General features: G+C 52.4%; 52 protein-coding genes. 34 read left to right on the forward strand and 18 right to left on the reverse strand.

Features of this window, described 5'->3' with window-relative positions; genetic code table 11:
- Positions 1-192 (reverse strand): hypothetical protein (locus ON072_RS16640; RefSeq protein ID WP_274626107.1); only part of this gene is annotated, 192 nt, incomplete at its 3' end.
- A gap of 58 nt (positions 193-250) precedes the next feature.
- Between ON072_RS16640 and ON072_RS16645 the strand changes: the two genes are divergently transcribed.
- From ON072_RS16645 to ON072_RS16715, 15 genes are all read left to right on the forward strand, one after another.
- Entirely contained in the window at positions 251-706 is a 456-nt protein-coding gene (locus tag ON072_RS16645; protein WP_025011330.1) for a hypothetical protein, read from the forward strand.
- A gap of 421 nt (positions 707-1,127) precedes the next feature.
- A complete protein-coding gene (locus ON072_RS16650) occupies positions 1,128-2,612 on the forward strand; it encodes an NAD(P)H-hydrate dehydratase (RefSeq protein WP_261752625.1) in 1,485 nt (494 codons plus the stop codon).
- A 38-nt stretch (positions 2,613-2,650) separates the two neighbouring features.
- Positions 2,651-3,133 (forward strand): tRNA (adenosine(37)-N6)-threonylcarbamoyltransferase complex ATPase subunit type 1 TsaE, encoded by a 483-nt coding sequence (tsaE, locus tag ON072_RS16655; RefSeq protein WP_028779694.1) that lies wholly within the window; start codon positions 2,651-2,653, stop codon positions 3,131-3,133.
- On the forward strand, positions 3,120-4,445 hold the full coding sequence (locus ON072_RS16660) for an N-acetylmuramoyl-L-alanine amidase (RefSeq protein ID WP_028779695.1): 1,326 nt from the start codon (positions 3,120-3,122) through the stop codon (positions 4,443-4,445). Before tsaE ends, ON072_RS16660 begins: the two co-directional genes overlap by 14 nt.
- A gap of 7 nt (positions 4,446-4,452) precedes the next feature.
- On the forward strand, positions 4,453-6,315 hold the full coding sequence (gene mutL / locus ON072_RS16665; protein WP_261752624.1) for a DNA mismatch repair endonuclease MutL: 1,863 nt from the start codon (positions 4,453-4,455) through the stop codon (positions 6,313-6,315).
- Positions 6,308-7,234: a tRNA (adenosine(37)-N6)-dimethylallyltransferase MiaA gene (miaA, locus tag ON072_RS16670; RefSeq protein WP_083390388.1), complete on the forward strand. Its 927-nt coding sequence runs from the start codon at positions 6,308-6,310 to the stop codon at positions 7,232-7,234. The genes mutL and miaA overlap by 8 nt, the downstream gene beginning before the upstream one ends.
- An 87-nt stretch (positions 7,235-7,321) precedes the next feature.
- Positions 7,322-7,597, forward strand: coding sequence for an RNA chaperone Hfq (gene hfq, locus ON072_RS16675; RefSeq protein ID WP_025011327.1), 276 nt, complete (start codon positions 7,322-7,324; stop codon positions 7,595-7,597).
- A gap of 20 nt (positions 7,598-7,617) precedes the next feature.
- Complete coding sequence (gene hflX / locus ON072_RS16680; RefSeq protein ID WP_028779698.1) at positions 7,618-8,925, forward strand: ribosome rescue GTPase HflX; 1,308 nt, start codon at positions 7,618-7,620, stop codon at positions 8,923-8,925.
- Between the two features lie 35 nt (positions 8,926-8,960).
- Positions 8,961-10,100, forward strand: coding sequence for an FtsH protease activity modulator HflK (gene hflK / locus ON072_RS16685; RefSeq protein ID WP_261752623.1), 1,140 nt, complete (start codon positions 8,961-8,963; stop codon positions 10,098-10,100).
- A 3-nt stretch (positions 10,101-10,103) separates the two neighbouring features.
- Positions 10,104-11,027 (forward strand): protease modulator HflC, encoded by a 924-nt coding sequence (hflC, locus tag ON072_RS16690; protein WP_025011325.1) that lies wholly within the window; start codon positions 10,104-10,106, stop codon positions 11,025-11,027.
- A 378-nt stretch (positions 11,028-11,405) separates the two neighbouring features.
- Entirely contained in the window at positions 11,406-11,996 is a 591-nt protein-coding gene (gene petA, locus ON072_RS16695) for a ubiquinol-cytochrome c reductase iron-sulfur subunit (RefSeq protein WP_025011324.1), read from the forward strand.
- Complete coding sequence (locus ON072_RS16700) at positions 11,996-13,213, forward strand: cytochrome b (protein ID WP_025011323.1); 1,218 nt, start codon at positions 11,996-11,998, stop codon at positions 13,211-13,213. The genes petA and ON072_RS16700 overlap by 1 nt, the downstream gene beginning before the upstream one ends.
- Positions 13,210-13,944 (forward strand): cytochrome c1, encoded by a 735-nt coding sequence (locus ON072_RS16705; RefSeq protein ID WP_107005505.1) that lies wholly within the window; start codon positions 13,210-13,212, stop codon positions 13,942-13,944. Before ON072_RS16700 ends, ON072_RS16705 begins: the two co-directional genes overlap by 4 nt.
- 95 nt (positions 13,945-14,039) lie before the next feature.
- A complete protein-coding gene (sspA, locus tag ON072_RS16710; RefSeq protein WP_025011321.1) occupies positions 14,040-14,669 on the forward strand; it encodes a stringent starvation protein SspA in 630 nt (209 codons plus the stop codon).
- Positions 14,669-15,121, forward strand: a complete 453-nt coding sequence (locus ON072_RS16715; protein WP_025011320.1) for a ClpXP protease specificity-enhancing factor — start codon at positions 14,669-14,671, stop codon at positions 15,119-15,121. Before sspA ends, ON072_RS16715 begins: the two co-directional genes overlap by 1 nt.
- 44 nt (positions 15,122-15,165) lie before the next feature.
- Here the strand turns inward: ON072_RS16715 and ON072_RS16720 are convergent, their stop codons facing one another.
- From ON072_RS16720 to ON072_RS16755, 8 genes are all read right to left on the reverse strand, one after another.
- The gene (locus ON072_RS16720) at positions 15,166-16,296 is read right to left on the reverse strand and encodes a GGDEF domain-containing protein (protein ID WP_144221256.1); all 1,131 of its coding nucleotides are present in this window, start codon (positions 16,294-16,296) and stop codon (positions 15,166-15,168) included.
- Positions 16,297-16,418: 122 nt separating this feature from the next.
- Positions 16,419-17,057 carry an NAD(P)H-binding protein gene (locus ON072_RS16725; protein ID WP_261752622.1) on the reverse strand — a complete coding sequence of 213 codons (639 nt, stop codon included), beginning with the start codon at positions 17,055-17,057 and terminating at the stop codon, positions 16,419-16,421.
- Between the two features lie 58 nt (positions 17,058-17,115).
- Entirely contained in the window at positions 17,116-18,207 is a 1,092-nt protein-coding gene (locus tag ON072_RS16730) for an alpha/beta hydrolase (RefSeq protein ID WP_025011317.1), read from the reverse strand.
- Positions 18,208-18,214: 7 nt separating this feature from the next.
- Entirely contained in the window at positions 18,215-18,874 is a 660-nt protein-coding gene (locus ON072_RS16735) for a carboxymuconolactone decarboxylase family protein (protein WP_071239094.1), read from the reverse strand.
- A gap of 101 nt (positions 18,875-18,975) precedes the next feature.
- Positions 18,976-19,479, reverse strand: a complete 504-nt coding sequence (locus ON072_RS16740) for a (R)-mandelonitrile lyase (protein ID WP_101059276.1) — start codon at positions 19,477-19,479, stop codon at positions 18,976-18,978.
- A 4-nt stretch (positions 19,480-19,483) separates the two neighbouring features.
- Positions 19,484-19,879, reverse strand: coding sequence for a cyclophilin-like fold protein (locus ON072_RS16745; protein WP_261752621.1), 396 nt, complete (start codon positions 19,877-19,879; stop codon positions 19,484-19,486).
- A 140-nt stretch (positions 19,880-20,019) separates the two neighbouring features.
- Positions 20,020-20,568 (reverse strand): hypothetical protein, encoded by a 549-nt coding sequence (locus ON072_RS16750; RefSeq protein WP_261752620.1) that lies wholly within the window; start codon positions 20,566-20,568, stop codon positions 20,020-20,022.
- An 11-nt stretch (positions 20,569-20,579) separates the two neighbouring features.
- The gene (locus ON072_RS16755) at positions 20,580-21,239 is read right to left on the reverse strand and encodes an MFS transporter (RefSeq protein WP_261752619.1); all 660 of its coding nucleotides are present in this window, start codon (positions 21,237-21,239) and stop codon (positions 20,580-20,582) included.
- Between the two features lie 232 nt (positions 21,240-21,471).
- On the opposite strand from ON072_RS16755, the gene ON072_RS16760 reads away from it, so the two are divergent.
- The 12 genes from ON072_RS16760 (at position 21,472) to ON072_RS16815 (ending at position 38,193) form a co-directional block, all read left to right on the forward strand.
- On the forward strand, positions 21,472-22,371 hold the full coding sequence (locus tag ON072_RS16760; protein ID WP_025011314.1) for a LysR family transcriptional regulator: 900 nt from the start codon (positions 21,472-21,474) through the stop codon (positions 22,369-22,371).
- A gap of 246 nt (positions 22,372-22,617) precedes the next feature.
- Positions 22,618-23,190 carry an aminodeoxychorismate/anthranilate synthase component II gene (locus ON072_RS16765; RefSeq protein ID WP_261752618.1) on the forward strand — a complete coding sequence of 191 codons (573 nt, stop codon included), beginning with the start codon at positions 22,618-22,620 and terminating at the stop codon, positions 23,188-23,190.
- A gap of 178 nt (positions 23,191-23,368) precedes the next feature.
- Entirely contained in the window at positions 23,369-25,849 is a 2,481-nt protein-coding gene (locus tag ON072_RS16770) for a S9 family peptidase (protein WP_261752673.1), read from the forward strand.
- A gap of 138 nt (positions 25,850-25,987) precedes the next feature.
- Positions 25,988-27,130, forward strand: coding sequence for an HDOD domain-containing protein (locus ON072_RS16775; protein ID WP_274626108.1), 1,143 nt, complete (start codon positions 25,988-25,990; stop codon positions 27,128-27,130).
- Positions 27,131-27,167: 37 nt separating this feature from the next.
- The gene (locus ON072_RS16780) at positions 27,168-28,073 is read left to right on the forward strand and encodes an alpha/beta hydrolase (RefSeq protein ID WP_071239090.1); all 906 of its coding nucleotides are present in this window, start codon (positions 27,168-27,170) and stop codon (positions 28,071-28,073) included.
- A 305-nt stretch (positions 28,074-28,378) separates the two neighbouring features.
- Positions 28,379-29,596 carry an aspartate aminotransferase family protein gene (locus ON072_RS16785; RefSeq protein WP_109247303.1) on the forward strand — a complete coding sequence of 406 codons (1,218 nt, stop codon included), beginning with the start codon at positions 28,379-28,381 and terminating at the stop codon, positions 29,594-29,596.
- A gap of 101 nt (positions 29,597-29,697) precedes the next feature.
- Entirely contained in the window at positions 29,698-30,717 is a 1,020-nt protein-coding gene (gene astA / locus ON072_RS16790) for an arginine N-succinyltransferase (RefSeq protein ID WP_025011311.1), read from the forward strand.
- 10 nt (positions 30,718-30,727) lie between these two features.
- Complete coding sequence (gene astD / locus ON072_RS16795) at positions 30,728-32,188, forward strand: succinylglutamate-semialdehyde dehydrogenase (RefSeq protein WP_025011310.1); 1,461 nt, start codon at positions 30,728-30,730, stop codon at positions 32,186-32,188.
- A gap of 83 nt (positions 32,189-32,271) precedes the next feature.
- Positions 32,272-33,072, forward strand: coding sequence for a DUF1338 domain-containing protein (locus tag ON072_RS16800; protein ID WP_025011309.1), 801 nt, complete (start codon positions 32,272-32,274; stop codon positions 33,070-33,072).
- 330 nt (positions 33,073-33,402) lie between these two features.
- Positions 33,403-33,795 carry a hypothetical protein gene (locus ON072_RS16805; RefSeq protein ID WP_025889173.1) on the forward strand — a complete coding sequence of 131 codons (393 nt, stop codon included), beginning with the start codon at positions 33,403-33,405 and terminating at the stop codon, positions 33,793-33,795.
- Between the two features lie 52 nt (positions 33,796-33,847).
- Entirely contained in the window at positions 33,848-34,711 is an 864-nt protein-coding gene (locus ON072_RS16810; RefSeq protein WP_186293927.1) for a hypothetical protein, read from the forward strand.
- 23 nt (positions 34,712-34,734) lie between these two features.
- Positions 34,735-38,193 carry a zinc-dependent metalloprotease gene (locus tag ON072_RS16815; protein WP_274626109.1) on the forward strand — a complete coding sequence of 1,153 codons (3,459 nt, stop codon included), beginning with the start codon at positions 34,735-34,737 and terminating at the stop codon, positions 38,191-38,193.
- 92 nt (positions 38,194-38,285) lie between these two features.
- On the opposite strand, the gene ON072_RS16820 is transcribed toward ON072_RS16815, so the two are convergent.
- The 4 genes from ON072_RS16820 to crp all read right to left on the reverse strand — a co-directional run bounded on the left by ON072_RS16820 (position 38,286) and on the right by crp (position 41,339).
- Positions 38,286-39,617 carry an ATP-binding protein gene (locus ON072_RS16820; protein WP_274626110.1) on the reverse strand — a complete coding sequence of 444 codons (1,332 nt, stop codon included), beginning with the start codon at positions 39,615-39,617 and terminating at the stop codon, positions 38,286-38,288.
- Positions 39,617-40,291 carry a response regulator transcription factor gene (locus ON072_RS16825; protein ID WP_025011305.1) on the reverse strand — a complete coding sequence of 225 codons (675 nt, stop codon included), beginning with the start codon at positions 40,289-40,291 and terminating at the stop codon, positions 39,617-39,619. The genes ON072_RS16820 and ON072_RS16825 overlap by 1 nt, the downstream gene beginning before the upstream one ends.
- A complete protein-coding gene (locus ON072_RS16830) occupies positions 40,272-40,559 on the reverse strand; it encodes a PepSY domain-containing protein (RefSeq protein ID WP_223828894.1) in 288 nt (95 codons plus the stop codon). Before ON072_RS16830 ends, ON072_RS16825 begins: the two co-directional genes overlap by 20 nt.
- Before the next feature lie 144 nt (positions 40,560-40,703).
- Positions 40,704-41,339 carry a cAMP-activated global transcriptional regulator CRP gene (gene crp / locus ON072_RS16835; protein ID WP_025011303.1) on the reverse strand — a complete coding sequence of 212 codons (636 nt, stop codon included), beginning with the start codon at positions 41,337-41,339 and terminating at the stop codon, positions 40,704-40,706.
- A gap of 356 nt (positions 41,340-41,695) precedes the next feature.
- Here crp and ON072_RS16840 point away from each other — a divergent pair, with 356 nt between their 5' ends.
- Positions 41,696-42,478 carry a tetratricopeptide repeat protein gene (locus ON072_RS16840; protein ID WP_370629029.1) on the forward strand — a complete coding sequence of 261 codons (783 nt, stop codon included), beginning with the start codon at positions 41,696-41,698 and terminating at the stop codon, positions 42,476-42,478.
- 333 nt (positions 42,479-42,811) lie between these two features.
- Here the strand turns inward: ON072_RS16840 and ON072_RS16845 are convergent, their stop codons facing one another.
- The 3 genes from ON072_RS16845 to ON072_RS16855 form a co-directional block, all read right to left on the reverse strand.
- Positions 42,812-43,699, reverse strand: coding sequence for a phosphoribulokinase (locus ON072_RS16845; RefSeq protein WP_025011301.1), 888 nt, complete (start codon positions 43,697-43,699; stop codon positions 42,812-42,814).
- Positions 43,700-43,802: 103 nt separating this feature from the next.
- On the reverse strand, positions 43,803-44,060 hold the full coding sequence (locus tag ON072_RS16850; RefSeq protein WP_025011300.1) for a YheU family protein: 258 nt from the start codon (positions 44,058-44,060) through the stop codon (positions 43,803-43,805).
- On the reverse strand, positions 44,044-45,021 hold the full coding sequence (locus tag ON072_RS16855; protein WP_208160467.1) for a hydrolase: 978 nt from the start codon (positions 45,019-45,021) through the stop codon (positions 44,044-44,046). The genes ON072_RS16850 and ON072_RS16855 overlap by 17 nt, the downstream gene beginning before the upstream one ends.
- 122 nt (positions 45,022-45,143) lie before the next feature.
- Here ON072_RS16855 and ON072_RS16860 point away from each other — a divergent pair, with 122 nt between their 5' ends.
- Complete coding sequence (locus tag ON072_RS16860) at positions 45,144-45,650, forward strand: hypothetical protein (protein WP_028779710.1); 507 nt, start codon at positions 45,144-45,146, stop codon at positions 45,648-45,650.
- A 19-nt stretch (positions 45,651-45,669) separates the two neighbouring features.
- Positions 45,670-47,283, forward strand: a complete 1,614-nt coding sequence (locus tag ON072_RS16865; RefSeq protein WP_144438407.1) for a GMC family oxidoreductase — start codon at positions 45,670-45,672, stop codon at positions 47,281-47,283.
- Here the strand turns inward: ON072_RS16865 and ON072_RS16870 are convergent.
- Both ON072_RS16870 and ON072_RS16875 read right to left on the reverse strand, forming a co-directional pair.
- On the reverse strand, positions 47,243-47,695 hold the full coding sequence (locus tag ON072_RS16870; RefSeq protein ID WP_025011297.1) for a DUF2390 domain-containing protein: 453 nt from the start codon (positions 47,693-47,695) through the stop codon (positions 47,243-47,245). The genes ON072_RS16865 and ON072_RS16870 overlap by 41 nt on opposite strands.
- 44 nt (positions 47,696-47,739) lie before the next feature.
- Positions 47,740-49,647 (reverse strand): ABC transporter ATP-binding protein, encoded by a 1,908-nt coding sequence (locus tag ON072_RS16875; protein ID WP_144438408.1) that lies wholly within the window; start codon positions 49,645-49,647, stop codon positions 47,740-47,742.
- 330 nt (positions 49,648-49,977) lie between these two features.
- Here ON072_RS16875 and ON072_RS16880 point away from each other — a divergent pair, with 330 nt between their 5' ends.
- The 4 genes from ON072_RS16880 to ON072_RS16895 all read left to right on the forward strand — a co-directional run bounded on the left by ON072_RS16880 (position 49,978) and on the right by ON072_RS16895 (position 53,456).
- Positions 49,978-51,906, forward strand: a complete 1,929-nt coding sequence (locus tag ON072_RS16880; protein WP_144438409.1) for a hypothetical protein — start codon at positions 49,978-49,980, stop codon at positions 51,904-51,906.
- Positions 51,907-51,914: 8 nt separating this feature from the next.
- Positions 51,915-52,595 (forward strand): hypothetical protein, encoded by a 681-nt coding sequence (locus ON072_RS16885; RefSeq protein ID WP_144128733.1) that lies wholly within the window; start codon positions 51,915-51,917, stop codon positions 52,593-52,595.
- A gap of 107 nt (positions 52,596-52,702) precedes the next feature.
- Complete coding sequence (locus tag ON072_RS16890; RefSeq protein WP_261752672.1) at positions 52,703-53,101, forward strand: deaminase domain-containing protein; 399 nt, start codon at positions 52,703-52,705, stop codon at positions 53,099-53,101.
- Positions 53,102-53,123: 22 nt separating this feature from the next.
- A complete protein-coding gene (locus ON072_RS16895; protein WP_028779714.1) occupies positions 53,124-53,456 on the forward strand; it encodes an Imm3 family immunity protein in 333 nt (110 codons plus the stop codon).
- The last annotated feature ends 227 nt before the right edge of the window (positions 53,457-53,683 follow it).

The raw sequence follows: 53,683 nt of genomic DNA on the forward strand, positions 1-53,683 counted from the left end.
CGGTACCTTGCCAAGGTACAGGTCATCGGTTCGAACCCGATATGTCGCTCCAATCTTTATTTCCCCTTCAAAATTCTTAAAAAGTGCTTTTCGTGATCTGCCGCAGGTTTCTTGCGTTTTGTCTAATGTAGCGACATTTGTAAGCACTGATTTATGACCTTGTTCAAATATTCCCACCTTTTTTACTTCCATAATGTCTCCATACCGAATTGAATTATGCCGTTGACGGCAGAAGAATGGAGATAGGCTGATGCGTATTCAACAGTTACGTGAACTCCTTGAATTTATAGCGAAATGTCGTCTTGATATGGCTCAGCTCTATCATAGATTACACACTCAGGCCGACTCATCCAGGGTCAAACTAATGCTGGAATATTTTGAACAGCATCAGAAACATATTGCTGAAACTCTCGAAGACTATATCGATGATGCGCCAAACAAGATCCTCGATACCTGGTACAAAGACATTGTTTTTGAAGACTTTGGCAAGCGCTGCCGCGATACCATGCTGGCGGCCAATATGACAGAAGATGATGTGCTGAATCTGCATCTGGATCTGGAAAACCGCTTGATTGCCTTACTGGAAAAAACTGCCGGTTCGTCGGCTTCGGCCGAGGTAAAAGGGGCTTTGGAGGATTTGGTGCGGGTCGAGAAGATCCAGCAGCAACGACTGGTGCACAGTACCATACGTATGGACGATATTTAACGTCTCCCAGACTTGGCGGATCTGCTTGGGTCTGCCGTTAGTTCTGCCCGGCCCAGACCGGGCTTTTTCATTTTTATCAACTTGTTCTGATTCAAGTCATAAATACTCATTGACTTTACTGCTAGTGTGTTATCAATCATCACAGTCTTTATGCTGATTTTTTATCGGTAGTGTCAACGCCCGAAAGATGCCAACGGCGACCAATAAGGCGCAGAGAGCCAGGAGCCAGAACCAGGGAATTGCCCCGTTAAAGGGTAGTCCCAGCAGTAATACGCAGAGTATTAAAATAAGCAGTGTCAGCAGTATCATCCCTGTGCTTCCTTCCGGCATCCTTTGCCACAGCATAAGTTTAGTGAACGAGTGGATTTTTTCGAGTTAACAAGTCATCAGTATCTGTCAGTCAGGAGATAGGAGAATCGATATGGCCCAGGATTTGTCAGATATGCCCCGTCAGCTGTATAGCGCCAAAGCCGTGCGCCAGGCCGAATTGGACTGGGTGGCAGCCGGACAGGGCAGCCTCTATGAGTTGGTCGAGCGGGCAGGGAAAGCAGCCTTTGAGTTATTGGCGGCCAAGCTGACTCAAGGCAGCCGGGTACTGGTCATTGCCGGGCAGGGAAACAACGGCGCCGATGCTTTGGTTTGTTTGCGCTGGTTATTGAACTCGGGTTTCAACGCCAGCCTGTTTATCTTTCCCGCCAGTCAGCCCAGCACCGAGTGGCAGCAAGCCTGGGATAAGTTGCAGCAATCCGCGCCGAAGGTGGCTCAGGTATCAGAGATAACCGCAGCCGAATATGATTGGATAGTGGACGGCCTGTTGGGAACCGGCCTCAAGGGCGATGTCCGGCCGGAAGCCGCCGTCATGATAGCCCGGATAAACGCTGCGCGGGCCAAGGTGCTGAGTCTGGATTTGCCTTCCGGCATAGATGCCGATACCGGCGCAGCTCTAGGGGCGTCAGTCGAAGCCGAGCAGACACTCTGCTTTGCGGCCCTTAAGCAAGGGCTGCTGACCGGCAGGGCCAGGCACTGCTGCGGCGAACTGCATTTTGTTGACTTGGGGCTGAGTGACTTCCTGCCACCATCGGATGTGGTCAGAGTCGGCGCTGAGTACCTCAAGGGGCTTTTCGATGCCCGCCCCAGGGACAGCCACAAGGGCAAATCGGGTAAGGTCACCGTCATAGGCGGCGATTATGGCATGGGGGGGGCAGTCAGGTTGGCGGGCGAAGCCTGTCTCAGGGCCGGCGCCGGTTTGGTTACTGTGGTGAGCCGGCCGGAGCATCAGCTCACGGTCAATGCCAACAGGCCGGAACTGATGTTCTGGGGCTGTGAATTGGTGGATATGGAGGTTTATTTGCGCCTTGGCTGGGCACAGGTACTGGTGTTGGGGCCAGGGCTTGGCCGCGCCGACTGGGGATACAATCTGTTCAAGGCGGTCAGCCTGAGTGATAAGCCCTGCGTGCTGGATGCCGATGCGCTCAATCTCTTGAGCCAGGAAAAACGCTCCCAGGACAATCGGGTTCTGACCCCTCATCCGGGGGAAGCCGCCAGGTTGCTGGCAACGGATACTGCTGATGTCGAAGCCGACAGGTTTGCAACGGTTAGAAAGCTGCAGGCTCAATATGGTGGTGTGGTACTGCTCAAGGGCGCGGGTACTCTCATTTATGATGGTAAACAGCTGTTTGTTGCCCCTGTGGGGAATCCCGGGCTCGCCAGCGGTGGGTGCGGCGATGTGTTATCTGGTATAATCGGCGCGCTGATGGCTCAGGGGCTGGACAACACCCGCGCGACTGTGGCAGGCGTGATAGTTCACGGCGGCGCTGCTGACCTTGCTGCCCGTGACGGGGAGAGAGGCATGCTCGCCAGCGATCTTATGCCCTGGATCCGCCATCTGGTAAACACTGACTTGTAAGCTTAATGGGCCAATGTAAGGCGTGGATCCTCACTTAAATGACTATCGAACACAGCTTGACTCTGCAATTGGCAGATGAGACTCAAACTGTCGCCTTCGGGCGGCAATTGGCGGCCTTGATCAGTGCGCCGCTGACCATTTATCTGACCGGAGAACTTGGTGCCGGTAAAACAACTTTCAGTCGTGGCTTAATTCAAGCCTTGGGTCATCAAGGTGCGGTTAAGAGTCCGACCTATACACTCGTGGAACCTTATGAGCTTGAAGGAATCGAAGTATATCATTTCGACCTTTATCGACTCAGCGACCCTGAAGAACTGGAGTTTATGGGGATCCGGGATTACTTCAACGAGCGCAGCCTTTGCATTATTGAATGGCCGGAACAGGGAATGGGGTGCTTGCCCGCTGCCGATATACATCTGCATATCAAGTATGCTAATACTGGTCGCGAAGTCTCTCTTCAAGCCGGTTCCGACAAGGGTAAGGTGCTATTAAGAAAAATAACAAACAATGGTAAAGACTAATAACATCTTATTTAAACTGACTTTTTTTGTTATCTGTTGGGTAATGGCGGCGCCAACTTGGGCAGCCAATAAACTCGACGGTGTGCGTATTTGGGCGGCGCCCGAGTCTACCCGGGTGGTATTTGACTTAAGCCAGGCGCCTGATTACAGCTATTTCACACTGAGCAACCCTGACAGACTTGTGGTGGATCTGAAAAAGAGCACCAATGGCGTCAAACTGGAAAAAGTTGAAAACAACAGCCCCTTGGTCAAAAGGGTGCGTTTGAGCCAGCCGCCGGAGAAAGGCACCTTGCGGGTGGTCATAGATCTCAAGCGGGCCGCTAAGGCTAATCTGTTCTCCCTGCCGCCAACTGCACCATACGGCAACCGTTTGGTGGTGGATCTCGATGACAAGAGCACTTCGGCCAAAGCCAGGGTAACCCCGACAGCCACTGAAGCGGTGCGGGATGTGATTATTGCCATCGATGCCGGTCATGGCGGTGATGACCCAGGCTCTATCGGGCCTTCCGGTTTGTACGAGAAAAAGGTATCACTGGCGATTGCCAAGCGAGTCGAGCAGAAAATCAACGCGACTCCCGGACTTAAAGCCGTGATGATTCGCACCGGTGACTACTTTGTTAACCTGAACCGTCGCTCGGAACTGGCGCGACAGAGTAAGGCCGATCTGCTGATCTCAATCCACGCCGATGCCTTTACTTCACCTCAGCCCAGAGGCGCCTCTGTATGGGTGCTCTCCATGCGCAGAGCCAATACCGAGATCGGCCGCTGGCTGGAGCAGAAAGAGAAACATTCAGAGCTGCTCGGCGGTGCCGGTGAGATTATTCAAAATACCGATAATGAACAGTATCTGGCGATGACCTTGCTGGATATGTCGATGGATAGATCCATGGCGATGAGTCACACAGTGGCCAGCGACATACTTTCTGGTTTGGGTAAGGTGACCAAACTGCACAAGCACAAGCCCGAGTCGGCGAGTTTGGCGGTGCTCAAGTCGCCGGATATCCCGTCCATTCTGGTGGAGACTGGTTTTATCTCCAACCCTCAGGAAGAGAAGTTGCTCAGTAATGCCAACCATCAGGACAAGCTGGCCAAGGCGATTCATAAAGGCGTGCTCAAGTATTTTGAAGCCAATCCGCCGGCCGGTACCATGCTGGCCAAACAGGGCGTGATTAAACACAAGGTTGTCAGAGGTGAATCTCTGTCGGTAATCGCCAATCGTTATGAGGTGTCGGTGGCCGATATCAAGAAAGCCAATAACCTGAAATCGGATGTAGTGCGTATAGGTCAGCAACTGGTTATCCCCAGAGCCTGAGGAAGAAATGGCAATTCAGATATTACCCCCACAACTGGCCAACCAGATTGCGGCGGGCGAAGTGGTAGAGAGGCCGGCCTCCGTCGTGAAGGAGCTGGTGGAAAACAGCCTGGATGCCGGTGCAACCCGAGTCGATATTGAAATCGATAAGGGCGGCGCCAAGCTTATTCGAATTCAGGACAATGGCGGCGGTATCGCCAAGGAGGAACTGGCACTGGCGCTGTCCCGTCACGCCACTTCCAAGGTGCATACACTGGACGATCTTGAAGCCATTCTCAGCTTTGGCTTTCGAGGCGAGGCGCTGGCCAGTATCAGTTCGGTGTCCCGCCTGACCCTGACATCTCGCACGGCCGAACAATCCGAGGCCTGGCTTGCTTACGCCGAAGGCGCGGATATGGGGGTCAAGATACTGCCTGCGGCTCATCCAGTGGGTACCAGTATTGAAGTGGTCGATCTCTTCTTCAATACCCCGGCGCGCAGACGTTTCCTCAAGAGTGACAAGACAGAATTCACCCATATCGATGAGTGGCTGAAAAGGATTGCGCTGGCCAGGCCGGAAATTCACCTGACTTTGAAACACAATGGCAAACAGGTGCGCAACTATCGTCCGGCAGAGAATGAAGCCCAATATCTGCAGCGTCTGGCTCAGGTTTGTGGTCGTCCGTTTGCCGAGCAGGCGTTGAAGGTGGAATGTCAGCATGACGACATGCGCCTCAGTGGCTACCTGCAGTCACCCTGGCAAGTTGAGCCTTGTGATACTCACTATTTTTATGTCAATGGCCGCCTGGTCAGAGACCGTTTGGTGAACCATGCGGTCAGGCAGGCCTTTGCCGGTTTGGCCGAGTTGGAACAACCCGGCTATGTGCTGATGCTGGAGCTGGATCCACACCAGGTAGATGTCAATGTGCACCCGGCCAAGCATGAGGTGCGTTTTCATCAGGCCAGATATGTGCACGATTATATTCTGCAGGCCTTGAGCTCTGCCCTGCAGCAAGCGCAGCAACTGCCGGTCGATGACGTTAATCCGCATTTAAGCCAAACAGATTATGCTGCGGCCATTGATGCGCGTTCAGACGCCGCTGGCACAAGCTTCACCCAAGGTGGGACGACAGATAGCAGCCGTGCCGAGCCGAGTTTTCGCGAGCCCGACTCAGGCGGCGGCAGCGCTGGATATCAAAGCCAATATAGCGACAGCGCCCCTTTAGGCGGTAAGGCATCGGGTTCATATTCTGGGGGCAATCCCCGTCAGGGAGCCGCTGCCCCGTCCAAGTCGGCAATCAGCAGTTATGGCGCCTTATTGTCGACGCCTGGCGTGGTCAATGAAGCAAGCCCAGAAGCTAAGATGACCGTCATGCCACCTCTGTTGGATGGCGAGCATTGGGTGTTGGTTGAAGATGAGCAAATTAAACTGCTCAAGGTGAAAGCTGCTGCCAAGCGATTGAGATATATTGAGATTATCGCTCGCCTCCCTACCGGGTTGACCGGTCAGCCCCTGTTGATGCCGGTTGCTGTGGATGCCGACCCTGAATGGCCGGTATTACTGGGTGAAAGGGCTACTCTGCTGAGGCAGCTAGGGCTGGATCTCAGTATTCGTCATTCGCAGTTGATAATCAAAAAAGTGCCCCCATATCTGAGGGACACGCAGCTGGCGAGTTTGATCCCTGAGCTGCTGCAATGGCTCAGATTTGAGCAGCCCCAGGAAGCGGCCTTGGCTAATTGGCTGGCGCAGAGCAGCTTAAGTAGCTTTGTTTCGGCACCATTGATATGGCAGGGGATCTCTGCATTGGACGAGCAAGCTCGACAAGAAATTTTACAGCTGGCCAAGGTATTGCCCTGGCAGCAATGGTTGGAAGAAGAAGGCAGTGAGTAAGGCGAAACAGCCAAGAGTGCTGACATTGATGGGGCCCACTGCCTCAGGAAAAACAGCGTTGGCGCTGGAACTCGCCGAACATCACAACTGCGAGATCATCTCGGTAGATTCGGCACTTATCTATCGGGAAATGGATATAGGCACGGCTAAGCCCAGCGCGGAAGAGCTGGCTCGCGGGCCGCACAGGCTGATAGATATCCGCGATCCCAGCGAAAGTTATTCAGCTGCCGATTTTCGCAGCGATTGTCTGCGGGAGATTGAGCAGATAATCAGCATGGGAAAAACCCCGCTTTTGGTGGGTGGTACCATGTTGTATTTTAAAGCATTATTGGAAGGCTTATCGCCACTTCCCAGTGCCGATGAGGGGATAAGGGCTCAGATACAGCAGGAAGCCGAGCAGCAAGGCTGGCAAATGCTGCATCAGGAGTTGGCGCGGATTGACCCGGTTTCGGCCGCACGCATTCATCCCAATGACCCACAGCGACTGGCTCGGGCACTGGAGGTATATCGTATCAGCGGTAAGAGTTTAACTGAGCTGACTCAATCCAAATCTCCTGAGCTTCCCTATGATGTGGTGCAGTTTGCCATTGCGCCACAGGAGCGAAAGACGCTGCATGGGCTGATTGAGACAAGATTTATGCAGATGCTGCAGGCCGGATTCACCGACGAAGTGGCCAAGCTGAAGCAAAGGGGCGATCTGCACCTGGATATGCCCTCTATGCGCTGTGTTGGATATCGTCAGTGTTGGCAATATCTGGAGGGTGAATTTGACCATGATACTATGGTCGAAAAAGCCGTCGCTGCTACTAGGCAATTGGCAAAGCGTCAATTAACATGGTTGCGAGGATGGCCAGAGTTGAATTGGCTGGAGAGCGGGGCGCAAGGGAATATAGTTCAGCTTATACGCCACTGCCGCTAGCTTAATAGCCCTTGCTGTATAATACTCAAACCGAACAAGAAAGCTTTTTGTTAGATTTTATATAAATTAAAAAAAGGAAATAAAAACATGGCTAAGGGGCAATCTTTACAAGACCCATTTCTGAACGCACTACGCCGTGAGCGCGTTCCTGTTTCCATCTACCTGGTCAACGGTATCAAGTTGCAGGGACAGGTGGAATCTTTTGACCAGTTCGTTATCTTGCTGAAAAACACGGTTAGCCAGATGGTATATAAGCATGCCATTTCAACTGTTGTGCCTTCTCGTCCATTCAATGTGAGCAATCACCAGGGCGGCGGCCAGCAGGGCTATAACTCGCAGCATGATGATAGCAGCGAACAGTAATAAGTTAAGGAGTTCACTTCTTGTTTGATCGCTATGAGGCGGGAGAAACTGCAGTACTTGTTCATATCGACTTTTCCGACGAAGACAGTCGGGAAGACCTTCTCGAATTGCAACTCTTGGTCGATTCGGCTGGAGCACGTTCGGTAGGGGTGATAACAGGAAGCCGCCGGGCACCTGACCGCAAGTTTTTCTTGGGGACGGGAAAGGCGGAAGAACTGGCAGCTTTGGTAGCTGCGACCGAGGCAAATGTGGTGATCTTCAACCACGCATTGAGTCCTGCACAGGAAAGAAATCTTGAAATCCTGTGTCAATGCCGGGTGTTGGACAGAACCACGCTTATCCTCGATATCTTTGCTCAGCGGGCCCGTACCCATGAGGGTAAGTTGCAGGTGGAGCTAGCGCAGTTGCGCCACATGTCGACTCGCCTGGTACGGGGCTGGACTCACCTTGAACGTCAAAAGGGCGGGATAGGTTTGCGCGGCCCCGGGGAAACCCAGCTGGAAACTGACCGGCGATTGCTGCGGGGGCGGATCAAGTCCATCAATCGTCGTTTGGAAAAAGTGGACAAACAGCGGGAACAAAGTCGCCGGGCCAGACAGCGAAGCGACTTGGCTACTGTGTCACTGGTCGGTTATACCAACGCCGGAAAGTCCACTCTATTCAACGCTTTGACAACATCGGAGGTCTATGCCGCCGATCAGTTGTTTGCGACCCTGGATCCGACGCTGCGTAAGCTAGAGTTGGACAACGGCGCCGTATTTTTAGCCGATACTGTGGGGTTTATTCGTCATTTGCCCCATGAGTTGGTGGCGGCGTTCAAGGCGACATTACAGGAAACTCGCCAGGCTGACCTCCTGCTGCACGTGGTGGACTGCGCCGACGACAATATGAATGACAACTTTGAGCAGGTGCAAGAAGTGCTCAAAGAGATTGAGGCCGATGAAATTCCGCAGCTTCTGGTCTGCAACAAGATAGATCTGCTGGAAGAGATAGGCCCAAAAATAGATTTCGACCCCGAAGGCCGGCCATACAGAGTATGGATTTCGGCCCAAAAAGGGTTGGGACTGGACCTTCTCAAGCAGGCGGTGGATCAACTGACCGCTGCCACTATAGTTGAGCTTAGTTTGAGAATACCGGCAATGGCCGGACATTATCTTGGCCAGTTTTATCGACTGGATGCGATACAGCAGAAAGAGTATGACGACCTGGGGAACTGTATCTTGTCTATTCGTTTACCACAGCCGGACTGGCATCGGCTGGTTAAACAGAGTCAAGGTGAGTTGGAAACCTTTATCCTCGAACCCGAGATTGATAAAGTAGTTTGTTAATAATCTCGTTTATTCATCCACTTATGGAGAGTTAAATGGCTTGGAACGAGCCCGGTAACAAGGGTAATGATCCTTGGGGAAACAAAGGTGGCAACGACAAGGGGCCACCGGATCTGGACGATGTATTTCGCAATCTGACCAAACGCTTTGGCGGCAAGGGCAACGGTGGTTCTGGCTTCAGCATGGGGACTCTGGCCATAGTTGCAGGTATTGCCCTGGCAGTATGGGGTTTTTCCGGTTTCTACACTATCAAGGAAGCGGAGCAGGGTGTCGTGCTGCGTTTCGGTGAACATGTCGGCGAAGTTGGTCCCGGCCTGCACTGGAAAGCTACTTTTGTCGATTCGGTTTTACCGGTAGATGTCTCAACGGTTCGCTCTATTCCTGCTTCCGGCAGCATGCTGACAGCCGATGAAAACATGGTCGTGGTTGAACTCGATGTGCAGTACAAGGTGAAAGATGCCTACCAGTATCTGTTCAGTGCCGTTGATGCCAACTCGAGCCTGCGTGAAGCTACCGACAGTGCGCTGCGTTATGTCATAGGTCATTCAAAAATGAATGACATTTTGACCACAGGGCGTGCCAAGGTTCGTGACGACACCCGCGCCGAGATTGAACGTATTATCGCGCCTTACAACCTGGGACTGCAGATTGAAGACGTTAACTTCCTGCCGGCCAGACCGCCTGAAGAGGTGAAAGATGCCTTCGATGACGCGATTTCAGCGCAGGAAGATGAGCACACTTATATCCGTCAGGCCGAAGCTTATCAGCTGGAAATTGAGCCCAAGGCTCGTGGTCAGGTGGAACGTATCAAGCAGGACGCCCGTGCATACAAAGAACGTGTTATCCAGGATGCTGAAGGCGCAGTGGCCAAGTTCAACAAGCTGTTGCCCGAGTATAAGCAGGCCCCTGAAGTGACTCGCGATCGCCTCTATATCGATGCGATGCAGCAAGTGTTCAGTGATACCAATAAGGTACTGATAGATGCCAAAAATAATGGCAATTTGATGTATCTGCCGTTGGATAAGCTGATGTCTCAGGAAGGCAAGCCTAAACCCAAAACTGAACAGGAACCTGAGCAGCAAGTGGATGTCGTCAGTAGTCAAAGAAACACTAACAGCAGCAGTTTCAACGGACGCATGTCCCGCGAAGAGCGCATGCGTCAGGGAAGGGAGTAAACCATGAGCAGATTCGTACTCATTATTATTGCCCTGCTGGCGGTCGTTGGTGTGTCTTCGCTGATGGTCGTCAACGAAGGGGAGCGCGCTATTGTTTCCCGCTTTGGTGAAGTGTTGAAAGACAAGGTCGACGGTAAAATGGTGCCCCGAGTCTATGGCCCGGGTCTCAACGTTAAGATCCCGTTGATCGACAAAGTCCGCTATATGGATGCCCGTATCCAGACTCTGGATGGCGCCGCCGACCGCTTTGTGACCTCTGAGAAGAAAGACCTAATGGTCGACTCTTATGTCAAATGGCGGATCAAAGACTTTGAAAAGTACTATCTGGCTACAGATGGTGGCAACAAGTCCAAGGCCGAGTCACTGTTGCAGCGTAAGATTAACAGTGACCTGCGTACCGAGTTCGGTAAGCTGACCATTAAACAGATTGTTTCCGGTACCAGTGAAGGCAGCACAAGCTTGTCTGAGAGCAGCAGTCGTGATGACCTGATGCGTATTACCCTGGAAAATGCTGCCAAGAGTGCTGAAGGTCTGGGTATAGAAGTGGTCGATGTCAGGGTGAAGCAGATCAATCTGCCATCCAACGTTAGCCACAGTATCTTCCAGCGGATGCGTGCCGAGCGTCAGGCGGTAGCCAAGAAACACAGGGCAGAAGGTAAGGAAGCGGCTGAGAAAATCCGTGCACTGACCGATGCCGACGTGGTTGTGACTCTGGCCAATGCCCGTCGCGATGCAGAGAACATCCGCGGTGAAGGCGACGCCATTGCTGCCAAGATTTACGCCGATGCTTATACCAAGGATCCTGAATTCTTCAGTTTCCTGCGTAGCCTGGAGGCCTACAAGGCCAGCTTCGCCGGTAAGTCTGATGTCATGGTGTTGGAGCCGGACAGCGAATTCTTCAAATACATGAAGCAAAAAGGCAAGTAATTGCACTGCTTGAAAGACCCGGACTGGTTCCGGGTCTTTTTTTATCTTTTTCTCGGCTTGATGCGAAAGTCACAGAATTATTGGCATTAATGTGTAAAGCCAAAATATACTGTTAATAGTCAATTGGTTATGTTTTAGCTATGGTTAAATTACTCTCGAGATGCTCAGATTTTGTAGCCTAAATCTGCTGTTTTTTTAACCCTGCCTGCTAAAAAACTGTAATCTCCCTAACCAACTTGTGTCTTTTGACTATGATCTGCTTCTAATTTTTCGCTATAATGAGCCCCGCCTCAAAATTCGACTTTTCCCTTTAGTGAGAACTAAGAGGCCTAAAGTCTTGAAAAACAAAAATTCCAACACCCTCTGGGAGATAAGTGGATGAGCAATGCGCCAGTCGATACCGGACGTCGCAGATTCCTGACAGCTGCAACCGCCGTAGTGGGCGGTGCTGGTGCCGTCGCTGTAGCGGTTCCCTTTATAAAGTCATGGAATCCGAGTGCCAAAGCGAAAGCTGCAGGTGCGCCGGTAGAAGTAAATATCAGTAAGCTAGAACCAGGTCAGCTGATCCGTGTGGAATGGCGTGGCAAACCCGTATGGATTGTCCGCCGTACTGAGGAAGTTCTTAACGAGCTCCCAACCCACGATGACAGACTGCGGGACCCGGCTTCTGACGAATTACAGCAGCCTGATTACGCCCAAAATGGCGTACGTTCGATTAAGCCTGAGTACTTTATTGCCGTAGGTATTTGTACTCACCTGGGTTGTTCACCTACTTACCTGCCAGACTCTTTCTCAGAGCAGGTTGAAGGTGTGACTTCAGGTTTCTTCTGTCCATGTCACGGTTCCAAGTTCGATATGGCCGGTCGCGTCTTCCAGGGCGTACCTGCTCCACTGAACCTGGTGATTCCTCCACATCAATACATTGATGATGGTAACGTGCTCATCGGCGTAGACCAGGGAGCTGCATAATGGTTAAGAATATAATTGACTGGATCGATGCGCGTATCCCTATGACGGCAACTTATAACCGCCATGTTGGTCAGTACGCCACCCCCAAGAATTTTAACTTCTGGTATTTCTTCGGCTCTCTGGCACTGTTGGTTCTGGTAAACCAGCTGCTGACCGGTATCTGGCTGACCATGAACTATGTGCCTACCGCCGAAGGCGCATTTGCCTCCATCGAATACATCATGCGTGATGTCGAGTACGGCTGGTTGCTGCGTTACATGCACTCCACCGGGGCCTCGGCCTTCTTTGTGGTGGTTTACCTGCATATGTTCCGTGGCCTGCTCTATGGTTCTTACCAGAAGCCTCGTGAACTGCTGTGGCTGTTCGGTATGTTGATCTTCCTGGTGCTGATGGCCGAAGCCTTTATGGGTTATCTGCTGCCATGGGGCCAGATGTCCTACTGGGGCGCTCAGGTAATTATCTCACTGTTCGGTGCTATTCCGGTTATCGGTGATGACTTGACCCTGTGGATCCGCGGTGACTATGTGATCTCAGGTGCAACCCTGAACCGCTTCTTCGCTCTGCACGTTATCGCGTTGCCTCTGGTACTTGTGGTACTGGTATTCCTGCACCTGATTGCGCTGCATGAAGTGGGTTCCAACAACCCGGATGGTATCGAAATCAAGAAGAACAAAGATGAAAATGGCTGGCCTGTCGATGGCATCCCATTCCATCCTTACTTCACCGTAAAAGATATCATGGGCGTTGCCGGCTTCCTGATTGTCTTCTGTTACGTGCTGTTCTTTATGCCTGAAGGTGGTGGTTACTTCCTCGAGAAGCCTAACTTCGAAGCTGCTAACCCAATGAAGACGCCTGAGCATATCGCGCCTGTATGGTACTTCACTCCGTTCTACGCCATCTTGCGGGCCGTACCGGACAAGCTGGGTGGTGTAGTTATGATGGGTCTGGCGATTGCCGTACTCTTTGTTCTGCCATGGCTGGATCGCTGTAAGGTCAAGTCGGTTCGCTACCGCAGCATGATTCACAAGCTGAACATTGCTCAGTTTGCTGTGTCCTTTATCGTCCTGGGTTACCTGGGTGCGGTACCTGCGACACCAACACTGACCATTGTTGCCCGAATCTTTACTTTCACTTACTTCGGTTTCTTCCTGCTGTTGTTCATCTACAGCAAGAGTGAAAAGACCAAGCCAGTACCAGAAAGGGTGACATTCAAATGAAAAAGTTATTGATTGCTTTGGTTGCCTTTGTGCCTGGTATGGTGTCTGCCGCCAGCGGTCACAATGTGCACCTGGAAGATGCCAATATTGATCTGACCGATAAAGAGTCGCTGCGTCGTGGTGTGGAGCTGTTTCAAAACAACTGCGCCGGTTGTCACAGCACTCAATATCAACGTTACCAACGTGTCGCCGAAGATCTGGATATTCCTGTCGATGAGATGCGCAAGCTGATCCACACAGATGCCAAGATCGGCGAGCTGATGGAAAACTCGATTGAAACCAAAGATGCGGCCAAGTGGTTCGGTGCTGCGCCACCGGACCTGACTCTGGTAGCCCGTGTCCGCGGTGAAGATTGGGTATATTCCTACCTCAAAGGGTTCTACAAAGACCCAAGTCGTCCTTTCGGCGTGAACAACACTGTGTTCCCGTCAGTCGGTATGCCGCATGTGCTGGAAGGCCTGCAAGGCATCGCAACTCCAGTTATTGAAACTGAAGTTGTTGATGGCAAAGAAGTTACTAAGGTTAAAGGTGTGAATCCAGCTGAAGGTGGCAGTCTGTCCGCGGAAGAGTACGATCAGGTTGTTCGCGACCTTACCGGTTTTCTGGTTTACTCGGCTGAGCCGGTTAAACTGGAGCGCGAAAACCTGGGTAAATGGGTACTCGGCTTCCTGTTCATATTCTTCGTGATCGCATACCTGCTCAAGAAAGAATATTGGAAGGATGTACACTAACCCTTAGAAAGGGGTAGAATATATTATCCGCATAATGTAAACGGGGGGCATTGCCCCTCGTTTACATTTGTTTTTTTCAATTCCGGAGGGTATCAATGGCTGTTGCTGCCAATAAACGCTCTATCATGACCCTGTTCTCAGGTGCCGATGATCTCTATAGCCATCAGGTTCGCATCGTATTGGCTGAAAAAGGGGTAACTGTTGATGTGTTGCAGGTGGATCCCAATGATATGCCAGAGGATCTGCTGGAACTCAACCCTTACAACTCAGTGCCTACACTGGTAGACCGTGAACTGGTGTTGTATGAAAGCCGTATTATCATGGAGTATCTGGACGAGCGCTTCCCGCACCCGCCGCTGATGCCCGTTTACCCAGTTTCCCGTGGTCAAAGCCGTCTGATGATGCATCGCATCGATACAGACTGGTATTGTCTGGTCGACCGTATCCGTAAGGGTGACCGCGCCGATGCGGCCCGTAAAGAGTTGCAGGAAAGCCTGCTGTCTATCGCGCCTGTGTTTGCCGAAATGCCTTACTTCATGAGTGAAGAGTTCGGTTTGGCTGACTGTTATCTTGGCCCCTTGTTGTGGCGTCTGCCAGTGCTGGGTATCGAACTGGATAACCGCGCGGGTAAAGACATCAAAGCCTATATGAACCGTATTTTCGAGCGTGAGTCCTTTAAGGCCTCTCTGACCGAAGCCGAGCGCGAAATGCGCATGGGTATCTGATGAAAGATTTGACCCCAAGTCGTCCATATCTGCTTAGAGCTTACTATGAATGGCTGATGGATAATCAGCTGACCCCACATCTGGTAGTGGATGCCACAGTGCCAGATATTCAGGTACCGCTGCAGTATGTTAAGGATGGTCAAATAGTATTGAATGTCGCCGGCAGTGCTGTCGGTGGCCTGCAGCTCGGCAACGAGTTTGTCGAGTTCAATGCTCGTTTCGGTGGTGTGCCACAGCAAGTGCTGCTGCCTATGGCTTCTATTGTTGCCATCTATGCCCGTGAAAATGGTGCCGGCACAGTATTCGATATGGAAGACGCCTATCTGCTTGAAGAGGGTGAAGAATCACTGCTGAATGTGGTTGAAGAGGTTGAACAGCCACGGACTGAAGCCGAAACTGAACCTACAGCAGACAAGCCCAAACGGCGTGGCCACCTGACTTTGGTTAAATAAAGCCGGGTTGACGCTTCAGCTACAGCATTGCAAAAAGCCAGTCACTATGACTGGCTTTTTCTTTTCAGCGGCTGCAATACCGTGCCGGCCAGCTCCACTCGGTTACGACCATTTATCTTGGCCTGATACAGAGCCTTGTCAGCCTGTTTGAGTGCCTCGCTTGCACTATCTCCAGGATCGAGAGTTGCCAGGCCAACAGAAGCGGTCAGTTGTAGGTAATGGCTTTGATATTCCAGGCCTTGTTGTCTGAGGGACTCAAGGAGTTGCTCGCCTCTTTGCTGCAGGGCCTGAGTCCCGGGTTCATCCAGCCTCAGCAGCAAGGCAAACTCTTCCCCGCCTATTCTGGCCAGTCGCTCCTGAGGCTTGAGCGCTTTCTTGAGCAGCTTACTGACATGAATAAGGGCGACATCGCCGGCATCATGGCCAAAATTATCGTTTATCTTCTTGAAGAAATCCAGATCCAACAGGGCAAGTACCCAGCAGCCCGGCTGCTCTCTTTGCAGTGCGACTTGGCGCATGAATGCGCGGCGGTTGAGCAATCCGGTCAAGGTGTCTGTGTCGGCCTGATGTTGCAGTACCAGCTCGGCGCGCTCGGCATACATTTCGCTGATCAGCAGTATGGCGCAGGAGCTGATAATACATGAGCAGATCACCAAGGCCTTTAAAATGGCCAGAGTGTGTGTAGAAAGCAGGGCGATATCAGGGTGGGATGGCCAGCCGTGCAGCTCAAAGAAGCTGAACAACCCCAGATTGGCTAACATCAGGATCAGGATGGAACGCCATTCACGGATCTCAAACAGTACAACCAACATGATGGCAAACAGCAGGTAATAGCTGTGGATTTTGATACTGGTACCTTGGGCCGTCATTAAAGCTGTGGCGGCATCGGCCATCAACAGCAACATTAAACACCACCTGGCGGCAAAGAACTTTCCTTTGTAGTTGAGCAGTAACACCAGAGGCAGCAGGGCAATAAAGGGCAGCTGATTCAAGCCGGAAAGAATAAAGCCTTGGTTACCGCTGATATAAAAACCCAAAATAAACAGCAATATAGTTGTTACGGAAACCAGTACGCCCAAGTTGACCTGAATGACTTTACGCTCCCGGGTCTTGATAGCACATCTATCACACCCCAGCATCAGCAAAAAATTCAGCAACCTGGTCATATTGGGCATAGGCAAAGCACTTTTATAAGCCACTCGAAATATCAGCTTAATTCAAACCCCGTTGTTGAACCAGTCTTGGCGCCAGATAGCAGCGGATTGCCGGTGAAGTTTGGCGGAACGGCCAATGTCTTTCAGCGGTAAGCGGCAGGCATCTCCCCCTCTGTGCCACTTTGGCTTATTCCCAGATTACAGCGGCTATAAAAGTTAGGATGCTTGGCCAAAATGGCAATAAATCTACCCAAGCTGGCGCGGGAAGTTTCGGTCCCCAGAAAGCACTCGCCTTTTTGAGTAAGTTGAAACTCTTCTATCGGTTTATCGGTTAACCAGACGGGGCGCAGTATGGTGTAGTCGAGTGATGAAGCTTCGATAACATTGGCACTTCTGAGGTTAACAGGCCGGGTGAAACCCTCCATACTCTTGTCCCAGCTATTGAAGGGTTCAGGAAGTTCTTCATAGATACCGCCGGCATTGAGTGCAACGAGGCGCTGCACCTGAGCATTTTCCATGGCGTGCACCAGATTTCGGGTCTTGCGGTCCAAATCCATTCCACCCATGGTGTTTATCACCAGATCGATTCCGGGCAATGCCGAGACCAGGTCATCGACTTTGTTGGCATCCCCCTCTACCAGCCGAACTCTGTCATTGTAAAGGTGTTGCAGTCGTTCAGATCTTCGAAGAAAAAGCGTCAGTTGCACTTCCTTTATCTCCAACAAACGCGGCAAGATGGCTTGCGCCGAACGGCCATTGGCACCGATTAACAAAATGTGCATCAACAAACTCCATTAAAGATGAAGGCTGGACAGAGGAGAGCCTCTGTCCGCTTGAAAGTTATAAATACTCACCGAAGAATGCGTTCAACTTATCGAAGGGGATCCGCTCCAATTGGTCATAGAGGTCAACATGGTTGGCGTCTTCGATAATCAGCAGCTCCTTGGGAGAGGCGGCTTCAGCGAAAGCGGTTTCACTGAAATAGCGGGAATGCGCCTTCTCACCGTGGATCAACAAAATAGGCCTGGGAGAGATTTCGGCGATATGAGTCAGCAGAGGTTGATTCATAAATGACATAGGGTTGGTGATGGTCCAGGAAGCATTGGAGTTGATGGCCCTTGGGTGAAAACCACGCGAGGTCTTGTAGTAATCGGCGTATTCCTGCACAAACCGGGGTTCACCTCCCTTAAGTTCCAGAGAGATTGGGCCATAGCCGGGTGAGCCATTTTCGGCATCCAACCAGCGCTGTTGGCTCAACTGGCCCAGAATTTCTTTGCGCTGCTCATGAGTCATGCTGTCGTTGTAGCCCTTGGACATGACCCGGGACATGTCATACATGGTGCTGGTTACCACGGCCTTGATGCGTTGATCCACTGCGGCAGCGTTCAGTGCCATGCCACCCCAGCCACATATGCCGATAATGCCAATTCGTTGGCGATCCACCTGGCTTTGCAAGCCGAGAAAATCCACGGCGGCACTGAAATCTTCGGTATTGATATCCGGGGATGCGACGTTCCTGGGTTCTCCACCACTTTCACCTGTATAGGAGGGGTCAAACGCCAATGTGGCAAAGCCGTATTCGGCCATCTTTTGGGCGTATAGGCCTGATGATTGTTCTTTCACCGCGCCGAAGGGGCCACTTATTGCGATTGCGGCCAGCTTGCCCTGCCTTGCTTTTGGCAGGTAGAAGTCGGCGGCCAGGGTGATGCCGTAGCGATTTTTAAAGGTGACTTTTTGATGTTCGACCTTGTCACTCTTGCTGAAGGTCTTGTCCCAACTGTCACTGAGCTTCAATTCAGACTCGGCCAATGCCGGAGTGGGGATGGTGGTTGCAATGGTCATGGCGATACCGGCTCCTGTCATTTTCAATAGTTCACGACGCCCATTATCGAGCGTCTCAGAGGGGGATTTTGCTGTGTCTAGGTTGTTCATGCTGGTGTTACTCTTGGTTGTAGGGCTGGTGCTCCAGGTGCTGGTTCAGCGCGGTTTGCGCGCGCTCGGCGCTGGCTTGATTCACCAGTTGCTTCAAGCCGGTGATCACAGATGTGAGTTGCTCAGGTGTTAGTCCCAGATTCATGGCAATGGCTATGTGGGCCTGAAGTTGGGGTTCAGCGCCAGGCAAAACCGCCAACATGGCCAGCGTTGCGATTTCCCTGTCATGCCAGCTCAGGTTATCGCGGCTGAAAATATCACCGAATAAATGGGTCTTGAGAAACTCATCAATGGCCGGTGCAAAGTCAAACAGAGGGCCTTGGACAACGCCTCCAGCCAGTTGTGTCTGGTTGGCTGTACCCGTTGAGAGTAACGCATCACCTTTGGGGAGCGGATGACTGGGCAACTTGCCAATTTCATCTGTCACGCCGCGAGCCTTGCGTGTCTCTACTACTGACATAAGAGTTCCCAGCGCATTGAGGCTACGGGGAAAGCCGGCGTAGGCATAAACCTGTACCAGTATTTCCTTGGTATCGTTGATGGTGAGTCCGGCATCCAGTCCCTGTTCCAGGGCGGTATCCAGCTTGGCCAAGTTACCTTCGGCGGCAAAAGCCGCAATAGGTACTATCGCTTGCTGTCTTGAGGTTAAAGGCTCTGGTTCTGTCATAGTGGGTGTCCTCGATTGGAACGTATGGGGTGTTTGTCCGGCAGTCTGAAATATTGGGATGCAAAGACACAGTATCAGCGGCCAATAACTAATCCCGGGTTTCATGGGTGCTTCCCTGTCTTGTCTGCTTGATCCTGTCCCAGATACTGTTCATCGCTGACCTTTTCCAACCAACTGACATTACGGCCTTCATTGTCTTGACCCGTGACCACAAGATGTGTCATCGCAGTCTTGGGAGCTGCGCCATGCCAGTGCTTTATGCCTGCAGGACACCAGATCACATCGCCTGGCTTTATCTGTTGTCGAGGTTTGCCCCATTCCTGTGTGTAGCCTACGCCCTGAGTCACAATAATTTGTTGGCCTTTGGGATGGATATGCCAGGCTGTGCGGGTACCAGGCTCAAAGGTGACATAGGCTGCAGATGCATTGATTTCATCGGTCGCAGGAAACAGTGGGTCGATACGTGCTGCACCAGTGAAAAATTGCTCTGGCCCGGCAATTGAAGGCCGGGAACCTGCTTCTGAGATACTTTGCTTTGGCTGCGCTGCTACATTTGGCAGCGAAATAAGCAATAATGTGCAAGTGAATATGAAGTTGAGTTTCATTGCTTTACTCCTTGTTAGAGTGAGACTTGAGCTGTTTACTTTCGATAAGCCCCGATTTTTCTATGCGAATTTCCTGCTTGCCTGAAAATTTCATCAGCTCTTTGCCAGTGTCTATCCGCCCTAGCGGGATCAAGCCTTGGGCGTAGCCGTGATCACGATAGAAAATGGCCAGATTTCCCCAAGGGGCGTAATAGGTGAGGTCGCCAACCTTGGCCGAATGTCCGCTGGGGACATCCAAGGTGGAGAGCTTTTTGGGTAAGTCCGCGATTTTCTCACTGGCGCCATAGTCGCTCAGTTCAAGTTCAAGGGGTAACAAGGCAAGAAAATCCCGGCTGGCAGAGTTGTCTTCCAGGCTCGCGACCAGGGTTTTGCCGCCCAGTAACAGAGTTATGCTGTGCATGATTTTTGTCTCCTCAATCTGAGTGGGTAACTGGTCTTGAGCCAGAGACATTTGTCCTCCAAGGAAAGGCAGGACAAACATAAATGCCTTGGTTATCTTTAAACAGGCTGTATTGGTCAAAGGCTTTGTCCATGTCATCGTCAGACCCTATCCTTTTGGCTTTTCGGGGTTTCGTAGCCTTGTGTTACCCCGACCAAAGCTGTGGATAGCAACAGCAGCAGGGCGCTGATACCAAAACAGAGTTGGTGGCCACCAATGTCGAATAACACACCTCCCAAGGTAGAACCCAAGGCGATAGAGAGCTGAATGACTGCGACCATCAGGCCACCGGCTGTTTCGGCCGATTGCGGAATAGTCCGTGGCACCCAGGCCCACCAACCCACAGGGGCGGCTGTAGCGATAAGTCCCCAGAGGAGTAACAACACAATCACCGAGATCAATTGAGTGCCAAAGAACGCCAAACCGAGTGCGCTGACGGCCATCAACAAGGGCATGATTTTCAGCGTCAGATAAAATTGTCGTTTCAGAGCCCCATTGATAAGGCTGGTGCCTATGAGCCCGGCCAGGCCTATGAGCAACAGGATCAGGGATAATGGCTTTACAGCCACTTGTGTGACGCTTTCCAGAAACGGGCGAACATAAGTGAATAGGGTAAACTGCCCCATAAACAAACTGGCAATCGCCAGCATACCGGCCAGTACTACTGGAGTGCGTACAAGCCCAGTACCGCAAAAGTGCCGCGGATCCTCGCTGAACGCTCTCTAACCGGCATGGACGGCAGGCTAAGCCATTGCCAAATCAGGGTGATGACAGCTATTGGCAATAAACAGAGAAAGGCGCCACGCCAACCAAGCATTGAGCCCAGATAAGCGCCGAGAGGGGCTGCCAAAATCATCGCCAAGGCGTTCCCGCCATTGAAGATGGCCAGCGCTTTGGGGACTTGTTCACTCGGTACCAAGCGCATGGCAATAGCCGCCGACATGGACCAGAATCCACCTATGACGACACCGATCAGTGCCCGGCCCAGCAAGTAACTGGCATAGCTATCGGACAGACCTATGATGAGGCCGGAAATCCCCATCAGCCCTGTCAGTCCCAGAAGCAGTGTTTTACGGTTTACCTTACCGGCCAGTACCGGGATAAGTAAGCTGGTCACCACGGCCAATATGCCGGAAATGGCTATCCCTTGGCCGGCCATTCCTTCGGTTATCTGCAGGGATGAGGCTATAGGAGTCAACAGGCTGACCGGCATAAATTCAGACGCAATTAGGACGAAGACACATAACGACATGGCAAAGACACCACTCCAGCAGGCGGTATCTTCAGTGGTTGGAAGCGGATCTGTAACTGAATGGCTCATAGATTGAGAATTTCCCCTCAGGAGTAGCTGGCGCTGGTAGCCGTTGTTGGATGAATTTATGACCAGCAGAATAGGCCTGGACGCCTGTGGTAACAAGCGCTCTAAATTCATTGAAACTATGAATCCAATTCATTAATAACGGATGTTTTTCGGTTATATTGGCCCAGTTTTCGAAGTATTCTTGTGAATATTTGATTGATTTGGTGAGCTGAAGGCCAAGCAGGGGAATAATATGAAGCGGGAAGAATTGAGTGATTTAACTCTATTTATGGCGGTCGCTGAAGAGCGCAGTTTTACTCGCGCGGCGACCCGACTCGAGCTGTCTCAATCCGCGGTCAGCCATGCAATAAGGCGCCTGGAAGAGGGGGTTGGTATCAAATTACTCAATCGTACTTCCCGTAAAGTGTCCACCACAGATGCAGGTGAAAAATTGTTGGCGGCCCTCAAGCCCGGGCTGGGGATGATCAATGCGAGAATTGAAGAGTTGCGACTATTGGGTGATGCCCCTAGAGGGCTGGTGAGACTGGCTACCAGTAAACCTGCGCTGCGAACCCTGCTGTGGCCCAAGTTGTCACAGATAGTGCGTGACTACCCGGAAGTGCAGATTGAGCTGAATCTGGAAAGTCGCCTCACGGATTTGACCGAAGAACGTTTCGATGCCGGGGTAAGGCTGCGGGAGTTTGTCGGCCCGGACATGATTGCCGTGAAAATTGGCCCCGCTGTGCGATTGGCAGCCGTGGCCACCCCTGAATACTTCAAACGCCATGGCGTGCCAAAGCACCCCCATGACTTGGACGAGCATGCTTGCCTAGTATTGAGGTTTCATGCTCATGCACCCGTCTATGACTGGGAGTTTGAAAAAGAGGGCGAAGAGATAGTCAAACATGTATCCGGCCCCTTTATTTTCAGTGAGAGTGATGTGTGTATTGAAGCGGCCAAGGCCGGGCACGGCATTGCCTTTGTTACCGAAGCCGAAGTGACGGAAGAGATAGAGAATGGATCCCTTCGGCGGGTGTTGGCCGATTGGTGTCCGCCGTTTGAAGGATACTGCCTGTGTTATTCCGGGCGGCGTAATATCAGTTCGGCATTCAGGTTGGTTATTGACAGACTCAGGTATGAGGGTAAGGATTGAACTGGCATCAAGGAGAACCGGCCCAAGGCATCTATTATTCAGGATACAATAAGTTTGTCGTTTGAATGAACCAATAGCTGACCGAATAAAGCTATCCTTGTTCATCCCCAGGTTGAACCTGCTCAGCGTTAAACGTAACATAGCGTGCGCAAAAAGATGGCGCCTGAAAAAAGATGGAATACCTACAGCGGTATCTTGTTTGCGGCACTGTAAGCCCTATCTCTTAAATCAATCGGTTCCCGTTATATGCTGCTGATGATCGACAACTATGATTCCTTTACCTTCAATCTGGTGCAGTATTTTCAGCAGTTGGGGCAGCAGCCTGTTATCAAGCGCAACGATGAGATTGGGCTCGATGAGATCCGCGAGCTAGCGCCGGATTATCTGGTGATCTCTCCCGGGCCCTGTAGCCCGGATCACGCGGGGATCTCGCTGGCCGCCATCGAATATTTTGCCGGTAAGTTGCCTATCTTGGGTGTCTGTCTTGGACACCAGTCGCTGGCTCAGGTATTCGGTGCCAAGGTGGTTCGGGCCAAGCGGGTGATGCATGGCAAGACATCGGCAATCAGTCACAATGGTCGCGGGCTGTTTCAAGGTCTGGCCAACCCCTTGACCGTGACCCGCTATCACTCGCTGCTGATTGACAGCGTGCCCGAAGGCTTCAGTCTGGATGCCTGGTATGATGACCCGGTACACGGGCGGGAAATCATGGCCATCAGCCATGCACAAAAACGCCTCTACGGCGTGCAGTTTCATCCTGAATCCATTCTGACCCAACAGGGGCTTGAACTGCTCAATAATTTCCTGCGTCTGGCTTAAGGAGCAGTGAGTCAGTCCCGGATTCGTACCAAGGCTCCATCCTTAACAAGCCTTTACAAGTTTTCAGCTTTTGCAGAACAACATCCTCTGGCAAATATGGTATAACAGGCCGCAATCGCTTGTTTTCTGTCATATGTCGCTTCCCGGCGGCCAAGATAACTATAAAAAAGGAAGGATGATGAAAAGCCTGATGCGTCATGCCGGTCTGAGTGTTTTGACTCTGGCCGTTCTCAGCGGCTGCGCCGCCACCGAGCCGCAACTCACCACCCAAGAGATCACCAACCCCAGCCAAACAGTACCCTTGGCAGCGCCTCCTGTGGCCGACAAGCCGTTAACTCTGAATCAAATTATGGCGGATCCCGATTGGATGGGACTCGCCCCCAAAGGTGCCTACTGGAGCGATGACAGCCACGCTGTGCTGTTCGCCCGCCAGCAGAGTGCATCTGTGCTGCGCAGTTACTATCGTCAGGGAGTGACAGACAAACAGGCGCAGGAGCTGGCGTTGTCTGAACTGCATACCGTCTCACAACGAGACGGTGTTCTGAGCCCGGATAAACGCCGCAAGGCTTATATCTATCAGGGCAACCTGTTCGTGAAGGCGCTCGATAGCGGTGAGATCACTCAGTTGACCCGGCAAAATACCAAGGTTGAAGGGCTGCGTTTTTTAGCGAATGGCGATCTTGCCTATTGGCAGGCGGGGCAGATATTCAGATTGCATGCAGACTCAGGCCTTGTGGAGCAACTCGCGGATATCAAGATGACCAAAGAGCCGGCACAGACCAAAGAGCCGGAAACTTATCTCGCCAAGGAGCAACACAAGCTGATCCGCTATGTGGCCAAACAGCAGGAAAACGCCAAGGCTCGGGAGACGTATCAGCAGCAGTTACGGAATGAAGACCCGACCCTGTCGGCCAAGCCTTGGTATCTGGGTGAGAGTGAGCAGCTGGTGGAACTGAGCCTGTCGCCGGATGGACGCTATGTGCTGCTGGCGTTGCAGGACAAGAGTTACAACTGGCGTGGCGAGCATGACATCATGCCCAACTATCTTGGTAAAGATGGCTATGTCGATCCTGTGCCCGTGCGAGCCAGAGTGGCTGAAGACAAGGCGCCAGGGCAGCGCTTGGTACTGCTGGACTTGCAGCAGCAGAGTAAGAAAGAGATAACCATCGAAGGTTTGCTCGGCTACAACCAGGATGTGTTGGCCGGCGTCAAGGCAGAAAACGCCAAGGCGAAGGGGGAACGCTACGAAAGTGAAAAAGTCCCGCGCAAGATCCAACTGATGCAGGATTGGGGCTGGAGTCAGAGCGCCATTCAATGGCAAGACTCAGGCAAGCGCTTGGCCGTAATGCTGGAAGCCGTGGACAACAAAGACCGTTGGCTGGCCAGTGTCGATCTGGCCAAGGGCAAGCTGGTCACTGAGCACAGACTGCATGACGATGCCTGGGTCAACTATGACTACAATCAGTACGGTTGGTTACCCGGCAGCGAAACCCTTTACTACCTGTCGGAAGAGAGCGGTTATTCGCAGCTGTATCTCAAGCCGCTCGGTGGCAAGGCGCGGGCTTTGACCTCGGGCAAGTTCGTGGTCAGTGACATCACTCTGAGCCCGGATAATCGTTATATCTACTACAAGGCCAACAAAGAACACCCCGGCAAGTACAATGTTTATCGGGTTGAGATAAGTAGCGGCAAGGATGAGCAGTTGACCCAGTGGAACGGAGTGCTCGACTACAGCCTGAGCCCGGATGGCCGTTCGCTGCTGTTGACCGCCTCCAGCCTGACCCAGCCGGATGAGCTCTATATTCAAGCCATAGGCGGTGAGCTGACCCAACTGACCCATTACACCAGCGACAGCTTCAAGAGCTATCCTTGGCAGGCGCCTGAGGTGGTTGCCGTGCCTTCCAGCCATGGCGCAGGTAACGTCTATGCCAGGGTGTATCTGCCGGCTGGTTTCGACAAGGATCGCGCCGAATCATATCCGGCGGTGATCTTCAATCATGGTGCCGGTTATCTGCAGAATGCCCATTATGGGTTTTCCGGTTATTTCCGTGAGTTCATGTTCCATAACCTGCTGGCACAGCAGGGATATGTGGTGATGGACATGGATTATCGCGGCTCCAAAGGCTATGGCCGCGACTGGCGCACCGCCATCTACCGTAATATGGGGCATCCGGAAGTGGAAGACTTGGCCGATGGCGTCAAATGGATGAGCCAGCATGCCAATGTTGATGCCAAACGTGTGGGCACCTATGGTGGTTCTTACGGTGGCTTTTTGACCTTTATGGCACTGTTTACCGAACCCGAGTTGTTCCAGGCCGGCGCCGCGCTGCGGCCTGTGACCGACTGGGCTCACTATAATGCGCCTTATACCTCGAACATACTCAACACCCCGGACGTTGACCACATTGCCTATGAACGCAGCTCGCCCATCTATCATGCCGAGGGCTTGCAAAAGCCGCTGCTGATCATGAGCGGGGTAATGGACGACAACGTGTTCTTCCAGGACAGTGTCCGCCTGGTGCAGCGACTGATAGAGCTGGAAAAGCCGATGTTTGAGACGGCTATCTACCCGGTTGAACCCCATGGCTTCAGACAGCCATCGAGCTGGCTGGACGAGTATCGCCGCATCTATAAGTTGTTTGAACAAGAGCTGAAATAGTCACTTTACAGGCCTCATTCGAGGCCTGTTTCTTTTTGGTATCAAGATTTTGCCGGTGTGACCGCTATATATATAACCCTAAAGGGACTAACATAAAAACACAGGGCCCGGGTGCGGGCGTGGCAGGAAGGCAACATTTTGGGCTTGTCGGTAGCGGGTGGGGTCAAACCCGGCAGTGTAATAGAGATAGAGCAGCGTCTGTATCAGCAGTTGATACTGGGCAAGCAACGCATTGACAGTGGTGACGATGAGCTTGAACCTGAGCTGGAGGCGGTGGCCTTCAAGCTTGAGGTTGAACGCGAGGCGACTCTGGAGCGGCTCGCCAGGCAGCAACAGGCCAAGGCGCTTTATCAAAGAGTGTCGGCTCAATTGACCGATACCCTGGCGGCTGAGCTTGGCAACCGTCTGGCTTCCATCGAAGAAGTGACACGCCTGTCGGGCATCACAGATAAACAGATCTTGCTGCTGGAGTTATTGCAGCACCCAAGGCTTGATCTGGCACGCCTTCGTCCGGTCGTTGCCGAGCAGAGTTGGCTGGTGAGAGACTTGAGTTCTCTGGTGAACAGCCCTTCCTTCAGGACCCGCAGGCCGCAGAATCTGGATGTGCAACTGACAGATCTCAAGCTGGTGCTCAGCTATATAGGCGTTGAGCACTTGCGGGTATTGATCCCTTACTACAGCTGTCGTCATTGGCTGCCTACAGGCCACGCCAGTTTGCTTTGGACTGTGCGCAAGCTATGGCGGTTCTCTCAGGTGCAGGGCATTGCCGCCAGAACCCTGGCCAAGTTGCATGACTTGGATGCCCCAATGCTGTACGCGGTTTCCTTGATGCAGCAACTGGGGATCTCAGTGCTGCTCTCCATGAGCGCCAAGCTGTTTGAGCAGTTGCGCGGCTCATGGCTCAGAGAGGCGAGCAGCGACAGGGATAAGGCGCTCTATGATGCCATAGCCCTGTGTGATTTCCCCGCCGCCTTGGTCTATTCCCTGGTCAAGCAGCATGCGCTATCACTCAATTGGCAACTGCCAACCCAGCTTGGGTTTGCGGATGCGGCCATGGTGACTCTGCTCAAGGAGCGGGACACGGCCCTTGGCTTCAGTCAGTTGTCACCCAATGCGGCAGTGCTGGCCAAAGCCGATTGTTTTGCCAAGTGTTTTTTACTGGAAGAGATGCGGCAACTGGAATTCAGGGACAGGCGGATCATGATGGCGTATCATGAGCTCACGGAACAGGAACTCATTCGTCTCAAAGGCCAGAATTACCGCAAACCCGAGCTGCTTTAAGCCGTTGCGGAGCTTGTAGGCCTTCCATGGAGGAGCTATGCCCAGTTGGCAAGCCTCGGTATTGAACCGGTTGTTAACTTATGTGGCGCGGCCATCGGTCAGTCGCGGCAGTGCCAAAGTGCCTCTGTGCGGCATTCGCCGGCGCTTACTGGAGATGGATCGCCGCTGGTTGGGCTGGCCGCAGGAGCTCAAGGTCGAGCACTGGCCGCTGAGCCACTCGCCGCTCATCCATTACCAGTTGCCGCAGCCAAGAGAAGTCAGCCTCTTCTATATTCGCGGCGGCGGCTTCTGTTTCAAGACTCCCCATGCCCATGCCCGTTTCCTGGCCGATATTATGCGGCGCAGTCTGGCGGACTGCTATGTGCCCGATTATCGTCTGGCGCCGGAGCACCCGTTTCCGGCAGCCTGTGATGATGTGCTGGAAGCTTATCGGATGACACTTGAGCATTGTGACCCGGGCAAACTGGTGCTGATGGGCGACTCTGCCGGAGGCAATTTGGCCTTGAGCCTGTTATTGCAGCTGAAACAGCTCGAGTTGCCGTTGCCGAGAGCCTGCGTGTTGCTCTCTCCAGCGCTGGATCTCGCCATCACAGGTGATACCGAGCGCATACTGGCTGCCGATGATCCCTTGTTCACCATTGAATCACTGCTCAGACTCAGAGGGGCGTATCTCGCCGGTAGTAACCCCATGTCTGAGCGGGTTTCGCCGCTTTATGGTTGCTTTAAGGACTTGCCGCCCATCTTGCTGCTGGCCGGTACCCGTGAGCTGCTGCTACAGGATGCCGAGCGCCTGCAACAGGCGGTATTGCGCGACGGAGGCCGGATAGAAGCTGGCTTCTACCTCAATATGCCTCATGTCTTTCCACTATTTGAACTCTTGCCCGAGGCCATGGAAGCCAGGGGCCAAATCGCTGCTTTTATACGCAATAATCTACTGTTATGATTGTCGTTAACTATTCAAAATAGGTGAATAGTTAACGGATTCGGTGTCAGTTGAGATTTTTTGTGACTATTTATGCCGTTAAACGGCAGATATTTGCCTGCTTAATTCTCAAACTCAGATCTTTATGCACTTATAGGCCAAGGCATTGCTCCTGCATATTGATCAAACTGGTATTTTGATCACAATTTCGCTAATAATGACACCTAAGCAACACAAGTAAGTGCAGTTTTACTCACAAAAAATAAAGATTAACTGCTTAAAACGGTGGCCGACAGAGCCGCCGACAACACAAAGGATGAGAAGGAATGAGTGTAAACATGAATTTGACACGTGCCCAGTTTGATGAAGTCATGGTGCCTAATTATGCACCGTCACCCGTTATCCCGGTTCGTGGCGATGGCAGTCGTGTTTGGGATCAGGAAGGCAAAGAGTATGTCGACTTTGCCGGTGGTATTGCAGTTAACTGTTTGGGCCACTGTCATCCAGCCGCCGTTGAGGCGCTTAAGGCGCAGGGCGAAAAACTCTGGCACTTGTCCAATGTGATGACCAATGAGCCGGCACTGGCATTGGCGACCAAACTGGTTAACGCTACTTTTGCCGACAAGGTCTATTTCGCCAACTCAGGTGCCGAAGCCAATGAAGCGGCCCTGAAACTGGCCCGCCGCTATGCTCTGGATAATTTCGGCGCCGAAAAAGATCAGATTATCGCCTTCGACAAGGCCTTCCACGGCAGAACCTTCTTTACCGTCAGTGTCGGTGGCCAGGCCGCCTACTCAGATGGTTTTGGCCCCAAGCCGCAGGGGATCACACACCTGCCATTCAACGATGTTGCCGCATTGGAAGCCGCGGTGTCGGACAAGACCTGTGCCATCATGCTGGAGCCGCTGCAGGGTGAGGGCGGTATCATAAACGCCACTCCAGAGTTTCTGGCCAAGGTGCGTGAACTGGCCGACAAGCACAATGCGTTGGTGGTGTTCGATGAAGTGCAAACCGGCGTTGGTCGTACCGGCGAGCTGTATGCCTACATGGGGACAGATATAGTGCCGGACATTCTCACCACTGCCAAGGCTCTGGGCGGCGGTTTCCCCATCGCGGCCATGCTGACCACTGACAAGATTGCCGCTCATCTTAAAGTGGGCACTCATGGTTCCACCTATGGTGGTAACCCTCTGGCCTGCGCCGTCAGCAACGCGGTATTTGATCTAGTCAATACCCCCGAAGTGCTGCAGGGCGTTAAGCGTCGTGAGCAACTGCTGCGTGATGGCCTGGAAAAAATCAATGCCAAGTACCAGGTGTTTTCCGAGGTACGCGGCAAGGGACTGTTGCTCGGCGCCGTGTTGAATGAACAGTATCAGGGACGCAGCCGTGAGTTTCTGTTGGCCTCGGTCGACAATGGCCTGATGACACTGATGGCCGGTGCCAATGTGGTTCGTTTTACTCCTTCTTTGATCATCCCTGAAAGTGATATTGCCGAGGGTCTGGCACGCTTTGAAAAAGCGGTCGCCAAGGTGGTTGCCGCCTGATCCCCGTGGGCCCAGGCCCACTTAGCGCAATAGACTCACAGCTGCTGTTCTGACGGGCCGGCCCGACGGAGCAGCAACTGTGGATGAGTGGAGATTTAACCATGTTAATCATACGGCCTATCCGAGCCTCAGATTTCCCGGCGCTGCGCTGTATCGCCGAAGAATCGGGCCATGGATTCACCTCGCTGCCGGTCAATGATGAGCTGCTGACCCGCAAGATTGCCCGTTCGGAAGCTTCTTTCGCCAAGGCGGTGGAAACGCCTTTTGATGAAGGCTACCTCATGGTGTTGGAAGACACAGAGACCCAGGAGGTCGTGGGCACCTGTGGTCTGGAAGCCGCGGTGGGAATGGAAGATGCCTTCTACCATTACCGTTTGGGCACAGAGGTTTATCATTCGTCGCAGATAGAAGTGCGTAACGAGGTTGAAACCCTCAGCCTGTGTCATGACTACACTGGTGCCGCCGAGCTCTGCACCCTGTTTCTGAGAGACTCCTACCGCAAGGGCAACAATGGCCGCATGCTGTCACGCAGCCGCTTTCTGTTTTTGGCCCAGCATGCCAATCGGTTCGGTGAAACTGTTATTGCCGAGATGCGCGGGGTCAGCGATGAAAACGGTAATTCCCCTTTCTACGGCTGGCTGCAGCAAAACTTCCTCGGCATAGACTTTATTCAAGCCGATTACCTCTCAGGTCTGGGGCAGAAGGCCTTTATGGCCGAGATGATGCCCCGCAGCCCTGTCTATGTCTGCCTGTTGCCCGAAGCGGCGCAGAAGGTTATCGGTGAAGTGCACACCAATACACGCCCGGCCCTGAGCCTGTTACAGGCGGAAGGTTTCCGCTGGCGCAACTATGTGGATATTTTTGATGGTGGCCCCACGGTTGAATGCAATCTGGCGGACATTCGCTCCGTGCGCGAGAGTCGCCTGCTGACGGTGCGTATCGGCGATATGCCCCAATCAAAGGACAGCTTTATTCTCTCCAACACCCATTTGGCAGACTACCGTGCCGGTTCGGCCAAGTTGGCGCTGACAGACGACAGTGAAGAAGTGATCCTGTCGAGCGAGTTGGCCGCCGCACTCTTGGTGGCAGACGGGCAATCGGTCAGGGTATTGGCAATATAGGAACAGCATAATGACACAATTTATCAAGGGCCAATGGCTCGCTGGCGAAGGCCAGGCAATGAGTTCAAGCAACCCGGCCAACGGCGAAACCCTGTGGCAGGGTAATGCCGCTACCCCGGCTCAAGTTGAAGCTGCCGTTGCAGCCGCCAGAGAGGCGCAGTTTGACTGGTTTATGCTCGGCTTTGACGGCCGCTTGCAGGTGATAGAGGCCTATCGCGATCAGCTGGAAGCCCATAAGGCGGAAATCGCCGACACCATAGCGCAGGAAACCGGCAAGCCACTGTGGGAAACGGCCACCGAGGCGGGTGCCATGATAGGCAAAATCGGTCTGTCGGTCGCGGCTTATCACAAGCGTACCGGCGAAACTGAAAATGAACTGCCTGCCGGGCGGGCCGTGCTGAGACACAAGCCACACGGCGTAGTAGCGGTCTTCGGGCCTTATAACTTCCCTGGGCATCTGCCCAACGGCCATATAGTACCGGCTCTGCTGGCGGGCAATACCGTGGTATTCAAGCCATCGGAACTGACGCCAAAAGTGGCAGAGCTGATGCTCAAGCTGTGGGAGAAAGCCGGCCTGCCCGCCGGGGTTATCAATCTGGTGCAGGGCGAAGTGGAAACCGGCAAAGCGCTGGCTTCACATCCTCAGCTTGATGGTCTGTTCTTTACCGGCAGCTCCCGCACCGGCCACTTGCTGCATCAGCAGTACGCCGGTCATCCGGGCAAGATCCTTGCCCTGGAAATGGGCGGTAACAATCCGCTCATCGTCAAAGGGATCAGTGATATCAAGGCGGCCGTGCACGAAATAATTCAATCTGCCTATATCTCCAGTGGCCAGCGCTGTACCTGTGCCCGCCGACTCTACATAGAGAAAGGTGAGCAGGGCGATGCTTTGATTGCCGCACTGGTTGCGGCGGTCAAAGCGATAGCTGTCGGCCCTTGGAATGCCGAACCTCAGCCCTTTATGGGCTCGATGATCTCTGAAGCAGCAGCCAAGGGAATGGTCGCGGCGCAGCGTAATCTGCAGAATCTCGGCGGGGTCTCGCTGGTGGAACTAACCCATATTGAGAGCGGTACCGGCCTGGTGTCTCCAGGGTTGATTGATGTTACCGAGGTGATTGAACTGCCCGATGAAGAGTATTTCGGACCCTTGTTGCAACTGGTGCGTTACAGCAGCTTTGACCGGGCGATTTCGCTGGCCAATGATACCCGCTATGGCCTTTCTGCCGGATTGCTGGCCGATAGCCGTGAAGACTATGACTATTTCCTAGCACGGATTCGTGCCGGCATAGTGAACTGGAACAAGCAGATCACCGGAGCCTCAGGTGCGGCGCCATTCGGCGGTGTCGGGGCATCGGGTAACCACAGAGCCAGCGCCTTCTATGCGGCCGACTATTGTGCTTATCCCGTGGCTTCCATGGAGGCCGATGGTCTGAGTTTGCCACAGGCATTGAGTCCGGGACTTAGCCTCTGACAGTGAAGGGAAGCGCAGTGGCGCTTCCCTTTTTTGAACATACCATTTGCCTTTGGGCAAACTGCATTACACAGGGAATAACCATGCATACAGATATCAATGCGCTGTTCAATGCCATGTGGCAGGACTATATCAAGATGACGCCATCGGCGGCCAAAGTGCACCAGCTGTTGGGGCAAGGCAAGGCGATTATTAACGACCATATCGCCTTGCGTACATTCAATCTGCCCAAGGTGGGCTTGGATGTGCTGGCAGCCCATTTCGAAGCGCTGGGCTATGTGGCTTGCGGCGATTATCGCTTTGAGCAGAAAAAGCTGGTGGCAAAGCACTTTGAGCATCCGGACCCGACTCAGCCCAAGGTCTTTATTTCTGAGCTGCTGGTGGAAGAGTTCAGCCCAGAGTTGCAACAGCGGGTTGCCGACTTGGTTGAGCAGATCCCAACCCAGGCTTTGACCGCAGATAACTTTACTTATTCAGGCAGACACTGGCAGCTTGACTATGACACCTACCAAGCCCTGCTCGCCGAGAGTGAGTATGCTGCCTGGGTTGCCGCCTTTGGTTATCGTGCCAACCACTTTACCGTGTCTGTGAACCACCTGGCCGAATTCAGCACCCTGGCTGCCGTCAATACCGCGCTCAAGGAGGCTGGTTTTACCCTCAACAGTGTTGGCGGTGAGATCAAGGGCTCGGCCGAAGTCTTGCTGGAACAGTCTTCCACCATGGCCGACAGAATCCCCGTCGCCTTCGATGACAAGACGGTAGAGATCCCCAGTTGTTTCTATGAATTTGCCCTGCGTTATCCCAAAGCCGATGGTGAACTCTATACCGGCTTTGTTGCTGCCTCGGCAGATAAGATTTTTGAGAGTACCAACGTCAAGTCGTAACAGTGCTTAATTAGTTACAGAATGGCCTCCTTAATTAAGGAGGCTTTTTTGTAAGTAAACAAAACATCATGCTTAATATAGTGAAGCATTAATGTTTTTATGATGTTTTGATTATGTTTTACATTGGTGTTAATTTGCCAGGGTTAATTTATTTTTATGATGTTTTTTATGATATATACCCAGTTTTTAATCTATTTAGACTAGTCATTAAGTGTTGGTGTTGATCACTGTGTTTTTCATGATTATGCTGTTTACATAAGTAACAATATGTATTGAATGCATTCGAGCTAATATCGAGACGCTATTCCGTTTGGGGCGGCGGAAAATCACATGAATAAGAGAAATAAGTCGAATAGTAAATTGCAGAGCTTGGTCAAGTTGGCCATGCCTTTGCTGTTGTTTTTGGCTTTTTCTAATGCAGCGATATCTAATGAGTTTGAAGAAGTTAATACGCTGATATCTATTGCCAAACAGAACGCGTCACCGGTAAATCAGTTGGCAATCTATTCACTCTCCTTGCCTTGTATTATGGCCGTTAAACTGGCGGATAACGCCGTCTTGGCCGAAGTGTTTAAAGCCATTACAGTCAGTTGGTTTATTTTGTTCTTATGCGGGCCCCGTATTCCCAACCTGGGTGTCCCGCAACTTTCCTTTGGTTGGATGCCCTATTGGGCGCAATTACTCCTCGAATGGGTAAAACCTATTCGTGGCAGTACCTCTTAGACTGGAATTATCTCCAGATTAATTCGTTTTAAATAAATTAAGGCTTTTAAATATGAGATCCGGTAAATATCACCGCGATCTGGCCTTGTCACGCATAATAAAAAGTAAAAAAGCAAAGACGAGCTTCCCTTTGCTGGGCTTACTATTGCTTGCGGGACAAGCTCAGGCGGTTAATGAGTTTGAACTCAAACAGGAAGAATTCGGCGAATGGACTGCCTATTTCAATGCGTCTTATACCCGCAATGTCTACAGTGAGTCGGCCTTCGATGCGTATCGGGCTTATAGCCTGGATGCCAGAGTCGATTACAACAGTGATTGGGGCAGTGTGCTGCTGACCTTTGGCGGTGAAAAAGAGACGCTGCACGGTAGGGAGTCGAGCTTTTTTGACCCCTTGCTCGAGTATCGAACGCCACTCTATTCCCTGACCGATACCCTGTCGCTCAAGGGCAGTGTCGGTGTTTATCTGCCGGCGGCGCATTACACCAAGCTGGATAGGCTGGAGTATGCCCCCAGAGTGGCGGCTTATCTCTTCTATCGCCCTGAGGGCAACTTCAGCTTCTACCTGTCTCCCAGATACAGGTACAACGCCTACAAGTACAAGACCGCCGGTGAGCGGGTGCTGATTGAACATCAGGTCGATCTGGTGGCCGATGCCTATTGGCAGTTTGCCAGTAATTGGTACCTGGATATCAGCGGCCGCTATCGGATGTCGAAGAATTACCGTGGTCGTCGTATGGATGACCAATTCACCTTTGCCCAGGAACTGGGATGGATGCCTGCCGAGAGTTGGACATTGGCCATTGGCCATAACAACAGCGGCCGTTTCTACCACCCGGAACTGGGGCCTTCCGAAGGATTTGAGCTGTATGACAAGCGCAGCTCCACCTTCTATTTCTCAGTAACAAAATACCTATAAACTCAATTTATTCAGAGGATTAAATGAAGAAGTCAAGTCTGAGCCTGGCGATAGCAGCCAGCCTGGCACTCGCAGGATGTGGGGCAGGAGAAGAACCATACAAGGAGTTGCCCAAAGATGAGAAACAGATTAGCAGCGACTCGATAGAGAAGGCCGGTGAGCGCCAATACCTCTATATCCGCAGTGTCGGCAAGGCGCCGCGTTATGCCGCCGCTATCCGCGGCTTCAGCCAGGGGGATCCCAAGTTGGTGACCCTGCACAAGACAGAGAATGGTATTCAGGTTCGCCAGTTGGACCGGGACGCCATAGGTCTTGGTCATGACAGCCGCTACCAGGAGGGCATCAACCAGGCCCCGGTACTGACTATCCCCGGTGAGTACATAGACTTCAGATGTACCGAAGACAAGTGGCGTGAATGCATCAACGTCGAGCAGGTCAATACAGATGCCAACCTGACCTGGCAGGACAAGCGCTTCTTTGTGCCTGACTTTGCCGACACCAAGATTGCCGAGCTGGGGATCAACGATATCTTTATGTTTGGTGAGTGTGTCACCGAAACTGAATCCCCAAAACTGGTCAATGCCGGAGCCTACAAAGGCTATGAAATGGACCTGGACAAGGGCGTGATCAACTTCGAGATTGAACACACCTATCAGGCATCGGGCCAGTGTTTCAATCAGTTTTACGGTGGCAATCTGGATAATCTGTCGTTCACCACCACGGAATTTATCTCCATAGTGGCGCTGGATCAGCTTGCCAGTGAAGATTATCAACCCATTCCTTACAGCGAGCATGAGAAGGGCACCTTTGGTTTCTTCAACTCCAGTCACAGCTATCGGGACAGAACCGACTCAGAAGGGGTGGATGGCTATGTTCGTACCTACCTGAACCGCTTCAACCCGGCTAAGGGTGAGTTGGTGTACTACTTGTCCAACAACTTCTATGAAGCCAAGAACAAGCCTTTCCTGGATGCGGCTATCGAATCTGTGACCGCGATGAATATCGCCAACAGCCGTTATCATACCGGCTTGCCACAGATTAAGCTGGAGCAGGCGGGCGATAAACGCCATGGCGATCTGCGTTATAACCATATCACTCTGTTTGATGAGCCTCTGGATAACGGTCTGGCCGGTTACGGTCCTTCAGCAGCCAACCCACTGACAGGGGAGATTGTCAGCGCCAGGGTTAACCAATACAGCTCCAACCTCAAGCAAGGCGCGGTGCGTTACTATCGGCAACTGATGCTGGATTATAACCGCGGCAAGCTGGATGCGGCTTCGGTCGAAGCGCTCACCGGCGTGCCTTATCAGCAAGCCGTGGTTAAGCCCGCAGCTTCTGCAACATTGGAAACAGCGCCTGCCGCGCTGGACAAGCCTGCCGATGTGATGGTGGTCGCCACTCCGGCAGCTCTGCCACTCAAACCCGCTGAGCAGCAGTTCAACGCCTTGGCCGACTTCGATGAAGCCAGCCGTGACTATTGGTCAGAGCATACTTTGATGCATGTCGACACTGTGTTTGCCGCAGGTGGTCAGCAAAGAATGCTGCCAGCCGGCGTCAAGGACCACAAGATTGATTGGCAGAATGCCGAGTTGTGGGTCAATGGTGATGTTGGCGGTAAGCTGCAGGCATTCGAGAAGCTGAGCCTGGATCTGCAGGATAGCCTGAGCACGGCGCTGGCCGCCCAGGCCTTTGCCGGTACCCTGACCCATGAACTGGGCCACAACTTCGGCCTGAGACACAACTTCGCCGGTAGCCGCGATGGTGACAACACCTTCAGTCAACAGGAAATGGAAACACTGAACCAGGCCTTTGCCGGTGCCGGTTATCCTGATCTGAAAGTGAACGCCGAGTTCTCCAGCCAGATGGACTACAACGTCAACCGTTTTGCGACCACTTTTGAGCCCTATGACCTGGCGGCGCTGCGTTTCGGTTATGCCCGTGAAGTTGAGGCCGATAACGGCGACTTTGTCTCCCTCAAAGACGAAGATGCCAAGCGCCGTGATGAGCTGCAAAAAGGAGTGATCCAGGGCGAGACACGTTTCGGTGCGCTCTACAACATTGCCCGCGACCACAAGCTGCGCAGCTATGCCTTCTGTACCGACGAGCATGTGTCGCTCAACAGCAACTGTAACCGCAGTGACGCCGGTCAGAACCTGGATGACATCGCCCAGTTCTATATCGACAGATATCAGGACAGCTATGAAACCAGTAACCTGAGACATAACCGTCAGTCGCTTTATGAAGACCACAGCCTGGGTTACACCATTGCCCGCAAGCGTCAGTTTGATGAGATTCGCCAGTTTATCGAAGATGTCAGCTTCCTCGAGGGGCTCTTCGACTTGCCGGAAAACTTCTTTGCCAACGACTGTCAGCTGAAAGCCGCAGCCGGCCAGGATGCCTGGTATTGTGCCAACCAAAGGGCGATGAACAAGGCGGCCGACCTGTTCCTGCGCCTTGCCGGTGAGAACGATGCCGTGGTAGATGTCACCTTCCGCACCGAAGATGGTCAGGCAGCCCTGAGACAGCAGTACAACTTTGCCAAGTTGTTGGAGCAGTATCGCTTCAAGAGTGCCGACATGACCATGAAGTTTGCTCCGGGTGAAGTGATCAGCAGGTTTGCCGATTCTCCAGAGGCATTGAAGGAACTGATTATCAACTATGGTATCAAGGAAGAGTTCCGGGATATGCTGAGCGCCGATGTGACCTTCGCCGGTCGTTTGTTGAACGGGATCAAGGCGCCTGAAGGCTCGCCCAACCATCCTTATGTCAACGAGCGTGATGTGCTTGGGGTATGGCCGGACAAACTGCTGGCAGTGCGTGCCTTGGTAAGTCGCACGACTCCGAGATCGACTTCCAGCCGTGGTCACAAGGCGCTGGTAGATCTGCCACAAACCGGCAAGCTGTTCGAAGATATGCTTTGCCGCATGGCGCTGGGTAATGGCCCGGATCTGGTTAGCAATGGCAAGCCTTTGTTTGCCGATGCCTGCAACAGTAGCCCTGAGCTGGAAACGTATCTGCCTTACTACAGCGATTTTGCCAGCCAGAGCATAGAGCCTCTGCCCAATTATGACCGCACAGTATCACGCTTCTTCGGCTTTGATACCGTCAATGGTCAACCCAAAGGCAAGAGCAACCTGCTGCAGATGATGCTGAGACAAGTGGTGTTGGCATCGGTCGACAGCGACTATCAGGGTGAGCAGAAGGCCAGGGTATGGCGTGAATATGTCGGTATTCATCAGGCCGCCCCTGGGCTGGATATGCAGGCCCAAGTGTCCCTGAACGGTAAAATCTACGCCGCGACCGCCGAGAATAAGTTGGCGCTGGCGCTGATTGCCCGCATTAAGGAAGTGGAGCAGTTTATCGCCTCGGCCTCTCCTGAACTGCTGGCGCAGCAGCTCAAGGGCGGCACTGTGGGTGAGATACTCAATAGTCAACTGAGCCGTGACCGCCTGGCTCTGAGCTACCTGCCTGTGCTTGATTGAGCCAAGGCCTGACAGCTTGATAACAAAGAACCCAGCCTAGGCTGGGTTCTTTATTTTTGTCTGAGTGACTCTTTGAGGAGCCAGGCTAACCTTCAGGCCTTGAAGGTCAGTGAAACCTTGAGTCCGCCCAGTGCCGGGCTCTTGTAGAAGTCGATATCCAACTGATACTGCTCGGCAATATCCTTGACTATCGACAACCCCAGCCCATGACCATTGATCTCTTCATCCAGGCGATTGCCGCGGCGGGTGAGGGTTTGCATGTTTTCCTCTGCCACCCCAGGGCCGTCATCTTCGACGCTGACATACACCAGTCCCTGATGTTGCCACACCCTCACCAACACCTGGCTTGAGGCCCACTTATAGGCGTTGTCCAACAGGTTACCGAGCAGTTCCATGCCGTCTTCTCTGTGGATTGGTAGCCTGGGAATACCATCACTGATATCGAAGCGCCAGCTAATCTGCTTGTGTCTATGCACCTTGTCCAGGGTCTGGCACAGGCTCTCCAAATCCCTTGGCAGTACCAACTGTGCCGCCGGCAGCATATCGCCTGTGATCCGCGCCGCCGCCAGTTTACGCTCTATCATCTTGTGGATCTGATCCAGTTGTTGCTCCAGTGCCCTGGCGGTATCGGGATCTTTCAGCCCCAGCGCTTCTACTTGCTGGCGCATCACTGCCAGTGGCGTCTTCAGGCCGTGGCTGAGATTGCCCAGATTATTGCGGCTGCGCTGAATTTGGTTACTCGTGTATTCAAGCAGCTCGTTGTAGGTTTCGGCCAGAGGTTTGACTTCTGGGGGAATGGTCTCCAGCGACAGCGAGTTGATCTCCCCCTCCCTGAGTTTGGCCAGCGCCTGTTTTATCTGCTTCACCGGCTTGAAGGATTGCCGCAATACCAGAAATATTCCCAGGATCATTGCCAGCAACATGGCCAGATTGACACTCAGTTTGGTGCCATAAACCTCGGTAAATACCTTGCGGCCTATGCTGAGATCCTGTGCCACCGTCAGGGTGGCATTGATCTTCTTGCTACTTGAGGTCAGCCCCAAAGACAACAGTTGAATGTCGTGATTCTGTGGCCCCTTGGTTTGCCAGGCACGGGTTTGCCCTGGCTCCAATTGCACTATTTCCAGGCGTTGATCCCACAAGGAGCGGGAGCGGATCTCCCGATCCGGCAGATTGAGCTGGTAGTAGCGCCCGGAATAGGCGGGTTTGTAGAAGCCGGAAAGCAGGCTCTGATCTATCAGGATCTCACCGTCATTGAGGTGAGTGGCCAGCGCCACTTGCTCCAGATCTTCCTGCAAGCGGTTGATAATAGAGTCGTGAAATGCCTGGCGCAGCATGGATTCCATAAACGCCAGGCCTATCAGGGTACTCAGTAACACCAGTGCTGTCAGCCACAGGCTCAGCTTGGTGCGGATGGACATCATCAGGATTGGCTGCCGTGAAAGATATAACCTTGGCCGCGACGGGTTTCTATCGCTGTCTTACCCAGTTTCTTGCGCAGATGGGTGACATAGACCTCGACCACATTGCTCTCTTTCTCATCATCAAACTGGTACAGCTTGTCGGTGATCTGTGCCTTGGAAAGCAGCTTCTTGGGCGACATCAAGAAGATCCGCAGCAAGCGAAACTCCATGGCGGTCAGGTCGAAACGTTGACCATTGACAGTCACAGTCTGCTCGGCTTCATCCAGACTGACGCCACCGAAGTTCAATTGCTTGCCGGGCACAGTGGCACGGCCATGGGTGCGGTGGATTATCGCCTGCAGTCTGGCCAGCAGTTCCTGGGTGTGAAAGGGTTTGCCCAGATAGTCGTCGGCACCGGCATTGAAGCCTTCAACCTTTTCATGCCACTGGCTGCGGGCGGTCAGCATAATCACAGGAGTGGTCAGCCCCTGCTGACGCCATTTTTCAAGCAACTGCAAGCCGTTGCCATCGGGCAGGCCGATATCGAGAATGATGCAGTCATACTGGGTTTCTTTGACCAGATAGTCGGCTTCTATGGCTTTGTCGGTCACATCCGTGACATAGCCTGCTTGCTTTAGTTGTTTTGCCAGTTCTTCAACCAGCAGGGCATTATCTTCAACGAGTAGAAGTTTCATTGGGACGACATTCGCTCGGTAATGGGATTAGATCATCGTGTAAACCTGTGCCTGCATTCAGACTCAGACTGACGATATGGCCATGTTCGACTTTTATCTGCAAATCATAACGCCATTCACCCTCTTTCTGATAGAGATGAGCGTCAATCAATTTGCCATGGCAGACCCATTGTAGCTGAGAGAGAGTGGCATCCAGGGAGAGGATCGTCCCGGATTTCACTAATTCCTTGGCGATATCGTGATCGGGTTCCAGGTGGGGACTGGCCACTTCAGCCTTTGCAGTGCTCAAAGTCAGGCTAATAAAGCAAATGAAAAATAGCCCTCTCAATTGATGCTCCTGAAAAACAAAAGTGGCCAAGGTTATTACCTTGGCCACTCTATAGAATCAGGCTTAAATCAAGCTGAAGCTGGCTTAGCGGGTACCGTAAACTACTATGGTTTTACCGTGCGCCTGGATCAGGTTCTGCTCTTCCAGCATCTTGAGGATGCGGCCCACGGTTTCGCGGGAGCAGCCAACAATCTGACCGATTTCCTGACGGGTGATCTTGATCTGCATGCCGTCTGGATGTGTCATGGCATCAGGCTGTTTAGCCAGATGCAACAGGGTCTGAGCGATGCGACCGGCCACGTCGAGGAAGGCCAGGTTGCCCACTTTCTGGCTGGTGCTTTGCAGACGGTGTGCCATCTGAGCGGCCAGCTTCATCAGGATCTCAGGGTTAACCTGGATCAGCTGCTTGAACTTCTTGTAAGAGATCTCAGCAATTTCACAGGCTTGCTTGGCGCGAACCCAAGCGGTACGCTCGGCTTGCTCTTCAAACAGACCCAGTTCACCGATAAAGTCGCCCTGATTCAGGTAAGAGAGGATCATTTCCTTACCTTCTTCATCTTTAATCAATACGGCAACAGACCCTTTTACTATGTAATACAGAGTGTCTGAATCTTCACCAGCATGGATCAGAGTGCTTTTGGCTGGATACTTATGAATGTGACAGTGTGATAAAAACCACTCCAAAGTCGGATCTGGTTTTGGCTTACCAATCAGAGCCATGCCTATGTTCCTCGATTGATTAAAACGAAAGTAAGGATATTCTAAATAAGGATTTTACGTCAATATCAAAGAGTAAACTTTGAACCAAGTCTTAGTTTAGACTGAGTGAATCAACGCAATTAAATCGCTAATCTTGGTTATCATTCTGATACTTTAGTGATACATGTCAACCAATACAGATTAAAAGCCCCTGGAATCGCTCCAGTCTGTAGGTTAAATCACATCTTCTTCACCTTGCTCACAATTCGCCAAGCCCATTGAGAGCTACTATTAGCGTTTTATTGGTGGATTGACCTCGACTTTCACGCCGGGTTCGGGCTAATTTATGAGTCTGTATGCATAGATTATCAAAGGGTATCAGAGTGAAATCTCCCTTAATTGCAGCGGCTGCCATGTTGGCCTTGAGTCTGTTCAGCGGACAGTTACAGGCCTTTGCCATTCCCCAGCCAAGCAAGGAAATTGCCGCCAGCAAACTGGCCTATATTCAGCTCAATGCCGCCAATGGTGAAGTGGAAGCTCAGTACCTGCTAGGTTTGATGTACCTCTCCGGCCGTTTCGTTGCCGAGGACAAAATTGCCGGCCTCGCCTGGTTGACTAAAGCTGCCGAAGGGGGCGAAACCAAGGCGCAGCAAACCCTGGCAGACCTGGCATTCGAAGGCAAGTTGATGCAGCGGGATCTGGCGCTGGCCGAGCGTTGGTATCTGCCGTTGGCGGATCAGGGCAACCATTGGGCCAGGTTCAGACTGGGTTTCCTCTATGCTTCAGGTGGTGAAGGGGTTAACCGCCATTGCGGCAAGGCTGTGGCGTTTTTCAGCTCGGCCGGTGATGATATCTCTCTTGGTAATGCCGCCTGGATCCTGGCCACTTGTCCCGAAGCCAAGTACCGCGATGGTGGTCGGGCGTTGGCGCTTGCCAAGCAACTACTGGAAGACAACAATCAGGACCCCACCAATCTCGATAACTTGGCGGCAGCTTACGCCGAATTAGGGGATTTTACCGCCGCGGTGGCGACTCAGCAGCAGGCCATTGCAGCGCTGGAGCAGTCGCAGGATCTCAGTAAGGCGCTTGAATTCCGGCAGCGACTGGAGAGTTATCGCAGTCACAAGCCTTACCGTGAAGTGGTGCCCTTGATGGAATAACGCCCATTGTGAATGCTTCAAGCCGATACGGATAATCCCTTTGCTGAACGCTGGGGTTTTTGCTGTGGTTGATTGTGTTTGCGTCAGAGGAAGAGACTGACGTTTGCATGGAGAGCAAGAATTCGGGCAATAAAAAATGCCCATTATGGGCATCTAAAATAGGGTAGGTTGTTGACATACTCGAGGGAACAAACAGATCAAGATGGGGGAATCTATCCCCAAGAGTATGTCAACCATCAGTATTTCGCCTGAAATCCCGATGACTGTAATTTACCCCTTTAGACTTAAATCAAACTTAATCGAGTCTGAAGCCAAAATTTATCTGCATCCAGCCTATTCAATATCCTGCTCCAGCAGGGCTTGGCGCTTATCCATCAGGTCTTTGATCAGCGGTGTCAGAATAAGCTCCATCGCCAGTGACATCTTGCCTCCCGGCACGACCAGGGTGTTAACCCTGGACATAAAAGCCCCCTGGATCATCTTCAAATAATAGGGGAAGTCGACATTGTTGATGCCGCGAAAGCGGATCACCACAAAGCTTTCGTCCAGGCTGGGAATATCCTTGGCGCTGAAGGGGTTGGAGGTATCTACCGTAGGAACCCGCTGAAAATTGATATGGGTGCGGGAGAATTGCGGCGTCATATGATTGATATAGTCGTCCATCGAACGCACGATTGAGCCCATCACTTTTTCACGGGTATGGCCGCGCTCAGAGGTATCGCGAATGATCTTCTGGATCCACTCCAGGTTGACTATGGGTACCATGCCAATCAAGAGATCCACGTGCTGGGCAACATTGCTTTCGCCGGTCACTACACCGCCGTGCAGCCCCTCGTAGTAGAGCATATCCGTGTCTTCCGGCAGCGGTCGCCACTGAGTAAAGGTACCCGGCATCTGGTTGTAAGGCACGGCTTCATCGAAGGTATGCAGGTAGGAGCGGGTTTCCCCTTGCCCCGTGCCGGCATAGTCGGAAAAACACTTCTCCAGACGGGCAAAGTCATTGGCTTCCGGGCCAAAATAGCTGATGTTGCGGTTTTCGGCCTTGGCCTTGCGGATCATCACTTCCATTTCGGCGCGGGTATAGTGGTGAAAGCTGTCCCCTTCCACCATGGCCGCGTTGATCCCCAGTTGTCTGAAGATGTGACTGAAGGCGGTTGTGGTAGTCGTGGTTCCGGCACCCGATGAACCTGTCACTGCGATAATTGGATGTTTTGCAGACATTTTTCCTACCTGTTTCAAAGAACTTGGGCTGCAGGCCGACGCTGTGGTTATCTGACCCGTTAACCTTTAGTTAACTACTTATAAAGGAATGCTGGGGGACGGGTCAATCGTCGACAAGTGGGGTACGCCGCATGATCTCCTCGCGGGAGCGGATGGCAACAGACTCGTCATCTTCGCTGAATTCTACCAGTAAATGGCCGCTCTTGAGCGCTAGGCGGCACTTGCCGATGGCCTGCTCCAACGCCTTGTCACCCAGGGCATCGAAACTGCCGTCTTCCACCTGGGAAAGCAGGTATTCCTTAATCAGGTTATCCAGGGTTTCCTTGGGCAGTTGCAGCAGGGATTCATAGGGTATCAGCATGGGTTGACTCCGTCAGATAACGCAGCAATCGCTGCTCCAGATAATAGCGTGGCTGCCACGGTGTGCCGCCCTCGATAAAGCCCACATGGCCGCCATTGGCATGCAGCTCATATTCGACGCAGGCGGGCAAATGCTCCAATGAAGGGATTACGGCGTCAGTCATAAAAGGGTCGTCTGCTGCATGCAGTATCAGGGTCGGTTTGGCTATCTTACCCAATAAAGGCAAGGCGCTGGCCCTTTGATAATAGTCATCGACACCGTTGAAACCGTGCAGTGGTGCAGTCACCTGATGGTCAAAATCATAAAAGGTGTTCAGCCGTTTGATGGCCTCACCATTCAGCGGCAACTGGCTGTTGCCCCGCTCGAGTTTCAGCAGCATTTTTTGCTGCAATTGGCGGATAAGATAACTTTGATAAACCTTGGAGAAGCCTTTCTCCAACCGCTTGGCACAGGATGCCAGCGCCAGCGGTGCCGATACCACTGCGGCGCGGCTGAGCAAGCTTTTATCCGCAAATTCTCCCTGGTACTTGGCCAGTACATTGCCGCCGAGACTGTAACCTACCGCCAGCAGAGGCGAATGGGGATAGCGCTGCTTCAGGGTTTGCAGACTATGGCTGATATCGGCCGTATCACCACTGTGGTAACTGCGCGCCAGGCGATTGTCTTCACCCGAACAGCCTCTGTGATGGTGCACTACGGCGGCCAGCTCCTGCTTCTGACACTTGCGTAGCAGGCGGCGGATATAGTGGGAGTCGGCGCTGCCTTCCAGCCCGTGCAGTATTACCAACAAGGGCTTACCCGGGGTTGGCGTCTTGAGCCAGTCGAGGTCGATAAAGTCACCATCTTCCAGCTCCAGCCGTTCACGCCGCAGCGGTAGCCCTGCCACCTTGGTCAAAACAGGTATGATCGTTTGAAAATGGGGGCTCCTGGCCCACCAGGGCGGACGAAAACTACTGCTCATGGGATCTCGCTTGCGAAATGGCCTATTGCCGTGGGCACTTTGCTGTGGTTAATTGGTTATTGGCAGGATTGTAACACAGATGTCAGCACAGCTGAGTGCAGGGGAATGACAGGAGGACAGGCATGCAAAGACGGCAGTTTCTGCTTTGGGCTTTGGGGGGAACCAGTGCATTGGCATTGGGTGTCAGCCTCTATGAGGAGGAGGAAATCGCCAACCTGAGTGAGCACGAAAAGCCCCATGACCTTCTGCTTGGTGCCTTGATCCCCGTGTTGCTGGAAGGGGCATTGCCGGAGATTAACAAACATAGAAGCAGTGCCATCAATCGCACTCTGGATGCGGTCAATCAAACCCTGAAATGGCTACCTAAGGCCCAGCGTCAGGAATTGGAACAGCTGCTCGACATCCTGGAAAACCGCTTTGGTTTACTCTTGCTGAGTGGCAGCATGACGCCTCTGATGCTGCGCAGCCCCAATGAATTGGTCGAGTTGCTGGAATCCTGGCGCAGCTCTTGGATGGAGCTGCTGCAACAAGCTTATCTCGGTCTCAGAGAGTTGTTGATGGCAAGCTATTATGCCTGCCCTGAGCATTGGGACAGACTCAACTATAACAAGCCAAAACTGGCACTCTGATACCCGACTGGAGACACATTTGCCGATAGCTGATCCCATTTTGGCCGGGCTGGCCGCAGGTTGGAAACATACAGATGGAGCCTCTTTGACCGAGGATCTTGAACTGGAGACGGATGTTGTCATCATAGGCACAGGTGCCGGCGGTGGCACGGCGGCTGAAGTATTGACTCAGGCGGGGCTCAGAGTCTTGCTGTTGGAGGCCGGGCCGCTCAAGTCATCCTCTGACTTTGTCATGGAGGAGCGCCGCGCCTATCCAGAGCTCTACCAGCAAGCGGCGGCCATGAAGACCCAGGATAAGGGGATCAGTATTTTCCAGGGTAAGTCGGTCGGCGGCTCCACCACAGTCAACTGGACCACTTCGATTCGCACCCCCAAAGCCACCTTGGATTATTGGCAAAGCCTTGGGGTTAAAGGTTTGTCCCGCATCGAGTTGGATCCCTGGTTCGACAAGATGGAGCAAAGGCTCAATATCAGTCATTGGCCGATAGATCCCAACCGCAACAATCAGGCCCTCAGGGATGGCTGTGTCGAGCTTGGCTGGGACTACACAGTTATCAAACGCAATGTGCTGGGCTGCTGGAACACGGGGTACTGCGGCATGGGCTGCCCGGTGAATGCCAAGCAATCCATGCTGGTCACCACAATACCGGCTGCCCTGAATGCCGGGGCAGAGCTATACAGCCATGTTCGCGCCGAGCGCTTCGAGCATCATGGTGAGCGGGTTTTTGCCCTCAGAGCCGAGGCGCTCGATGGCTATAACAAGCCCACTGGAGTCAAATTGATGATCCGCGCTCGTCATTATGTGGTGGCGGCTGGGGCAATCCACACTCCGGCATTACTGCTGCGTTCACAAATGACAGATCCCTATCAGCGCCTCGGCAAGCAGACCTGTTTACACCCAACCGTGCTCAGTGGCGCCCGCTTTCGGGAAGCAATCAATGCCCACTCCGGTGCACCGCAGTCGATATATTCGGATCAGTTTGTTTGGCAAGATGGTGCCACTGGTCAACCTGGATATAAGCTGGAGGTACCGCCGGTGCATCCTGTGCTTATCGCCTCCAAGACCCTGGGCTATGGGCCACAGCATGCCGAGCTGATGTCCTGGTTCAATCATCTGCAGGTCACCATAGCCCTGATCCGGGATGGCTTTTCGCCGGAATTGCCCGGTGGCCAGGTATTGCTGACAGATAAAGGCACTGCCCTGGATTACCCTCTGACGCCGGCCTTGTTTGCCGCCGCCAGAAGGGCCTTTGCCAGCATGGCCGAGCTGCAGTTTGCCGCAGGCGCCGAGCAGGTTATGCCCATCAATGAGGGCGCCGGAATTTTGTCCTCCTGGCAAGAGGCCAAACAGGTTATTGCCGAGATGCCGCTGGCGCCACTGAAGACCATAGTGGCTTCGGCGCATGTGATGGGTGGCTGCGCCATGGGGGAAGACAGGCAGTTATCCTGGGTGAACAGCGAAGGCCAGGCGCATTACTACAGCAATCTGTCGGTGATGGATGGCTCTGTATTCCCCAGCAGTTTGGGAGCCAATCCACAGCTGAGTATCTATGGTTTGACTGCGCGCAACGCCTGCTTGCTGGCTCGGAGGCTCAAGCCTGAGCCAGCAGAGCAGGATGTTGCTGAGGGCTGAGGTTGAACTGTGCCAGATAGGTACTGAGATTGTGTTGCTTGTCTTCAGTGACGCTGCGAGGCAGGCCATTGAGTTTGTGCAATATCAACTGCTGCCCTCTGCGTTCCATCATCAGCTCGACATCCAACATCTGTTGGTACTCGGCTTGTCCCAGGTTGGGTTTGGCCAGGCGTCTCAGCCGCCGATAGGGACGCAGAATGCCGCTTTCCCACTGCTCAACTTCGCTGTGGAGCTGGGCCCATGAGCCCTGGTTGAGACTAACGCCTTTGTTGTCCAGGGTCAGCGCCAGCAGCAAGAGGTTGACTATCAGGCCGTGTTCGTCCTGCAGTTTTATCAGCAGGCTTTCCAGCGCCGGGTAAAGTGTTTCACATTCCTGCCAAAGACTAGAGGTAAACAGACTCGTATGTGGCACGCTTTTCTCCTTGCTTGCAATCTCAACACCCGAGTTTCCCCGGCTCAAAGGCCTGACTCGGCTTCGATGGTGTCTATCTCTTCCTGAAGTTCCAACCAGTTCATTTCACTCTCTTCCAGCGCCTGCGAAAGTTGGGTGCGCTCGGCGAGGATCTCCGTCAGTCTGGGCTTTTGCTCGGCCTCGTAGAGAGAAGTATCCGCCAGCAGATTTTCCAGCTCCGCCAATCTGTCGGTAGCCTGGCTCTGCTCGGCTTCCAGTTTGGCCTGGCGTTTCTTCAGTGGTGATAGTTTTTGTCTCAATTCAGCTTCCAGGCGCTTTTGCAGCTTCTTGTCCTGGGCCGGTGAGGCTTCGTCAACCAGAGACACACTTGCCGCTGCGGCTTTGGCGGCATCCAGCAACCACTGGTGATAGTCATCCAGATCGCCATCGAACATCCGCACTTCGCCGCCGTCGACCAGGTAATAGTCGTTACAGGTGAGTCTCAGCAGATGACGGTCGTGGGACACTATCACCATGGCGCCTTCAAAGCCCTGCAGCGCTACGGTCAGGGCGTGGCGCATCTCCAGATCCAGGTGGTTGGTGGGCTCATCGAGCAGCAATAGATTGGGGCGTTGCCAAACCAGCAGCGCCAGCACCAGACGGGCCTTTTCACCACCGGAGAAGGGACGCACTTGGGCAAGTGCCATATCGCCCTGGAACCCAAAACCACCGAGGAAGTCTCTCAACTCCTGTTCGCGGGCATTGGGGGCCAGGCGCTGCAGATGCTGCAGCGGGGTATCATCCAGCTGTAGAAACTCTATCTGATGCTGGGCAAAGTAGCCGATATTGAGCCCGGGATTGGGCTCGTACAGGCCGCGCATGGGCGAGAGTTGCTCAGACAGCAACTTAATCAGGGTGGACTTACCGGCACCGTTGCGCCCCAGCAAACCGATGCGGGCGCCGGGTACCAGATTGAGATGCACTTTGTTGAGAATAGCCTTGTCGCCGTAGCCGACCGACACATCTTCCATCTTCACCAAGGGGTTGGGCAGCGCATCCGGCTCGCGAAACTCCATATAGAAAGGGCTGTCGGCCTTGGAAGGCATCAACTCAGTCATCCTTTCCAGTGCTTTCAGGCGGCTTTGGGCCTGTTTGGCCTTACTGGCCTTGTAACGGAAGCGGTCCACAAAAGACTGCATGTGCGCACGCTCTCGCTGCTGGCGCTCATAGGCCACCTGTTGCTGGGCCATACGCTCGGCGCGAGTGTGTTCAAAGGCGCTGTAGTTACCCTTGTAGAAGTTGAGTTTCTGGTGTTCCACATGGACGATTTCGTCCACTATGGCATCGATAAAGTCACGGTCGTGGCTGATCAGCACCAGCGTACCCTGATAGGATTTAATCCAACCCTCCAGCCAGTACATAGTATCCAGATCCAGGTGGTTGGTGGGTTCATCGAGCAGCAATAATTCCGAGCGACACAGCAGTGCCTGCGCCAGATTGAGACGCATCCGCCAGCCGCCGGAGAAACTCTTCACCGGATGGCTCTGCTGGGCCTCGGTAAAGCCAAGACCTGCCAGTAGGGTACCGGCACGGGCGCGTATGCTGTAGCCGCCTACGGCATCAAGCTTGCCGTGCAGTTCGGCTATCCTGTGGCCATTATCCTCGGCTTCAGCCTTGGCCAGCTGGGTTTCGAGCTCGCGAAACTCACGATCGCCATCGAGCACATATTCCAGTGCCGATACCTCCAGCGCCGGGGTTTCCTGGGCGACAGTTGCAATGCGCCACTGGGATGGCACGCTGATCTCGCCTTTGTCCAGGTGTAGTTGCCCTAAAATCAGGGCCAGCAATGAGGACTTGCCCGTACCGTTGGCGCCGACTAATCCCACCTTGTGGCCGGGATAAATAGTCAATGAGGCCTCGTCAAGCAAGGTCTTGGTGCCACGGATCAACTGGGCATCGGAAATGGTGATCATGAATACTGCTTTGGAATACGCTGAATTTATGGGGCCAGATGATAGCCCAGAACCCCGGCCTCAGGCTATAGCAGCAACACTTTGCTGTGAGCTGGCACCTGGGGGTAAAAGTAGTTCATCATTTCGAATGAAAGACTCCCCTCAAAAGTATAGTTTTACGGCTAACGACGCGAAAAATATCGGAAAAAGCCAAAGTTTCAGATATTTCTGAGCTGCTTTTTGTAAAAACTTGCAGTACCATCCAGGCGCGCTCAAAAAAGCGCCACAGGAAACAAGGAGTTTTACCAAGGGGTAACCTAATTACCTTGGGGCAGACAGGGAGAGTCGTAGATGGGCGTAATCCGCGTAGTCAGCATGGCTGAGTTGCATCTCAGCGATGCCGGGCAGATTGAGGCCAACTGGCAAAGCTTGAGCAATGAACAGCTGGTATCTTTGGCGCCGTCCGGGCGCTCGCTCGAGCAGCTCAAGCGGGAACTGGCCGATGGCAGCAGAGTGATCCTCAGTGATACTCCAATCTTGCCACTATTTCGTTATCAATCAGGCGAGTGGATTACCAACATTCAAGAAGGTATTTCCCCTCACGCCGTTAATCAGATCCAAAAGCGTTTTGCCTCTGCAGGCAGCAGTGCTCACTTTAAGACATCCACCGGCAGCCTGGCCCCGGCCATCGAACCTGTTTACAGCCCGGATCCCAGCCTTACTCAGATTGCGCCCACCACGGCGCCAACGGCCAAAATCAGCCCCAAGTTCGCTCAAGCCAGACGCAGGTTGGAGTTGGAACTGGTTTACGATGACAAAGAGGAGACGGCGGCCGGTAAGGTGCCCTATAGAGTCGAATTCAGTGATGGTTCGCAAAAGAGCGGGGTATTGAATGCCAAGGGCTGGGCCTGCCTGGAAGATTGCCCCAACGGGGAAGCCACAGTGATCTTCGGCGATGAGGCTGAGCGCCAAAGTGCAGAGCAAAGGTTACCCGACCTCTACCGTCAGTTGGCGGCGTCGCTGGACACTGCGGCAGCGGAAATGGCCAAGAAAAGCGAACAGTTGGCCGCTCAGGCGGATGTTCAGCAAATCAGTGACAGCTTCAGGCAAAAAGTGGATGCACAGCTGGCGGAGCTGACGGCTCAGCGAGAGCAGTTCAACCAACAGCAAATCTGGCAACAAGCCTTGCAGACTGGCCAGGCTTATACACAGGGGCTGAGTCAGGGAACAGCCTGCTTCATGGACGATTTGCTGGATTTCAGTGGCTTGATGGCATTCCTCGAGGAAGCAGAGATAAGTCTTTCTTTGTTGCTCGAGGCGATAATGACAGGCGATGTCGATGCTCTGGAGGCCAAACTGGCCCAATGGCGTGTCCGCAGTGAAAATGGCTTGAAGGCCACAGGTGAGGCGATGGAAATGCTGATCTTGCTGTTAAAAGACGAGTATGTCCGGGCCTTATTGCAATCACTGCCACTGCGTTATCTGGACGCCCTTCCCAAAGATAAGCTGGCCGAAATAGCCGGTTATATGCATAGCCGGGTCAGTTTGGATGGCATGTTGGAGATGTCTCTTGTCCTGCTTGCGGCGTTGGTTGGCAGCGTCTTTGGGGTGATCCTGATGTTTCTTGTTGTGACCAAGAAACGGGCCAGCAGGATTATCAGCCCGGCCAGCAGCGTATTGGAAGATATCGCCAAGGCCCAAAAGGCGATTCGGAACGACCATGCAATTCAAACTTATATCGGGAAACACCAGACTCCACTGAATAGTAAGGCACCAGAGGGTGATGTTGACACTCCTTTGAAAAGTCAGGAGAATCCAAAAGGTGTTCCAAGCAATCCAAATAGAGGATTAACTTTCGTTGTAGAAAATTTAGGAATGCCCCGAAATTCCGCAATGCAGAATGCAAGGGATTTTGAATCAGGGACAACGGGGGCATTCAGTGAGATAGCAACACGTCAGCGCCAAGTTCCTGCGCTTCGATATGACAATCCTAATCCCAATGGTGCGCCTTTCGTTAAGTTTGATGGTTACCAACAGCTTGATAATGGAGTCATTGAGCTCATTGACTCTAAGACTAGAATTGTTCCGTTTTCTACAAGAGAAGGGCCTTTTATATCGCCCAGTGTTCGTGATGGTTTAGTGAGAAAAAGCGAAGCCTTATCTCAAAACTCTGGATACAGAGGTGTTATTGAATTGCCAACTATTGAAGCTCGTCGTGAGGCGCAGCAGGTTCTCCGAAAGTTAGGTATTACCAATATTTCCACTCGAGTACGGCAATAGGTGTGTTTATGCAGGTAGAAGCAAGGTTTAGGCGAAGAGCTAAGAGCGGAGAGATTATTTCAGAACTGAATAACTCTTTATTGAAACGATTATCAAAGATCCATGGGTTGTGGGCTGAATCAAAATCAGTGGAAGATGCTTATTTTGATTCAGGAAGTGGTGAAAGTGCGGCTTCTGATCTTTCACCGTGCTTAGTCAATGCAGTTAATGGTGCAATATCCTATGCGTCTCGATTGCCTGTAGCGATTACGGATAAAGCGACTTCTGATGACTCATTAACTTTAACTTTCGATAGTGATGAGATTAATTTTCATGAGTTTTGCAATGATGTTTTCCCTGAGATAGTTGAAGTGTTTTGTCCATACAGAGCAGCAATTATAACTGATTTAGAACAAGACTTAGATGATTTTGAAGATATAGTCCAGGAGTCGCAACGTACAGGCAAGGATATTGATGGAAGGGACAGTGTATTCAGGATATACCCTGTTAATTACTTTGATGATGCGATGTGTAACAGAGCATTCGGTATTACTGCCCATGAAGTTATTGAAGTGCTCACGACGTCGATTGAGCGCGTAGAGGAAATTGCAGGAGGAGCATTGTTGTTGGTTTCTAGCGAACCTGTAACAGGATCTGAATTAGCTTCGATAGATAGTTTGGTTAGAGGATGTTTAAGTAAAATAGAATAAAACTTATCTGTACTAGCTCAAGCTTGGTCTGACAGCTACTCGTTTTCATCGATGCCTGTCAGATTAAATTTGAGCTGACAAAAAAACAGGACAGCCAGATCTTTTTGATGTTTCTTCGTGCTGAGCTACTTAAAAAGCTTCAAGGTAGCGGCAATGTTGGAGTTGCTCAGCTTGATATTCCAGGATTGCCAATAGAGTTGAAGGCTCATAGTCGTATTAACTATCCAACCGATAAGGGCGCTGATGGGTTTGTGCATTTAGCTGATGAATCTGATTGGATTTTTAAACCGAAGTCAGTCGATCCCGACAATGTTAGAGTGGGTACGCCAGACGCGTATACAAGACAATGGGATACGGAGTTTAAGATCTTGAACGATGTGGCTTTAAGGCTTGGAAATAATCGAAATGCAACAGGCTCAATAAACCTGTTTACAGAAAGGTTAACTTGTACCAGTGCACTGATGTTATTTTCGATTTTAAAGCTCGTTATCCTAATATTCAGCTAAACGTGTTTGCGGGGGAATAATTATGGACAAATGGTCATACGAAGAACTTCAAGAATTTATCCATGAGGATATTGAAGAGTTTATGCGCGATGGGCTCGATATTCGACAAGCTTCTTCACGTGTACAGGTTGAGTATGCGAAGTCAATTGAGAGTGGTGAGCTAGAAAAGCTAATTATTTATATGGTTTTGTGTGAAGAAGGCCTAATGCATGGATTTCTCAGGGATGATATCAAGGAGCAAACTCTAGAATTGTTAGAGCGGATTAATCTTGAACGGTGTGATCAACAACTTAGTGATGATGAACAGTGTAGGTTAAGAGATGATATGAATCGAATATCTTCTCTTCTTGCATAAAGCGAACGGGTATGTTGTTCCAAACAAGTTTGGTGAAATCTACTCTAAGGCACCAGCTACAGAATACTACAGAATACAGGACAGCCATATCAGAATACAGGACAGCCATATCTTTTTGATGTTTCGCACAGTCTTGACTAGGCTTTGAAATACCCATCAAAGCTCAGTCGAGGTTGGTTATGACCACTGCCCGTCGCCAGTTGATAGATGCTGAAAGTACGCCCTTT

It is taken from the genome of Shewanella sp. K8, assembly GCF_028823715.1.
In the GTDB taxonomy this organism is placed as follows: Bacteria; Pseudomonadota; Gammaproteobacteria; order Enterobacterales; family Shewanellaceae; genus Shewanella; species Shewanella algae.

What these genes read in the sequence shown, in the direction of transcription:
- crp (WP_025011303.1), bottom strand. Translation starts at nt 41,339, where the DNA reads ATGGCTCTGATTGGTAAGCCAAAACCAGATCCGACTTTGGAGTGGTTT.
- ON072_RS16745 (WP_261752621.1), bottom strand. Translation starts at nt 19,879, where the DNA reads ATGCACAGCATAACTCTGTTACTGGGCGGCAAAACCCTGGTCGCGAGC.
- ON072_RS16765 (WP_261752618.1), top strand. Translation starts at nt 22,618, where the DNA reads ATGCTGCTGATGATCGACAACTATGATTCCTTTACCTTCAATCTGGTG.
- tsaE (WP_028779694.1), top strand. Translation starts at nt 2,651, where the DNA reads ATGACTATCGAACACAGCTTGACTCTGCAATTGGCAGATGAGACTCAA.
- ON072_RS16760 (WP_025011314.1), top strand. Translation starts at nt 21,472, where the DNA reads ATGAAGCGGGAAGAATTGAGTGATTTAACTCTATTTATGGCGGTCGCT.
- ON072_RS16880 (WP_144438409.1), top strand. Translation starts at nt 49,978, where the DNA reads ATGGGCGTAATCCGCGTAGTCAGCATGGCTGAGTTGCATCTCAGCGAT.
- ON072_RS16895 (WP_028779714.1), top strand. Translation starts at nt 53,124, where the DNA reads ATGGACAAATGGTCATACGAAGAACTTCAAGAATTTATCCATGAGGAT.
- ON072_RS16875 (WP_144438408.1), bottom strand. Translation starts at nt 49,647, where the DNA reads ATGATCACCATTTCCGATGCCCAGTTGATCCGTGGCACCAAGACCTTG.
- ON072_RS16855 (WP_208160467.1), bottom strand. Translation starts at nt 45,021, where the DNA reads ATGAGCAGTAGTTTTCGTCCGCCCTGGTGGGCCAGGAGCCCCCATTTT.
- astD (WP_025011310.1), top strand. Translation starts at nt 30,728, where the DNA reads ATGACACAATTTATCAAGGGCCAATGGCTCGCTGGCGAAGGCCAGGCA.
- ON072_RS16650 (WP_261752625.1), top strand. Translation starts at nt 1,128, where the DNA reads ATGGCCCAGGATTTGTCAGATATGCCCCGTCAGCTGTATAGCGCCAAA.
- hflK (WP_261752623.1), top strand. Translation starts at nt 8,961, where the DNA reads ATGGCTTGGAACGAGCCCGGTAACAAGGGTAATGATCCTTGGGGAAAC.
- hfq (WP_025011327.1), top strand. Translation starts at nt 7,322, where the DNA reads ATGGCTAAGGGGCAATCTTTACAAGACCCATTTCTGAACGCACTACGC.
- ON072_RS16660 (WP_028779695.1), top strand. Translation starts at nt 3,120, where the DNA reads ATGGTAAAGACTAATAACATCTTATTTAAACTGACTTTTTTTGTTATC.
- ON072_RS16810 (WP_186293927.1), top strand. Translation starts at nt 33,848, where the DNA reads ATGAGATCCGGTAAATATCACCGCGATCTGGCCTTGTCACGCATAATA.
- ON072_RS16850 (WP_025011300.1), bottom strand. Translation starts at nt 44,060, where the DNA reads ATGCTGATACCCTATGAATCCCTGCTGCAACTGCCCAAGGAAACCCTG.
- ON072_RS16725 (WP_261752622.1), bottom strand. Translation starts at nt 17,057, where the DNA reads ATGCACATTTTGTTAATCGGTGCCAATGGCCGTTCGGCGCAAGCCATC.
- ON072_RS16800 (WP_025011309.1), top strand. Translation starts at nt 32,272, where the DNA reads ATGCATACAGATATCAATGCGCTGTTCAATGCCATGTGGCAGGACTAT.
- ON072_RS16730 (WP_025011317.1), bottom strand. Translation starts at nt 18,207, where the DNA reads ATGAACAACCTAGACACAGCAAAATCCCCCTCTGAGACGCTCGATAAT.
- ON072_RS16890 (WP_261752672.1), top strand. Translation starts at nt 52,703, where the DNA reads ATGTTTCTTCGTGCTGAGCTACTTAAAAAGCTTCAAGGTAGCGGCAAT.
- ON072_RS16845 (WP_025011301.1), bottom strand. Translation starts at nt 43,699, where the DNA reads ATGTCTGCAAAACATCCAATTATCGCAGTGACAGGTTCATCGGGTGCC.
- ON072_RS16785 (WP_109247303.1), top strand. Translation starts at nt 28,379, where the DNA reads ATGAGTGTAAACATGAATTTGACACGTGCCCAGTTTGATGAAGTCATG.
- sspA (WP_025011321.1), top strand. Translation starts at nt 14,040, where the DNA reads ATGGCTGTTGCTGCCAATAAACGCTCTATCATGACCCTGTTCTCAGGT.
- ON072_RS16735 (WP_071239094.1), bottom strand. Translation starts at nt 18,874, where the DNA reads ATGACAGAACCAGAGCCTTTAACCTCAAGACAGCAAGCGATAGTACCT.
- ON072_RS16815 (WP_274626109.1), top strand. Translation starts at nt 34,735, where the DNA reads ATGAAGAAGTCAAGTCTGAGCCTGGCGATAGCAGCCAGCCTGGCACTC.
- ON072_RS16705 (WP_107005505.1), top strand. Translation starts at nt 13,210, where the DNA reads ATGAAAAAGTTATTGATTGCTTTGGTTGCCTTTGTGCCTGGTATGGTG.
- ON072_RS16700 (WP_025011323.1), top strand. Translation starts at nt 11,996, where the DNA reads ATGGTTAAGAATATAATTGACTGGATCGATGCGCGTATCCCTATGACG.
- ON072_RS16780 (WP_071239090.1), top strand. Translation starts at nt 27,168, where the DNA reads ATGCCCAGTTGGCAAGCCTCGGTATTGAACCGGTTGTTAACTTATGTG.
- mutL (WP_261752624.1), top strand. Translation starts at nt 4,453, where the DNA reads ATGGCAATTCAGATATTACCCCCACAACTGGCCAACCAGATTGCGGCG.
- ON072_RS16755 (WP_261752619.1), bottom strand. Translation starts at nt 21,239, where the DNA reads ATGAGCCATTCAGTTACAGATCCGCTTCCAACCACTGAAGATACCGCC.
- ON072_RS16740 (WP_101059276.1), bottom strand. Translation starts at nt 19,479, where the DNA reads ATGAAACTCAACTTCATATTCACTTGCACATTATTGCTTATTTCGCTG.
- ON072_RS16645 (WP_025011330.1), top strand. Translation starts at nt 251, where the DNA reads ATGCGTATTCAACAGTTACGTGAACTCCTTGAATTTATAGCGAAATGT.
- ON072_RS16805 (WP_025889173.1), top strand. Translation starts at nt 33,403, where the DNA reads ATGAATAAGAGAAATAAGTCGAATAGTAAATTGCAGAGCTTGGTCAAG.
- ON072_RS16860 (WP_028779710.1), top strand. Translation starts at nt 45,144, where the DNA reads ATGCAAAGACGGCAGTTTCTGCTTTGGGCTTTGGGGGGAACCAGTGCA.
- ON072_RS16720 (WP_144221256.1), bottom strand. Translation starts at nt 16,296, where the DNA reads ATGCCCAATATGACCAGGTTGCTGAATTTTTTGCTGATGCTGGGGTGT.
- hflC (WP_025011325.1), top strand. Translation starts at nt 10,104, where the DNA reads ATGAGCAGATTCGTACTCATTATTATTGCCCTGCTGGCGGTCGTTGGT.
- petA (WP_025011324.1), top strand. Translation starts at nt 11,406, where the DNA reads ATGAGCAATGCGCCAGTCGATACCGGACGTCGCAGATTCCTGACAGCT.
- ON072_RS16750 (WP_261752620.1), bottom strand. Translation starts at nt 20,568, where the DNA reads ATGCTGGCGATTGCCAGTTTGTTTATGGGGCAGTTTACCCTATTCACT.
- astA (WP_025011311.1), top strand. Translation starts at nt 29,698, where the DNA reads ATGTTAATCATACGGCCTATCCGAGCCTCAGATTTCCCGGCGCTGCGC.
- ON072_RS16770 (WP_261752673.1), top strand. Translation starts at nt 23,369, where the DNA reads ATGAAAAGCCTGATGCGTCATGCCGGTCTGAGTGTTTTGACTCTGGCC.
- ON072_RS16820 (WP_274626110.1), bottom strand. Translation starts at nt 39,617, where the DNA reads ATGATGTCCATCCGCACCAAGCTGAGCCTGTGGCTGACAGCACTGGTG.
- ON072_RS16885 (WP_144128733.1), top strand. Translation starts at nt 51,915, where the DNA reads ATGCAGGTAGAAGCAAGGTTTAGGCGAAGAGCTAAGAGCGGAGAGATT.
- ON072_RS16715 (WP_025011320.1), top strand. Translation starts at nt 14,669, where the DNA reads ATGAAAGATTTGACCCCAAGTCGTCCATATCTGCTTAGAGCTTACTAT.
- ON072_RS16825 (WP_025011305.1), bottom strand. Translation starts at nt 40,291, where the DNA reads ATGAAACTTCTACTCGTTGAAGATAATGCCCTGCTGGTTGAAGAACTG.